Genomic DNA, 57,671 nt, shown 5'->3' with positions numbered 1-57,671 from the left:
TATTGATTGGATAACTGAATACTAATTTTTCAGATGTAATATCTCCGATTAACGCACCAATAGTTTGCGGAACATTATTAATTGGAATTCCCTCTGTTCTGACAATATTTATCATCAATTGCTTATCGTTTCTTATCCAATTGAATAATATTTTGGCTTCAGGATGCCAATCGGTATCAGGGTCCTCTGTTCCATTATCTACATCACCGTAATGTATCCCAGTTTGAACACCAGATTTATTCGACGTAAATTCGAATGTTCCAGGATGTTGACAACGGTAAATAATTTGGTTGCCATCACTATTGTTAATATAAGTATCAATTTGTGTTATTACTTGCCATTTCCCAACTAAAATCTCATATTCAGCCCGGTCGTCTGATACCATTGTTTTATCATAGATTTTGAATAGTGGGCGGACATAATAATTTTTTTCCTCTTCTATATTCTCTATCTCAAATGTAAACATTCGTTTTCCAACTTCCATATCACTTTTTACGTAATAACTATCTTCCAATACCATGCGGATTGGCTGATCATTCTCATCATCTAAATCATATAAGGCGTATCCCATCTGTACAGATTCTGTGAAAAGATACCCTGAACATTGATAGGAAAATGTCGCTTTACGTTGCTTATGTTGTACATCAAAATTTAAATCATCAAAAGTAGGTAAAAGTTTTCGTTTCAGAAGTTCTTTTTCAGGGATTATTGATTCCTCCCAACTACCTTCAATTTCCATTTCCTGATCCTTATCATTAGAGTCTTCTTTTTTCTTTGTTATTAAATTGCAAACAGCTTCGGCGTATACACAAGCTTTAAAGGTGCAAGATAATTCATTTTCATTTAATGAAGCGTATGCTTTTCCATTCTGCAATAGAGCTTTATCAAAGTTGTTAAGTTTAAACTTAGCCTTTTCTGCAAATATTAGACGAGTTCCTAACTCAATGCGTATATTTTCATAATTAAAAAGACGAGCCTGAAATGCAAGAGCTATATTTTCATTTAATTCCGCCTCCATTTCAATGCCATTCAATTTGAAATTTAACAATGGCCATGTGGGGTTTTCCAAACCATAACCTAATTGTCCTTGATTATATTGTATGTATGGTTTCATTCGAGAATTAGTTGTTAATGATGCGCTTAGTGAAACCTTACCGTTGCCATCCAATTGAGCATATACCACAATGACTGGAGTAACTACAACATTGGCAGGAATTGCTTTTATTATAAATTCTCCTATTTTCTTAAGAGGTTTAGCTGTTGCCGTTTTCTTAAATTCAACTTCTTTTGTGAACGAAACGTTCAATTCACTTTCTATCTCATAATCTAAGTCAACTCGAAAATTATGAATATCTCCACCTGAAAAAAGTATTTTAGCTTTCATGTCAAAAGAGCCTCCCACAGACCAACCATCTCCATTAAGTGTAATATTGACTTTAGTCTCAGGTTCTATTCCTTTTGTTATAGGATTTATTACATAATGTTCTTGTACCACGGCTTTCTCTCCGTCTGACTGGATAAACTCTGTAATATAACTAGATATATCAAAAGTTTGATCAGGAAGTGATGTAAAAGCTTCACTAAGTGGAACCCATTCTGTACTTACAACAAAATGATCATTTTCTTTATTTATTTGTGCTACCTTTCCATAAAAGCCTGAAGGGAATTTATCTGAAAGTTCATTTTCAAGGATAATCTCTCCTGTAGTTGGCAATAGTTCAGTAGGCGTATTAGCATCAAAATATAATACTCCTTCATTACTATCAATAATATGTACCTTCTGATTACTTGTGAGACAAACAACGTCGTCAGTTACCCACTCTTTTAGATTATCAGGAACAGATGAATTGGTTTTATTTTCCAGAACGCTTTCATCTTTACCACATCCTGACAACAAAAATAAAAACAGAAAAATGTATTGTTTCATATATAGATGATTAAAGCACAAAGATATGATAAAATAAACAAATAATTTCCCCTTTCTTTCTTATATATGAAATGAACAGCCAATAAGGGAGATTAAATGTTTAAAAAAAGAGATTATTTGGATGTTTTTTTCAGTTTCATGATTATACAACAACTGTATTTACCTTATTTGAAATCGTCTTTGCAACTTAGTTGCACGAATCATTCGCTACCTTTGTACCCAAAATACAAGATGAATGAGTATGGGACATTGTAGTTGTTGTGCACATACACATGAATGTGCGACCGAAAAATATGAAGATAAAAGGAAAACGATATTCCATGAATATTGGAAAGTCGGACTTTCATTTATATTGCTGATAGCCGGTATCGTAATGAATGCTTTGGATGTGGCATTTTTCCTGAAGGAATATGTTGCTTTGGCCTGGTATGTCATAGCTTATCTCCCGGTAGGGATTCCTGTGATGAAAGAGGCTTGGGAAAGCATGAAGGAACGCGATTATTTCAGTGAGTTTACTTTAATGATTGTGGCTACAATCGGTGCGTTCTATATAGGCGAGTATCCGGAAGGGGTGGCTGTAATGCTGTTCTATACAGTCGGAGAGCTATTTCAGGAGAAAGCGGTTGATAAAGCGAAACGTAATATTGGCGCTCTCTTGGATGTGAGACCGGAAAAAGCTTTGGTGCTGAGAGATCATGAATTGATTGTAGAGAGCCCGAAGAATGTCAAAGTCGGTGAGATAATTGAAGTAAAAGCAGGTGGGCGGGTACCTCTGGACGGAACGATGGAGAGTGAGGTCGCTGCATTCAATACAGCGGCGCTAACGGGTGAAAGTGTGCCGCGCAATATTCGGAAAGGAGAGGAAGTACTTGCCGGAATGATTGTGACGGATAAGGTTATTCGTATAAAGGTGACAAGACCTTTTGATAAAAGTGCGCTTGCCCGGATATTGGAACTGGTTCAGAACGCTTCCGAACGGAAAGCACCGGCAGAGTTGTTTATTCGGAAGTTTGCGCGTGTCTACACCCCGATTGTAATAGGGATGGCAGTATTAATCGTTCTTCTGCCATTTGTCTATTCATTGTTTGGCACGCACTTTGTATTTACATTTAATGATTGGTTGTACAGAGCTTTGGTTTTTCTAGTAATTTCGTGTCCATGCGCTTTGGTGGTGAGTATCCCGTTGGGATATTTTGGAGGTATCGGAGCCGCATCCCGGCTTGGCATCCTGTTTAAAGGCGGGAACTATCTGGATGCTATTACGAAAATCAATACAGTTGTATTCGATAAAACGGGGACTCTGACAAAAGGAACGTTTGAGGTGCAGGAATGTAAACCGGTGTCCGGTATTGCGAAAGAAGAGCTGATCCGATTGATAGCTTCGGTAGAACGAAATAGCACACATCCGATAGCTAAAGCCATTGTGGAATATGCGAAACAACAGAATGTAGAACTGGTGTCAACCTCCGATACGAGAGAGTTTGCCGGTTTTGGTCTGGAGGCGACGGTTGACGGAAACACTGTGTTGGTCGGAAACAGTCGGCTGTTGTCCAAATTTAATATTGCATATCCGGCAGAATTGTTGAAGATAACCGATACGGTTGTGGTCTGTGCTATCGGAACTAACTATGCCGGTTATTTGTTATTAGCTGATACGCTGAAAGACGATGCGAAAACAGCGATTGATAACCTAAAAGCGTTGAAGGTTAAAAACATTCAGATATTGTCCGGTGATAAACAAAGTATTGTTACTAACTTTGCTGAAAAGCTAGGTATATCGAAAGCGTATGGAGACTTGCTGCCGGAAGGGAAAGTGCGACATCTGGAAGAACTGCGGCAGGATGAGGCTAATCAGATAGCGTTTGTAGGCGATGGCATGAATGATGCGCCCGTATTGGCGTTGAGCCATGTCGGTATCGCTATGGGTGGCTTGGGCAGTGATGCGGCAATAGAAACCGCCGATGTGGTGATTCAGACGGACCAGCCGTCTAAGGTGGCGGAAGCTATAAAGGTAGGAAAACTGACACACCGGATTATCTGGCAGAATATTATGCTTGCATTCGGAGTGAAACTGTTAGTGCTGATATTGGGAGCGGGTGGAATCGCTACTCTTTGGGAAGCCGTTTTTGCGGATGTCGGTGTGGCGTTGCTTGCTATTATGAATGCTGTAAGAATACAGAAAATGATAAAATAGGAGAGAATATGGAAGAGAATATTTATTTGGATAAGTTGGCGCGGAGAGATATCAAACCGACGGCGATAAGGCTTCTCATACTGAAGAATATGATGGAAGTCGGGCGTGCGGTATCATTGCTCGATTTGGAAACGTTATTGGATACGGTTGACAAGTCGACTATATCCCGGACAATCGCTCTCTTTTTATCGCATCACCTGATACATAGTATAGATGATGGAAGCGGGTCGTTGAAATATGCTGTTTGTGATAATTCCTGCAATTGTGTGGTTCAGGATTTACATTCACATTTCTATTGCGAGAAATGTCACAGGACATTCTGCCTGGAAGGCACGCATATTCCGGTCATTGATCTGCCGAAGGGATTTGCACTGCATAGTATAAATTATGTGTTGAAGGGCGTTTGCCCGGAATGTTCTTCCCTGCCTGCGTCGCACTCATAAACAAAATAAGCCGGAACTCCGATATAGAAAATATCGTTCAGTTCCGGCGTTATACTAATATTATCCGTTTAATGGATGTTTGGATTTAATGTATGCCAGTCTTTGATGGCTGGGATGATTCCCATTTCAATGACTTCGTCGCGGAGCTTGCACAGATGTTCGTAGCTCTTTTCCAATTCTTCCTGTTCGGCAGGCGTTCCCGCTACTTCCTTATAAGTAATGCCATCTTTGGTGATCGAAGTTTCCATTGCCATCATGATATGATCGAACTTCCCGTTTGAGACATAGGTTCCGGCAGGCCAGCGGAAAGGTTGTCCTCCCATAGCGGCGGCAATCATTTCGATGGAAAGATAGGCCGGACTCTGGAAAGAAGAACGTCCGCGCAGGTCGATGATATGTTTTCCACCTTGTATGACGCGTACTTTCAGTTCTTCCCATTCGTTCAATGGCAGGCGGGTGGTACCGATAAAGTCAGTCAGCGGTTCTCCCTTTATTTTTGTTGTAGAGGCAAATACTGCCATTTGCTCGCCATGACCGCCGTAAGTGCGGCAATTCTGAATGTCGGAAGCGGGGATATGGAAGTATTTCACCAATTCGTTTTGTAGGCGGGTGCTGTCCAATGCGGCGAGGGTGGAAACTTGTGAAGGTTTCAGACCTGAATATAATAAGGTAATCAGCCCGGTGATATCCGCAGGATTGAAAATGACTACGATGTGCTTTACATTCGGGCAATATTGACGAACGTCTTTGCCGAACTGAGCGGCAATTTCTGCATTACCTTTCAGCAAATCTTCACGAGTCATGCCAGCCTTGCGGGCTGCTCCACCGGAAGATACGATATAAGAAGCTCCGGTCAACGCTTCCTTGATGTCGGAGGTATAAGTGAGGTTGACGCCTTCAAAGCCGCAGTGATACAGTTCTTCCGCCACTCCCTCCAAAGCCGGGGCGAATGGATCGTACAGACAGATATTCGGAGTCAGTTTCATCATCATGGCTGTTTGCGCCATATTAGAGCCGATCATTCCGGCAGCTCCCACAATTGTAAGTTTCTCGTTAGTCAAAAATTCCATAAAGCTTAATATTTTTAAAGGTGAATAACTTTTTCATTTCTTTTTGCCGTTACAAAGTTAACATATTGCGAGCCTGATTGTTCATTGCAAATAGTTTTACCCGATAACGAAAAGTTATAGTGCCTGAAAGGGTAGTTCTGTTCAAAATAGATTATCTTTGCAATGGATATAAATATGATAGTGTATAAATAGGAAAAATATGAATATCGAATTAGGAAAGTTCAATCAGCTTGAAGTTGTGAAGGAGGTAGACTTCGGTGTATATCTTGATGGAGGGGAAGAAGGTGAGATTTTATTGCCTACCCGCTATGTGCCCGAAGATTGTAAGATAGGGGATATCTTGAATGTGTTTCTCTATCTGGATATGGATGAAAGGCTGATTGCTACTACGCTGACTCCGTTTGTGCAAGTAGGACAGTTTGCTTGTCTGGAAGTGTCTTGGGTGAATCAGTATGGGGCTTTTCTGAATTGGGGACTGATGAAGGATTTGTTCGTACCGTTCAGAGAACAGAAGATGAAGATGCAGGTTGGACGGAAGTATGTGGTTCATGCGCATCTTGATGAAGAAAGTTACCGTATTGTGGCCTCGGCAAAGGTGGAACGTTATCTGTCGAAGGATAAACCGGAGTACACTGCGGGGGAAGAGGTAAATATTCTTATCTGGCAGAAAACAGACTTGGGCTTTAAGGCAATTATAGATAATAAATATAGCGGCTTACTGTATGAGAATGAAATATTCAGTTCGATAGAGACCGGAATGGAGATGAAGGCTTTTGTGAAACAGGTGCGTGAGGATGGAAAGGTGGATTTGATTCTTCAGAAACCGGGCTTTGAAAAGGTCGATGATTTTGCGAAGACATTGCTTGATTATATTAAAGAGCAGGGAGGACGGATTCATCTGAACGACAAGAGTCCTGCGGAAGATATTTATGATACGTTCGGTGTGAGTAAGAAAACCTTTAAGAAAGGAGTAGGCGATTTGTATAAGAAACGTCTGATTGCCTTGCATGAGGATGGCATTGCTTTGGTGGAATCCTAAATAGAATAGGGAAATCCCTATGCACGAATAGAGGGAATCATTGGGGTGGGGAGTTTTCTCACCCTATTTTTGTACTATCAGATTAGAGATATTAATAATAAAAACTGGATAAGTATGCGTAAGATTGTAATAAGTTTCTGTATCCTACTCGCTGCTCTCTCTTTAAAGGCTCAGACTGTAAGTGGAATCCGTATTGATGGCGGAGATACCCCGATTCTTGTATATTTTGGAGGAAACCAGATGTGTCTGCCGACTACAACATGTTTTGTCGCTAACTTGAAATCAGGATATTACACCGTTGAAGTGTATGCTACACGCTCTGCCCGTCCGGGAGAGAGAGTATGGAAAGGGAGGCGGTTATATAATGAACGTATTTATTTTGATGGGAATAGCGTGAAAGAGATTTACGTGGATGGACGTGGAGAGATTCGTCCCGGTAGGCCTGGCCGCCCCGGACAAGAGGGATATTGTCCGGATAATGGTCAATATGACAGAGTGATGAGTGAGAGACTTTTTAAGAAGTTTCTCAGTGAGGTGAAGAAAGAACCTTTTAAGGATGACCGCATGGAGATGATTAAGACGGCGTTGGCCGGTTCGGATTTTACTTCCGGACAATGTCTTGAATTGACTCGACTTTATACTTTTGATGATGACCGGATGGAGATTATGAAGATGATGTATCCGCGTATCGTTGATAAAGGGGCTTTCTTTACAGTCATTGCTACGCTGACATTTTCGTCTAACAAGGATGAGATGAATAAGTTTGTGCAAAGCTACGGCAGACGTCGATAGTGATAAATGATTAAGTGTGGGTGTTTATTGAAATAATAAATGATAGGAGGTTGAATTATGAAGCGGATATTATTTTTACTTTTTGCTATCGGTTTGGGTGCAGGTATGACTGTGATGGCAGGAATGAGTACTAGCAAGATACGTAAGGAAACGCGTTTTCTTACAGATAAGATGGCGTATGAACTGAATCTGACCACTCAGCAATATAATGATGCGTATGAGATTAATTACGACTTTATTTATTCGGTCCGTAATATCATGGATTACGTGGCACGTGGTTATGAATGGGCGATGGATGACTATTATGAAGCGTTGGACATTCGTAATGACGATCTTCGTTGGGTATTGAGTGATGGGCAATATCGCCGGTTCATGGGAGCCGATTATTTTTATCGGCCGATTTATGTGACCGGAGGAAGATGGAGTTTACGGGTTTATATCAATTATCCGAATCGCGGCTTGTTCTATTTCGGTGTGCCTTATCATTATCATACCTATTGTGGAGCGCACTATCGTCCGCATATTCATCATGCCAGCTATTATCGGGGTAGATACAATAATTTTCACCATTATTCTACGCCTCATCGGGTAAGGGATCAAAGAGTGTATCACTCTTACCGCCGTTCGGATTTTGGCTCGGTTCGGATTCGTCCGAATTCTTCGGTACGTCCGCATAATGCACCGACACGTCCGGGTAATTCTTACCGTCCGGGAACGACAACAAGACCTGGTAGCAATGTTGCTCCTGATAAAAATAGGAATAGGAATACGAATAGAGTAGGAAGTGATCGTAATTCCGGTCGTCGTCCGGAAACAGGTCCCGGTTCTTCAAGCTCTAATCGCAGACCAACAAGCGGAAGTTCAACTGGCTTCAGTTCCTCCAATCGTGAAAGTGGAAAAACAAGTAGTAGTTCGAGAGGAAGTTCAAGTAGACGAAACGATAGTAGTTCCTATAATAGAAATAACAGTTCTGAGAGAAATAACAGCTCTTCCAGTTCCAGACGCGGTAGTTCCAGTCGTAGTAGCTCCAGTCGCAGTGATTCTGGGCGCACTAGATCTACCCGGAGCAATGTCTCTAGTGGACAAACAGAAAGACGCTCTTCTTCCGGAAGTGCGAGAAGCAATAGCACTCAAAGTTCTTCCCGTTCCTCTGAAAGAAACAGCAGCGGTTCAAGAAGATAACCTATTCCTTTATTATTTATATCAATCTCATTGCTCCTCAGCGGAAGGAGAACTAGACTCCGGGTTTTCACCGGCTAGACTATTCCGGGCAGCGCCCGTAACTTGGATATCGGGGCGGATACTATCCGCCTCGATTTCACTTATTACTCCTTTCTGTGCAAGCCGCTTGGCAATCAACTTATAATAGCCTTCCATATTCTCCTTTAACTGTCCGCCTTCTGCAAAAGAGCTGCGGAAATGCTTGGGCTTCGGGATAATGGAAGCCAGGAAAATACTTTCTTCCGTGTTCAGTTGTGAAGGGCGTTTATTGAAATAATAAGCAGAAGCTTCCTGAATACCATAAACGAGCGGTCCCCATTCAACAATGTTCAGATATACTTCGTACATGCGTTCTTTAGAAGTTAATCTTTCATTTTCTATTAGCCATACAATCAATGCCTCTTCCAATTTACGTGCAAAGTTCTTATTACGGTTCAGGAATACATTCTTTACGAGTTGCATGGTGATCGTGCTTCCTCCACGTGCAAAGCGTTTCACTTGCAGGTCGTAAATCAATGCTTCCCGTAGGGCGTCGGGCAGGAAACCGCGATGGTAAAAGAATGCTCCGTCTTCACTTTGCATAACGGACATTCTTAGGATGGGGGAAATGCTATCCAATGGTGTAAAGTGTTCGCACGAAGGGCCAATAGGAAAAGTCCGCACCGGTATTCCATTCTCATACGCTGTATAAATGAACTCGCCGGACATTTTGGAGAGTGAAGTGGCCCCATAGCTTGTGATGCGGAAGTCTTTCTCTTTCAGTTCGGATTCCAGTTTGAGACTATCCAGTTGTGCAAAATCAATATCTAATAGAAAATGATAGGCCAACTCGCCACTTGTCTTGATGCCTTCCAAGTTGCTGAATAATCCTTTGGGGAGAGAGCTGAACAGATCATCTGCCGGAAACCAGGATTTGTTGACTGCAGCAGTGAAATGCCAGTTTCCTTTCTCTTTCTCGGCTCGCAAATAAGGATGAAACCGGAGTTTGTTGAAATCAACAATGGTCGTACTATCCAGTTCGAGTGAGTGCCCGCTAATGTTCATCTCGTAACAGAGTTGTCCACGATCGAGATGAATTACTTCAGGAGAGAGGGCTTTATGAAATACGTCAAGTCCGTTCACTCTCGCTTTTCCTTTGAGGAGCAGTTGATTGGATGCACGCTTATCTTTAGTCATATTATAAGATAGGGTGTCGAAAGTGACTTCTGCTCCAAAACGGCGGGTAATATAAGGTAGTGAGATTTTTCTTTTTTCCGGGGCAAAGAGAGATGCTTTTAATGTATAGTCTCTTCTGTTCAGTTCGCCGGTCGCTTCCCATAGTTGTTGAGGAAGTGTATCTTCTTTTATCTGAATGGTTGATTGGAAATGATTGTTCTCAATAATAAAAGAAGGAATGTTGACTGCAACGAAATTACTATCTTTACGTTCGGTTATATTGATTTGACTGAGTTGGCCGTTTTCAGGCAGGAAACCGTAAATGAGGTTTAATATCCGGTCAATACGGTTGGCATAGTCACTTCCTATGACAGGTTGGGGTTCTGCTTCTTGTTGCCGTTTAAAGAACAGGAAATCGTAGTTAGCTATACTATCATGTTTGATGAAGTTGATTGCCAGCCCATTCATAAGCACATTCCGTACTTCGATTTCTCCTTTTAGCAATTCCCAAAAACTTAGTTTTACATTGACGGATTGTAATGTCAGGAGGGTATCGCGTTGGTTGGGAACAATAGAAAGTCCTTGTAAAGCCACTTCATTGCAGCCTTTCATCCGTAACTCCTGATAATGAATTTGTAGACCGTATGTTTGTTCGGCACGTGTAGTTCGTTTGTCAACGATATGGCATAAAATGACATTGCGGAATGCAAAGAGACAAATAAGGCTGGTAAGCAAGATACCGGTAGCCGATAGAATGATAATTCTTTTTTTGCTGGACGTTTCCATCTTCTTTTTCTTGATATGATAATCGCTGCAAAGGTAGATAATAATTCGGGGTAATAAGCGGAGTGTTTTCCCCATTTTTAGAGTTATATTCATCAGTAGAAAGAGGAAAATACAAAAAAAGGTGCTTTATTTGCAACATTAATCTTTTGTTAAGGTCTGTATTAATCTTTTCGTTTACTTGTTAATGTTACTTTTACGCTCAAAACCAATACTTTTGAAATTATGATGCGAATGAACAAACCGATGACTACTGCAATGTTTTGCATGGCATTATTGCTTGGAGGACTCTCATCTTGTACCACAAATGATGTGGAAGATATACAGGGAGACGGTGAACAAGACCTTTATGAAATTAAGGATCGCGCGTTGGGAGAATACCTTGTTTATAACTGTAGCCGTACAGACGAAAACAAACTTCCTTATGAAATGGCTGTTGCGGAAAATGGCAAATTCTATCTGAACACCCAAAAAGCCGCTACCGTGGAAAACCTATATCTGGTAAAAAACGATGCGCAGATATCTAAATTGAAGAGTGCAGGGGTGGCTACGGCTGCAGTGAAAATTGTAGATATGGACGGTTTGCAGTTCTTTACCGCTCTAAAGACATTGAAGATCACCTCCAATTCAGTGGAACGTATGGACCTGACCGCATTGACTCAACTTGAAACGGTTGAGATGAATAACAACTGCATTGCAACACTGGACTTATCACAGAACACTAAACTCGTTCGCTTTCGTTATGGTGGGAACACTACTACCGATACGTCTACCAAACTTTCGACAATTAGCTTCGCAAATAATAATGTGATAGAACATATTTATTTAAAGAACCAGAATCTTCAGGGGAATGGGTTTACTCTTCCTTCAAATTATTCAGCATTGAAAGAACTTGATTTGAGTAATAACCCGGCTACTCCTTTTGCTATTCCGGAGGATTTAATGAACCAATTGACTACTGCTGTCGGGGTGGTGGTTGACTCTGAAGGAGGAGGCGATGAAGACGGTGAATTGTTCACGATCCCGGATAAGGCTTTTGGAGAGTACCTTTATTATCTATCGACAACAGCTGGCAAGTTGCCACAAGGACTTGTTGTGAAAGAGGGTAATGAATATCAATTGGATAAAACAATTGCAGCTACTGTCACTTCTGTGAATGTCAATAAAATGAAGAACACGATTGCTGAATTACAAACTGCTGGTTTAACAACTGCGGAAACTTTGATAAGTTCTGCAGATGGATTACAGTTCTTTACAGGGCTGGTTGAATTTACAGCTACTTCAAATAAGTTTACCGAGGCACTTCCGATTACTGGACTTAGCAATTTGGAAGTCTTGCAAGTGAGCATGGCAGGAGTTGGCTCATTGGATTTGAGTGGTAATCCCAAATTACGTGTTCTGAACTGTAATGGTAGTACGAAAAGTGGATATGGCACGTTGTCGTCTATTAATCTTTCATATACATCCAATCTGGAGACTCTTAATCTGAAAAATAATAAACTGGAGGCAATCAATGTGACGAATCTGGTTAAGCTAACAGAACTCGACTTAAGTGGTAATCCTGGTGCAAATTTCAAGATTCCGGTAGGAATATTTAATAATTTGACTACTGCCAAAGGCGTAGAAGCTGAATAATTCAAATAAAGGATACTATGATGATATATATAGGTGCATTTATAGCCTTACAGATAATTGTATTGGTGGCTTATTGGCTAATGAAAAAGAATAATCCGCAGGGAGTATTGATGGTAGCCGGAATTCTGATGTTGGCACTTAGTATGCTGCTTGGTATGCATTCGCTAAGTCTGACTGAAACAACGGGAACGCCAGTTTTCGATCTCTTTCGGATTATCAAAGAAACTTTTTCATCGAATATGCTTCGTGTCGGTTTGATGATTATGACTATTGGAGGTTATGTAGCTTACATGAAAAAGATAAAGGCTAGTGATGCATTGGTATATGTGTCTATGCAACCGCTGGCCATATTCAAGAAATTTCCTTATATCGCTGCTTCCATTGTTATTCCTATCGGGCAAATGCTTTTCATTTGCACACCGAGCGCAACGGGACTTGGATTGTTGCTGGTCGCTTCTATCTTTCCTATTTTGGTAGGCTTGGGAGTGAGTCGTTTGACGGCAGTATCTGTTATTTCTGCTTGTACCATTTTTGATATGGGTCCCGGTTCGGCCAATACTGCCCGGGCGGCGGAACTTGTCGGTCAAAATAATATGCTGTACTTTGTTGAACACCAGCTTCCGCTGGCCATTCCGCTTACTATTTTGCTAATGATTGTTTACTATCTCACCAATCGTTATTTTGACCGCAAGGATCGCCAGTCTGGACGTACACAGCCTGAAATGGTGGATACGAAAGATTTTAAGGTGGATATTCCTTTGATTTATGCGATTTTGCCAGTGTTGCCATTGTTCCTGTTAATCATATTCTCGAAGTATGTACACTTGTTCGATCCTCCGATCGAGTTGGATACCACTACGGCAATGTTCGTCTCTCTGGCAGTTTCCATGTTGTTCGAGTTGATACGGCTTCGTTCCTTTAAAGCGGTTTTTGTGACTATGAAATCATTCTGGGAAGGGATGGGTAAGGTATTTACCAATGTGGTGACACTGATTGTTGCAGCAGAAATCTTCTCTAAGGGATTAATTAGTCTTGGCTTCATTGATGCGTTGGTTGAAGGATGCACCAGCCTGGGATTCTCTGGAACTTTGGTTTCTATTGTCATTATCCTGATTCTTTTCCTGGCTGCCATCCTGATGGGAAGTGGCAATGCTTCTTTCTTCTCGTTTGGCCCGCTGGTTCCGTCAATCGCTACCAAAGTCGGTATGGCACCCGTAGATATGATATTGCCTATGCAATTAGCATCGAGCATGGGACGGGCGGCATCACCTATTGCCGGTGTGATTATTGCTATCTCGGAGATCGCTGGTGTATCGGCTACCGATTTGGCCAAACGCAATATCATTCCGCTGACAATCACACTGATTGCCATGATAGTTATTCACTTTTTTATTTAACAAGTAATACTGATTATGATGTTCAAACTGATTCAAAATATACATCTTTATGCTCCTGAAGACAAGGGGATGAACGACCTGCTTATTTGTGGTGAAAAAATTGCTTGTATCGCACCCCATATCGATATTCGTGGAATAGAAGTAGAAGTGATCGATGGAGCAGGCATGAATGCTGCTCCTGGCTGTATCGACCAACACGTACATATCATTGGCGGAGGCGGACAAACCGGATATTTCTCTCTGGCTCCTGAAGTGCCGCTTAGCCGTTTACTGGCTTGTGGAACGACTACGGTAGTCGGACTATTGGGAACCGATGGCTTCGTGAAGCAATTACCGGCACTTTATGCTAAAACAAAAGCACTATGCATGGACGGTATATCAGCTTATATGCTTACCGGCTACTATGGACTTCCCACTCCTACATTGACAGATTGTGTTGCCAATGATTTGATTTTCATTGATAAAGTGATCGGCTGTAAAATAGCTATAAGCGATGACCGTAGTTCCTATCCTACCAAAAGTGAGCTGATGCGTATCATTCAGCAAGTACGTCTGGGGGGCTTTACTTCTGCCAAGGGCGGAGTGATGCATGTGCATTTGGGAGCTTTATCCGGAGGCATTGATCTGTTGCTTGAGATAGCGCGGGAATATCCTTCATTAATCAGCTATATTTCTCCTACCCACATGGGACGTACGCACGATCTGTTCTTGCAAGGAATCGAATTTGCCCGTATGGGAGGAATGATCGATATTTCCACAGGCGGAACGAAATATTGCGAACCCTATGAAAGTGTATTGGAGGGATTGAATGCCGGAGTATCTATTGATCGTATGACTTTCTCATCGGATGGTAATGCCGGTGTGCGTCGTAAAGACCCGGTTACCGGGGAAGACAGTTATACTGTGGCACCCTTACATCGAAATCTGGAACAGGTAATCCGGTTGATAGTGGATGGAGGTATTGCCCCTTCGGATGCTTTCCGCCTGATTACAACGAATCCTGCCCGTACAATGAAACTGAAAGGAAAAGGAGAACTCCGGGAAGGATGGGATGCGGATATAACGCTGTTTGATGATAAATGGAAATTGCAGGGTGTCTACGCCCGTGGTGCGGAAATGATGCATGAAGGCATCGTGATACGTAAGGGAAATTTTGAAATGTAATACTAAAACAACATGGATATGAAAAAATATCTATTATTCCTGATAGGGCTATTCTTGTTCCTTCCGGTAATGGCGCAGACAGACGAAGGCAGTGATGACGCCGAAATAGTGGAAGCCAGCAATGAAAGTTTATCAGATATCGACAACAAGGTAGTTCTCCATCGCTATAAAATGGGGGATGGCTTAAGACTCACAACACAGGGCGGCAATAAGCTGGTTATTAGCGGAATGGTACAAACCTCGGTAGAAAGCCGTCGCTTTGAAGATGTGGATCAGATGTACAACCGCTTCCGTGTGCGACGTGCCCGTGTGCGTTTTGATGGAAGTGTCTATCATGATAAATTGCGTTTCCGCTTGGGACTCGACTTGGTGAAAGGTAGTGAGACGGACGATGATTCCGGTTCCTTATTGATGGATGCTTATGCAGCCTATCGCCCTTGGGGTTCTAAACTGGTCGTTTCGTTTGGGCAGCGTTCCACTCCTACGGATAACTACGAATTACAGATGAGTTCCCACACTTTACAGTTTGGAGAACGTAGTAAGATCACTTCTGCATTTAGCACGATTCGTGAATTGGGAGTCTTTGCCGAAAGTTCTTTCCGGGTAGGCAGCAAAGGTCTTCTACGTCCTGCTATTGCCATCACTGATGGTTCCGGTCCGATTTCGGAAGGAAAACGTTATGGTGGATTAAAGTATGGCAGCCGGCTGGATTATCTTCCTTTTGGAGCTTTTCGTTCGATGGGAGGAAGCAGAGAAGGGGATATGGCTTACGAACTGACTCCGAAGTTAAGTGTGGGTATTGCTTATAGCTATGCGGACGGCACATCCGATCGTCGTGGCGGCCGTAGTAACGGGGATATTCTTTATATGAATGACCGTGATGAAATAGATCTTCCCGATTATGCTAAATTGGTAGCAGACTTTGCCTTTAAGTATCGCGGATTTTCCATGTTGGGCGAATATGCGAAGACCTGGGGATATGTTCCTTCTTCTATTACGAAACGGGTAAGAAACGATGGTACCACCGCTACTACCTTTGATGTGAACGGAGAGCAGAATGTAGAAGCTTATATTAAAAATAGAATGATGTTGGGGCAAGGGTTTAATATTCAGGCAGGATATATGCTTCGCAGTCTTTGGAGTTTTGACTTGCGTTATACATACCTTAAGCCGGACGAATATTCATATATGAATAATAATCTGTATTTCAACAGACATAACTTTTATGATTTTAGTGTCTCCAAATATCTGACACGTAATTATGCTGCCAAAATACAATTAACTGTCGGACTGGCCCGTAGCAATGGTGAAAACCGTACTCCCGACAGTACATACACCTATAATGGTAATGAGTGGATAGGAAACCTATTGTTCCAATTTAAATTCTGATGAAGCTATGAAACGAATATTATTAATACTCTGTCTTTTATTATCCGGTCTTCCATTCTATGCTCAACAGACCGGAAAGGTGACGGCGAAGTTCTTCCCCGACCCACAGGTCGACATGGATACACCGGCATTTGCCAAGAAGCATGGTTTCACCACTTATCGTGAGTTGATGACGTTCTTGCATGATTTGGCTACCGCTCATCCGGAATGGGTGAAACTTCAAATTGTAGGTCGTACCCAGCGTGGACGTGAAATTCCTATGATAAAGGTGAGTAAAGGAGGAAGTGATAAGTTACGTGTCCTCTATACAGGATGTGTACATGGAAATGAACCGGCTGGTACGGAAGGACTTCTATATTTTATGAAGCAACTGACCCGTGATCCTCAATTGTCTGCCCTGCTTGATAAGATGGATTTCTATATCCTGCCTTCGGTAAATATTGACGGAAGCGAACAGGGAGAACGGCTCACTGCCAATGGTATAGACCTGAACCGTGACCAGACTCTTTTGTCAACCCCGGAAGCACGCACTTTACAACGGGTTGCTCTGACAGTCAAACCTCATTTGTTTATTGATTTCCATGAATACAAACCGCTTCGTGCCTCTTACGAAGAAGTGACCGACGGGCTTCTGGTTACCAATCCTAACGACTTTATGTTTTTGTGGAGTAGCAACCCGAATGTATCTCCCGCATTACGTACTGTTGTAGACGATTTTTATGTGCCTGAAGCTAGTCGTATGGCTGATGCGGAAGGACTGACACATCATACCTATTTTACTACTAAAAGTAATCGTGGAGAAATTATATTCAATATCGGCGGTTCCTCTCCCCGTTCTTCCACTAATATCATGGCATTGCGTGGAGCTATTTCAATGTTGATGGAAGTACGTGGTGTTGGTTTGGGACGCACTTCTTACAAACGTAGGGTATATACTGTTTATAAATTGGCAGAATCATTTGCCCGTACTACTTTTGAGCATGAAGATCAAATACGAAAAGCCGTAGATGAATCTGCTCATTATAATGGTGATATTGCCGTGACTTTCCGTTCGAAATCTGCTTCCGACTATCCGTTGAATTTTATTGATATGCTTGCCTGTAAAGAGATAACTGTGCCTGTTGAGGCCCGTATCGCTCCCGAATCAGAAGTTGTACTGACCCGCGAACGCCCTGTTGCCTATTATCTGGACGCCAACCAAAATCGTGCTGTGGAAATATTGCAGCATTATGGGGTTGAACTGGAACGGCTGGAATCTCCTGAAACGGTTGAACTGGAGTGTTACACTGTTACAAAAGCAGTAGAAAGCCATGATTTGGTAGCCGGTATTTTACCGTTGAATGTGGTAACAAATACCAGTAACCGTACGATTACTCTTCCGGCCGGCAGCTATCGTATTCCCATGTCCCAACCTTTGGCCACCCTTGTGACAGTATTGCTGGAACCGGAATCAGCCAATGGTTTCGTCAACTACCGCGTGATTGATGCTGCAGTAAACAATACGCTGGGCGTCTATCGTAAAATGAAATAGATTAATTAATGACGATAAATAGAATACAAGATATGAAAAAGATAATAATAGGAGTTTTCTCCTTGATTTTGGCTACAGGTATGTATGCTCAGACAATTGGAAACGAGGCATTTCCGCAACTGAAAGATGGTTTGCTTGACTTGAACTTGAGAACACCCGGTCAGAAACTGCGTTTTGGCGGTTATCTCCAGGGATCAGGTTATTATACGGATATCAAGAACGCAGAGTCGGAATATGGATTTGATATTGAACATGCTTATTTAAGTCTGGAAGGTTCGTTCCTGAATGAGAAACTGGGATTCTTTTTACAGGCAGATTTTGCAGATTCCTACCCTTTGTTGGATGCATGGGTTTCGTATGCTCCCTGGAAACAGTTGAAAATCAGTGCCGGACAGAAACAGACTTTTACCAATACCCGGCAGATGATGATGCTCGATCAGGGACTTGCTTTTGGTGAACATTCATTGATGGATCGTATTTTCTCCCGTACAGGCCGTGAGTTGGGATTATTTGTTGAAAGCCGCTTGTCACTTGGCAAACTCGGATTCGATTTGGGCGCTGCTGTTACTTCCGGTGACGGACGCAATTCATTTGGTTCATCAAGCACTGACCCTGATTTGGGTGGGTTGAAATATGGCGGACGTGTCACTGTTTATCCGTTGGGCTTCTTTACGAGCGGTAATGAAATGGTCTTTAATGATTTTATTCGTGAGAAATCTCCCAAATTGGCTATCGGTGCGGCCTATAGTTATAATGTCGGTGCCAGTAATATGGTAGGTGAGGGACATAATGATTTTCAGATGTATGATAAAGAAGGTGCTGCGGATTATCCCGACTATCGTAAGTTGTCTGCCGATTTACTCTTCAAGTGGAATGGTTTCTCCTTGTTGGCAGAGTATGTCAATGCAACAGCGAACGGTTTGAACGGGCTTTATGTAGAAAAGGATGAAGGTGCAAAATTGAAACCGCATCAGATAGCCAATTACCTGGCTTTGGGAAATGGATTCAATGTGCAGGCTGGGTATCTTTTCCGTAAATTATGGGCACTTGATATTGCTTACAGTAAAGTGAAACCCGAGTGGAAGGAGACTGAACAGAGTGTTTTGCGCGAGGCGGATAACATCACTTTCGGAGCATCGAAATATTTCAATAATAATACGTTCAAGCTACAGCTGGCAGGTTCATATACCTCATACAATCAGTTAGTGGGGGCAGGATCTAAGGAATTTCAGGTTAAGTTGAATCTTCATATTCTCTTTTGATAATGATGCGTGTAGCAAACTTATTGATTTTAATCATTGCCGTATTGATGACGAGTTGTTTTAAAGACGACGAATCGGAATCTTTGGGAGAAACCTCCGGGTTTCTTCCGGGAGACGGTATCGTGACATATTCCGGATATGCGCCTTTGGCCGACCGGCCTGTCCGCATACATTTTCATATCCCTGTCAACGGGGATATGAAAAAAATGCCGGTGTTGTTTGTATTTCCCGGATTAGAAAGAAATGCCGATGATTATTTGAATGCATGGCGTGCAGAAGCATCCAATAGGGAGGTAATGGTCTTTGTGTTTGAGTTTCCTACGGAGACTTACTCTACTGCACAGTATATCGAAGGAGGTATGTTTCAGGGAAATACGTTGCTTGATCGTTCAGAATGGACATTCTCACTTATTGAGTCCGTTTTTGATACTGTCCGGAAAGATACCGGTTCTTCGCGGAATAAATATGATGTGTGGGGACATTCTGCCGGAGCGCAGTTCGTGCACCGGTATGTGACGTTTATGCCTGATACCCGTGTTGATAGGGCGGTAAGTGCCAATGCGGGTTGGTATACATTGCCCGATGTGGATGTTGCTTATCCTTATGGCTTGAAAAATACGGATGTCGCAACTACTTCCCGGGTGGCATCGTTGTTTGCCCGTAAATTGATTGTTCATTTGGGCACGGCAGATACGGATCGTAACGGATTGAACACTTCAGCAGGTGCCGAAGCACAAGGGGCAAACAGGTATCAGCGTGGTAAGTATTATTTTTCAGAGGCGAAGCGTATCAGTACCAAAGACGGTTGCTCATTGAACTGGGACAAGTATGAGGTGGCAGGTGTTGCACATGAGTATGCTAAGATGGCGGCAGCCGGAGCAAAAATACTCTATTAAGTAAGACTAAAATTTTGAGCCATCGGTTAAATAGCTTATTTTTGTTGACCTATTTATCAGACAGGTATTTAAAATGTTTCTATCGGCATCGTACATACAAGGATTGTATTCTTTAGGGCAAAAGATTATGCTATTGATATTCTGCCTCTCTTTTACTGTATCCGTACGTGCTGTACGTCCCGCAGAAGAGATTAAGAGAGTGAAGGCAGATCAGATACTTGATACGAAACAGTTTAATTATCTGGATAAAGGGAGCATTATCACATTGCAGATTGTGCTTCCCGAGCAGGATAAAGTGGTGTTTGAGTCGCTGATGCGCATTGAAAGTACAGATAAAGAATTATATAATCTGATTCTTTCCCGTTCTCCGCAGGCAGGTACTGAACTTCTGTGGGTGTGTAATTCAGAGGTTGAGAAAGTGCGGATAGGCTCTCCAAAAGATTCAATCCGGACTGATACCATGTCAGTAGGCTTTTCGGTTCGTTTCCCGGCAGATTCGGTTTATATATCCGCAAATGAACATTCTTATGCATTTTCGTCGCATGGCATTCGTTCGGACCGTGGGTATCGATTTCATATTCTGGGTGATAAACGTTCCCATTTGAAGTTGGTGGAGGGGCATGCTGAATTGTTGTTGATTGGAAAGGAGGAGCAACATCTGTCCGCCTGGTACTGGATTTTATTGATTATTGTGGTGGATATGATTGTGTTCCTGGGAATGCATTGGCGGCGTAGGCGTCAGAAGAGATTGAAGGCAAGCAACCGGATTGAGATACTCACCTCATTTGGCGATGAAGGAGAAAGGGTTAAGTTACCCCGGTATAATGCCGTTTACCTGTTTGGCGGATTGCAGGTTTTTGACCGTAATGGTGAGGAAGTCTCGCAACGTTTTTCTCCACTTCTGCGTGAGCTGTTTATTTTGTTGATTTTGCGGTCGGCGGAAAATGGAATATCGTCGGAAGAACTCACGACCATGTTGTGGTTTGATAAAGATGATGTAAGTGCCAAAAATAACCGGGCAGTAAATCTTTCCAAGTTGCGTGTGTTGGTAGAATCTGTTGGTGGTTGCACTATCTCCAAGATTTCGGGTAACTGGCGGGTGCAATTTGATAAAACAGCTTTTGTGGATTACTATGAATGTCTTCCGGAACGGATTCGTCCCGATAGCCTGACAACCGAACGAATTAAAATCATAGCAGCACTAACAGCTAAAGGCGGCTTGCTGAATGAGTGTGACTATCTGTGGCTCGATACTTTTAAAAGCCGGATAGCAGACAGCCTGATTGAATCTTTATTAAAGTATGCCACTTTATTAGATGAGCATGAAGCTTATGATACCAAATTATTAATATCCGATATTATCTTCCGGTTCGATTCCGTGAATGAAGCGGCTCTTAGGCTCAAATGTGCCACTTATGTATCTATGCGTAAGCAATATATGGCTAAGACTACTTATGAACATTTCTGCAGGGAATACAAATCACTGTATGACGAACCTTTTGAGCATTCTTTTAATAGCATTATTAGTCAGTAAATTATTTCCTTATTTGTTCGTTTTCGTACACCGTTCTGTTTTCTAATGAACAGTTACGATTAGCTTTTGTAACTCTTCAATATCTATTTGACGAGTGGTAGATATTCTCCATAACCTTCCTCTTTCATTTTATCTTTCGGGATAAAACGAAGTGAAGCGCTATTGATGCAATAACGTAATCCACCTTTCTCTTTCGGCCCATCTGTGAATACGTGTCCCAAATGAGCATCTCCGGTTTTACTGCGTACTTCCGTACGTATCATGCCGTGCGAAGTATCTTTCTTTTCTGCGATTAGACCTTTTTGAATCGGTTGGGAAAAGCTTGGCCACCCGCAACCTGAATCAAACTTGTCGGTAGAGACAAACAGAGGTTCTCCGGTAGTAATATCCACATAAATGCCGGGACGATGCTCATTCCAGTATTCATTGTGGAAAGCTGGTTCGGTGGCATTCTTTTGGGTTACGGCATATTGTTCCGCCGACAATTCCTTACGAAGGGTTGCATCATCCGCTTTTTGATACGCTTTAGCTTTCGGCGCATTCGCTTTGCGTGCCATTTCGAATAAACCAGGATTGATATGGCAGTATCCACCCGGATTTTTATCCAGATAGTCCTGGTGGTAAGTCTCTGCCGGATAGAAATTTGTCAATGGCTTTACTTCTAGGACGATAGGAGTTTTATATTGTGCGGATAATAATTGAATTGCTTGCTTGATGACAGGGAGATCTTCTTTATCTACATAATAAATTCCGGTTCTATACTGCGTTCCCCGGTCATTACCTTGCCGGTTGAGGCTGGTAGGATCGATTGTCTTGAAATATAGATCGAGCAGTAAATTCAAATCTACCGTTTTCGGATCATAAACCACCTTTACTGTTTCGGCAGCATTGGTTTTTCCTGAACAGACCTGTTCATAACTCGGATTGGCAACATTACTGTTGGCATATCCTACCTGAGTACTTTCTACTCCTCGAATTTGTTTCAGGAAATGTTCTGTTCCCCAGAAACATCCTCCCGCAAAATAGATTTCTGCTTGATTCTTCATTGGTTTAGCAACTCCTAAAAATGTATTACTAATCATTACAATCACTATAGCGATAAAATACTTCATATCCGTTAGTTCTTTCTATAATAACGAATGAACCAACGGATATGTTTTAAGGAACTACTATACTAAACTCAACTTTATTTCTTTTTTATTCAATGACCTGTCCTTTGTAGAAATCCAGAATTTTAGTCCGGAACAGGTAGTCATATTTTGCCTGCAACTTATCCGAAAGAGCTTTCGTCAGGTTAAGTTTGGCTTCATTGTATTCCACAAAGGTAGCCTTGCCGTTATTGAACTTCTCACTCATCAGGCGGAAAGACTCTTCGTTGGCTTTTACTGCCACTTCACTGGAGTTGTATTTACTTTCTGCTGCCAGAGCATTGTACCAGGCTTGCTGAATTTCTTTATAGAGCACTTTTTTACTGTTATCCAACTTCAAGGATAAATCTATTTGTTGCAAACGAGCCGTGCGTACCCGGTTTCTTGTGGCAAAACGGTTGAAGATTGGCACGCTCAAATTAAATCCTATATATTTATTCAGATTGTTTTTCATCTGACTGCCGAAGCTGCTCTCTGATCTTCCGCTAACCGTATAATAATTACTTCCCAGACCGGCACTGAAAGAGAGTTGTGGATAAAACGCACTTTGGGCAATACGAATACTATTAAGACTACCTTGCAAACGATATTCTGCAGCCTTAATGCTTGGTTTGTAAGTAAGTGCCTGTGTATATATGTCATCCGGCGGAGTGAGAGATTCGAACTCTAATTCTTCCTTAGGGCTTTCGAGTACAAATCCTTCAGGCGTGGGTAATTCCAAAAGTTGGGTGAGATCCAGTAAGGACAGTTTGTACGTATTGTCTGATTGTACAGCAGTCATTTCATCCTGTGCGACACGGGCTTGTGCTTCGGCCACTTCAGAAGAGGATGCCTTACCCACTCCCTGAAGACCTTGAATACGTTTTAACTGGTCTTTGCTTAAATCAACCTGATTATGAGCAATCTTACTTAATTCTTGATTGAATAAAACCTGTAAATAAGCCGAAGTGACATTGATTGCAATATCTTCTTTGGCTCTATTTAAATCTTCTATGGCAGCTTTTAAATCCAGTTTGGCAAGTGAATATTGGTTGGACAATTGTAAACCGGTAAATATAGGTACGTTTGTTCCCAGGCTGAAACTGGTATTGGCGCTGTTAATGTCACTATACGAGTTGTCTATCGGAGAAGCAGTACGGCCCCAACTCCAGTTTTGGCTGGCACTACCGCTCAAATTCGGAAGGCGTGCCCATTTAGTAGTGTTTACACTCACTTTGCCTGCTTCGACATTATTGGCCGATTGACGGATTTCTATATTATGCTCAATGGCATAGTCGATACATTGCCGCAGCGTCCACGCTTGCGAAGAGTTGTTCTGTGCCTGGATGGAGGTGATTCCGACTCCGGCAAGCAGAAGGGCTGATATGGTTTTACGAATTATTTTCATCGGATTCAATTATTTATCTTTTTTCTCTGCACCACGTATTTTGTCCTGAATGGTTACCCCTTTCTTGATTTCTATCTTGATTCCATCACTCATACCGGCAGTCACCTGTGTACGCTGGAACTTTTGTTCGGGCACTGAATCTGTCATGATGTACACAAATGTAGAGTCACCACTAAATTCAACAGTGCTTTCGGGCACTGCCAATACCTGATTGGCTCTTTGTAACACGATTTCCGCATTAGCCGAATATCCGGAACGAATCTGAACAGAATCCGGAACAGAGATGGCGGCTTTTATCTCGAACTGGTTGGCTCCATTCGTTTCTACTCCTTTAGGAGATATATACTCCAGAATGGCATTGAAGGTCAGATTCTGTAAAGCTCCGATTGTCAACTTTATCGGCATTTGTTCGTGAATGCGTCCGACTTCCGTTTCATCAATATTGCCGCGAAAAATCAAGTCATTCATGTTGGCTACTGTGGCAATCGTGGTTCCATCATTGAACGTGTTACTCATAATCACCGAATTACCAGCCTTGACAGGTATATCCAGAATCAGCCCGTCGATAGTGGAACGAATCAGGGTACTGCTGAAAGAGGCACTGTTTTTGGTAATTCCTTCTTTTACGATTTCCAGATTATCTTTGGCTGTCTGCTTCTCTTCGCGTGCCTGTTTCAGGGCTACTTCACTTTTCTCGTATTCCTCCCGACTGATTAACTGGTCTTCATACAGTTTCCTGACGCGGGCGAAGTCCGTCTCGGCCTGTGTGGTATTGATTTCCGCCAGGCGCACCCGACTTTCGGCTGAATTCAGTTGTCCGAGTTCAGGGATTACTTTTACTTTGGCTATGACTTCCCCTTTTTTCACAGCTTGTCCGGCTTCTTTATATACTTCGTCTATAATGCCCGAAATTTGCGGCTTGATTAAGATTTCGTCTCTCGGTTCCACCTTTCCGGTAGCTACTGTTGTCTTTTGCAGGTCTGTCACTTCCGGTCTAACTGTTTCGTAAGTGATTACTTTAGGCTTGGATTTCTGATAAAGAAACACAAATGTTCCGACAAAAATGATAGCAACGACTACCAATAATGCGATTTTCAGATACTTTTTCATCTTGGATATATATGTTTAATTTCTAATTCTCAACTCTCCATTCTCAACTTCTACTCCTCCCGGATCGCTTCAATCGGTTTGATAGCCATAGCCCGGTAAGCAGGTGCCAGCCCGGCTAGCATACCCAACGCAATCAGTAAGATACACGTTCCGACTGCCAGTCCGAAGGTAACTTGGAAACGGATATCACCTCCATTTGAGTTAGCTGCCATTTCTGTTAGTTGCAGCACTATGACGGCAAAGGAGATTCCGCACATTCCTGCAAGGGCGGTCAGCACTATGCTTTCAGACAGAATCTGTTGCAGGATATCTTTCGGACGTGCTCCGATTGCCCGGCGGATACCGATTTCAGTGGTACGCTCTTTTACGGTGACCATCATGATATTGGACACGCCGATAGCACCCGCCAGCAAAGTTCCCAATCCTACCATCCAGATAAGTATATGGATACCGGTAAACAAATTATCGACCATAGAAAACATCGCTTCGGCATTCAGGAACATAAGTGCCTGTTTGTCGTTGGGAGCGATATAATGCGCAGCTTTGATAATCTGTTCCATTCGGGGGTGTATGTCGGATACCTTGACTCCATGTTTCACGGTGAAACTGATCACGTCAATCTGCCCTCCCAGATTGTAAGTCTGTTGCATGGTAGTAAAAGGAAGGATGACTGCCTCCGAAGATTGTCCTTGTATGCTCATGTTTCCTTCGGAAGCGGACATTCCGATGACTTGATAATAAATTCCATCCACACGTATGTATTTGCCACACGGATCTTCGCCCGGCTTGAAAAGACTCTCATAGATTCTTTTCCCGATAACGCACACTTTGCGGTTTTCCTTTATATCTACATCATTGATATACCTGCCGTATGCTATCTCCTGTGATTCGATATGGAGATAGTCCGGATACAGTCCTTTTACACTGCAATCGTATTTTTTATCTTCGTATACGGCTTTGGAGCCCCAGCGTGCTGTGGAAGGGGTAATCACTTCCGCTTCTTTGATTTGGGACCGGAGGCGGTTGATATCTGTTGCTTCCAGATCCCACCATCTTCCTTTCCGAAAACCTTTGTAAGCCTCACCCGTTCTTTGTGCGGCAAGGAAACCGGAATTGGTGGCAAATCCTTCAAAATTTTTCTTCATCATCTCTTCCAATCCTTGTCCGCCTCCGATAAGGGCTACGAGCATGAAGATTCCCCAGAACACGCCGAATGCGGTCAGCAGGCTTCTTGTTTTATTTCTTGTGATGGTAATGAGGATTTCCTCACAGGTATCCATGTCTATTTTCATAATCTTAATCTGCTCTAAGTGCTTCAATCGGACGGATGCTGACAGCCTTGCGGGCAGGGAACAATCCGGCTAACGTTCCGGCGATTATTAATGTAAGTGTAGCTTGAATGGCGATTTTTATATCGACGGTCGGATTCAGGAAGACGGTTGTTGTCCATCCGCCGATATCCATGACTTGATTGCCGAAAGCGGCATTCATCCATTCGGTTACTCCGATGCCCGCCACCATACCTATATAGCCGAATAAAGTAGTGATGATTACACTTTCTACAATAATCAGCCAAAGGATCGAGCCCGGTCTGGCTCCCAATGCTTTGCGGATACCGAATTCGCGTGTACGTTCTTTAACGGTGATCAGCATGATATTGGATACTCCTACAATGCCGCTTAAAAGAGTGAAAATGCCGATCACCCAGATTCCGGTACGTAGAATGGCCATACCTTTTTGTTGTTGCAGATAATTGGTGAACTTATTCCATATCCATAAGGCGCTGTTGTCGGTAGGATCGAAACGGTGGTTGGCTCCCAACGCTTTCCGATACTCTTTTTCAAAATTTTCATTCGCTTCGATCGTCTCCAGATTCTTCGTAGCGATGGTCAGACAGCTCAGCTTGTCTCCTTTATTGTAGATCGTTTGCAGGGTAGAGAAAGGTATGAGGGCAGGTTTTTCACCGCTATCTCCTTTGTCGTTGCAAAGTCCCACTACCCGATAGGCAACATTTCCCATATTGACAAACTGCCCGATAGGTTCGGTATGCGTCTTATGAAAAAGAATCTCAGCCGTTTTTTTATGTAGGACGATAACTTTCCGTCTTTCTTTAATATCCGTCTCATTAATGAAACGTCCTTTAAAGAGCTTTATGGTTTCTATTTCTATATGATTGGGAAAGACGCCTGCCAACCCGACACTGGCATATTCCGAGCCGAAACTGATGGTGACGGTACCTTGCCAGATGGAAGCTCCGGCCTTAATTACATAATCCGGAAAATGAGTGTCGGTGATCCGTAAGTCCTTGTTGTCCAGCTGGATCTTCCGTCCCTCTTTGAGTCCGTCGTAAGACTTGGAAGTCCATCCCGGATAGATCTTGATACTGTTCAGTGCACGTTCTGAAGAAGCCTCTTCGAAAGCATGAATCAGTCCGTTGCCGGCCCCTAAGAGGACGATAAGCATGAATATTCCCCATGCCACAGCGAACCCTGTGAGGAAAGTCCTTAGCTTGTTGCGCTTAATGGTGCTGTATATTTCTTGCCAGATGTCGATCATGTCTGATTGGTCTTTATTTCATGAATCCGTTTTTGCCGAAAGGAGAAGCGTCATGGGCAATGTTATCTTCGATTCGTTCGATGATACCGTCCTTAATGTGTATTATTTTGTCGGTCTGGTTGGCAACTCCGCTTTCGTGTGTGACGACTACGATGGTCATCCCCGTCCGGTGCAGGTCTTTCAGTATTTGCATCACTTCTACGGAGGTCTTGCTGTCCAATGCTCCTGTGGGCTCGTCCGCCAGAATAATCTGCGGTCGGGTGATGAGTGCGCGGGCGATGGCCACACGCTGTTTCTGTCCGCCGCTCATCTCGTTCGGCATATGATGTGCCCAGTCCTTCAATCCCAGACGGTCGAGGTATTCCAAAGCAAGTGCATTGCGCTTTTTACGGCTTACTCCCTGATAGAATAAAGGAAGTGCTATATTCTCTACTGCGTCTTTGAACGATATCAGATTGAATGATTGGAAAATAAATCCGATCATGCGGTTCCGGTATTCGGAGGCTTTGGTTTCGCTTAGGTTTTTGATGAGTACGTTGTTCAGATAATAATCTCCGGTATCGTAATTATCAAGAATACCTAATATGTTAAGTAAAGTCGATTTTCCTGACCCTGACGCTCCCATGATGGAAACAAACTCACCTTGCCCGATGTGGAGGTCGATACCCTTGAGCACATGAAGAGGTGCTCCGTTATTATAGGTCTTATTGATATTTGTCAGTTGTATCACAGTTTCCTTTATTTAGTTTCAGTTTTCTTATGAATTTCTTCTATTAGACGGTAGCGAGATAAGAAAAGTTGCAAAGAGGTTGAACTTTTTTTGAAAAACATTTTGTAGACTCAATCTTCTTTACGTAATTTGTGTGCAGTAAACTTAATGATTAACTAACCCTTTTAAATAAAAGTATCATGAATTCAAACATGGAGAAACCCTACGTAGTAGGTATTGACATAGGCGGAACAAATACCGTCTTTGGAATTGTAGACGCGCGCGGAACTATTATAGCAAGCAGTTCTATCAAAACATCCGGTTATCCTACGGTAGAAGAATATGCAGATGAAGTGTGCAAAAATCTTCTTCCATTGATTATCGCCAATGGCGGTGTGGATAAAATCAGAGGTATCGGTGTGGGTGCTCCGAATGGTAACTACTATACAGGAACTATCGAGTTCGCTCCGAATTTACCTTGGAAAGGTATTCTTCCGTTGGCTGCTATGTTTGAAGAAAGACTGGGCATTCCTACAGCTCTGACAAACGACGCTAATGCTGCCGCTATCGGTGAAATGACATACGGCGCCGCCCGTGGTATGAAAGACTTTATCATGATTACATTAGGTACAGGTGTAGGTAGCGGTATCGTTATCAACGGCCAGATGGTGTATGGTCATGACGGTTTTGCCGGTGAGTTGGGACATGTTATCGCTCGTCGCGATGGTCGTCTTTGTGGTTGCGGCCGTAAAGGTTGTCTGGAAACTTATTGTTCGGCTACCGGTGTAGCCCGCACTGCTCGCGAATTTTTGGCTGCCCGCACGGATGCAAGTCTGCTCCGTAATATTCCTGCAGAAAACATTACTTCAAAGGATGTATATGACGCAGCCGTTCAAGGCGATAAACTGGCACAGGAAATCTTCGAATTTACCGGAAATATTTTGGGTGAAGCTTTGGCGGACGCTATCGCATTCTCCAGTCCCGAAGCAATTGTATTGTTCGGTGGTCTGGCTAAGTCCGGTGACTATATCATGAAACCGATTCAGGAATCAATCGATAGGAATATCCTGAATATCTATAAAGGTAAGACGAAATTGCTCGTTTCCGAACTGAAGGATTCCGATGCCGCCGTACTGGGTGCCAGTGCATTGGCTTGGGAATTGAAGGATCTGAAAGAATAATATATCATTATTGTAATAAAGGTAATGAAGCCTCGGGAGTTTATGACTTTCGGGGCTTTATGTTTCAGAGTGGGAGATTCAGAAGGGGAAATGACAATAAAAAAGGGAACTTCCTGTAATGGAAGTTCCCTTTTTTATTTCGAATCGAAAAGTAACTAGGATTAGTTAGCTCTTTTTTCTTTGATTCTAGCTTTCTTACCGGTAAGAGCACGCAGGTAGTACAATTTAGCGCGACGAACTTTACCTACCTTGTTCACTTCGATGCTATCGATAGCCGGTGATTCGATTGGGAAAATTCTTTCTACACCTACAGTTCCGGACATCTTACGTACAGTAAAACGCTTTTTGTCTCCGTGACCGGCGATTTTGATAACAACACCACGATACAACTGTACACGTTCTTTGTTACCTTCGATAATACGATATGCTACTGTTACAGTGTCTCCTGCTTTGAAGCTCGGGTGCTGTTTTCCGGTAGCAAATGCTTCTTCTGCAATTTTAATTAAATCCATTGTTGTTATTATTAAATTGTTTCATCGTTACAACGCAACATACCAAGTATCTCTTCTCTTGACAGCGATTGCGCGAAAGCGGTGCAAAGTAACGAATTATTTGTCAGATAGCCAAATGTTTTCGTATATTTGTAGCATATCTAAAAATAGCGAACATGAAACAGACTTATGTGAAGTATCTGATTGTAGCCGTGTTGGCGGGAGGTTTCCTCTTTACGTCCTGTCGTTCGGCACGGGAAACCACGGCTAACTACGAAGTGGTTGGAGTAAAAGGCAGTATGATTACGATCGATTCAGTCTGGGATGCGAATCCCGACAAAAGAGCTGCTGAGATATTGAAGCCCTATAAGGACAAAGTAGATGCGATGATGTATGAAGTCATTGGCACCAGTGAAATGATAATGGATAAAGGGAATCCGGAAAGCCTCCTTTCCAATCTTGTGGCAGGTGTGTTGCAGCAGGCGGCGGTTCGGGTATTGGGTAAACCTGCCGATATGGGATTGGTAAATATGGGAGGATTGCGCAATATCCTGCCGAAGGGAGATATCACCGTTGGCGAAATCTTCGAAATCCTTCCTTTCGAGAATTCGCTTTGTGTGTTGACAATGAAGGGGACGGACATGAAACGTCTTTTTAAGGCTATCGCTTCCTTGCATGGAGAAGGAGTGAGTGGCATTCGTATGGAAATCAGTAAGGAAGGCGAACTGCTGAATGTAACCATTGGCGGACAACCGGTGAAGGATGACCAATCTTATACGGTAGCTACCATCGATTATCTGGCGGATGGAAACGGGCGGATGGACGCTCTTCTGCAAGCGGAGAAACGTGTGTGTCCGGAGAACGCTACTTTGCGCGGCCTGTTTCTTGAATATGTGCGGAAGCAGACTGCCGAAGGTAAGCTGATTACCTCCAAACTGGATGGACGTATTTCTATAAAATAAAAAAGGAGAAACTAAAAATGTTGGATATGAGAAGAATTCAGATATCTTTCCTGCTCTGCCTGGCGGTAAGCTTTGCCTTTTCCCTATTTGCGCAGGATACTAAAGAACTTATACTTTTGCAGACTAGCGATGTGCATAGTCGCATTGAACCGGTCAATCAGAAAGGTGACCGCAATTATAATGAAGGAGGATTTGTCCGCCGGGCTACTTTCCTTGAACAGTTCCGCAAAGAGCACGACAATGTATTGTTGTTCGATTGCGGGGATATTTCGCAGGGGACTCCCTATTATAATATGTTTCAGGGGGAAGTGGAAATTAAGTTGATGAACGAAATGGGCTATGACGCGATGACTATCGGCAATCATGAGTTTGATTTCGATGTGGATAACATGGCCCGTATTTTCAAGATGGCAAAGTTTCCGGTAGTCTGTGCCAATTATAATTTGGAAGCTACGGTATTGAAGGATATTGTAAAGCCATACGTTATTTTAGAGAAATATGGTTTGAAAATAGGTGTCTTCGGTCTGGGAGCGGAACCGGAAGGACTGATTCAGGCTAATAAATGTGAAGGAGTAGTTTATGAGGACCCGGTCGGGGTATCGAATGAAGTGGCTGCTTTGCTGAAAGAGAAAGGATGTGATGTTGTGGTATGTCTGTCGCATTTGGGAATTCAGATGGACGAACGCCTGGTGGCGAATACACGTAATATCGATGTGATTTTGGGCGGGCATTCGCACACCTTTATGAAAGGCCCGAAAACATATTTGAACATGGATGGAGAAGAAGTGGCTGTCATGCACACGGGGAAGAGTGGTGTGCGTGTAGGCCGTCTTGATTTGACTTTGGAACATAAATGAAGAAACTTTCCTCAATCTTAGCGTTTTTATTTCTTATTTCAGCCGGACCGGTAACGGGTTCGGCTCAAAATGCTGCTGCCGTTGAACCGCAGTTGGTATATAAGGCTCTCCAGAACAAGGACTGCCGCCATTGGGTAGACTCGGTAATGGATAGGCTTTCCTTCAAAGAAAAAGTCGGGCAGTTATTTATCTATACCATCGCTCCTGTGGATACCAAACGAAATCTGGAATTGCTGCGTGAAGCCGTTGATACTTATAAAGTGGGCGGACTTCTTTTTTCCGGTGGAAAACTGCAGAACCAGGTCAACTTGACGAATCGGGCGCAGCGGCAAGCCAAAGTACCTGTTATGATTACTTTCGATGGAGAATGGGGGTTGGCAATGCGTTTGCGCGGCACACCTGTTTTCCCGAGAAATATGGTACTGGGCTGTATTCAGGACAATCGGTTGATTCATGCGTATGGGCGTGAAGTAGCCCGCCAGTGCAAACAGATTGGGGCTCAGGTTAATTTTGCTCCGGTGGCGGATGTGAATATCAATCCGAAGAATCCGGTGATTAATACCCGTTCTTTCGGAGAAAATCCGATACAGGTGGCAGATAAGGTTATCGCTTACGCATCCGGCCTGGAAGAAGGAGGAGTACTGTCTGTATGCAAGCATTTTCCTGGTCATGGAGATACGGATATTGATTCGCATAAGGCGTTGCCTGTGCTTCCTTTCACTCGCGAGCGGTTGGACAGTGTAGAACTTTATCCTTTTAAAAGAGCGATCCGGGCAGGATTGGGCGGTATGATGGTCGGCCATTTGCAAGTGCCCATCATAGAACCGGTGGGCGGACTCCCATCGTCATTGTCCCGCAATGTGGTGTATGATTTGTTGACGGACGAATTGGCTTTTAGAGGGCTGATATTTACAGATGCGCTTGCCATGAAAGGGGTGTCGGGGAATGGAAGTGTCAGTCTGCAAGCATTGAAAGCGGGAAATGATATGGTGCTGGCTCCCCGTAATCTGAAAGCGGAGATATCCGCCGTATTGGAAGCCATTGAAAAAGGGGAGTTGAGCCGGGAGGATATTGAGAGTAAATGCCGTAAGGTGCTGACTTATAAATATGCACTGGGATTAAAGAAAAAGCCGTTTGTGCAAGTATCTGGTTTGGAACAGCGTATTAACACTCCTCAGACACGTGATTTAATCCGTCGGTTGAATTGGGCGGCGATTACTGTGGTGGACAATAAGAACCATATTTTACCGTTGCACGCGGACAAGGAACAGAAGATTGCATTGCTCGAAGTCGGAAAACCGGGTGAGACGAATGCGCTGGCGAGTCAGATGTCCCGTTATACTTCATTGGTCCGTTTCCGTCTTCGTGCCAATCAGACTGAACAGGAAAATCAGAAGTTGCGTGATTCGTTGGCTGCTTATAAACGGATTGTGGTAGCGGTCAGTGAACAACGATTGGGGGCTTATCAGCCTTTCTTTGCCAAGTTTGTTCCTAAAAGCCCGACTATCTATCTGTTTTTTACACCCGGCAAAATGATGTTGCAGATTCAACGTGCGGTGTCCCGCGCATCAGCCGTGATATTGGGGCATAGCCATAATAGTGACGTGCAGCGGCAGGTGGCTGATATCTTATATGCCAAAGCCACGGCGGACGGCAGGTTGTCGGCAAGCATAGGCGGATTGTTTCCCACAGGGGCGGGAGTGACCATTACACCGAGAACGCCTTTACATTTCATTCCGGAGGAGCACGGTCTTTCGTCCGTTCTTCTGAAAAAGATTGACGCCATTGCACTGGACGGCATTCAGCAGGGAGCCTATCCCGGTTGCCAGATAGTTGTTTTGAGAAACGGGCATATCATGTATGATAAAGCGTTCGGTACGTATGCGGGAAAGGGCAGTCCTCGTGTCGAATCTACGGATATTTACGATTTGGCCTCTTTATCCAAAACTACGGGAACTCTGCTGGCTATTATGAAACTTTACGATAAAGGACGTTTCAGCCTTACCGATAAGATTTCGGATTATTTGCCGTTCTTGCAACGTACAGACAAGAAAGATATCACTATTCAGGAAATCCTGTTTCACCAGTCCGGTTTGCCATCTTGGATACCGTTCTATCAGGAAGTGATAGACAAGGATAGTTACGACGGACGATTGTTCAGTGCGCGTAGGGATGCGAAACATCCGTTACGGATTGGTACGACCACATGGGCGAATCCGGATTTTAAGTTTAAAAAAGAATATATCTCATCTGTCGGGACTGGGGATTATACCGTTCAAATCTGTGATAGTATATGGCTGAACCGTTCATTCAGGAAAGTGATAGAAGAGAAAATTGCGGAAACTCCATTGAGACAGAAACGCTATGTATATAGTGACATCGGATTTATCCTGTTGGGAATGCTGGTGGAACAGTTGGCGGAAATGCCGATGGAAGCCTATCTGCAACGTGAATTTTACGGGCCGATGGGGCTGGAGCGCACGGGTTATTTGCCTTTACGCCGCTTTGCCAAATCGGAGATTGTGCCTTCCAACAAAGATCGTTTCTTGCGAAAAGAGACTTTGCAAGGCTTTGTTCATGATGAGGCTTCCGCTTTCTTTGGTGGATTGGGCGGGAATGCCGGACTTTTTTCCACAGCCCGTGAGGTTGCCCGTATCTATCAGATGTTATTGAATGGAGGGGAGTTGGACGGACAGCGTTATCTGAGTAAGGAAACCTGTCAACTGTTTACTACGGAAGTTTCAAAGATAAGTCGGCGCGGTTTGGGATTCGACAAACCGGATATGACTGATTCGAAGAAAGGGAACTGTGCTCCCGGTGTACCTGCCGAAGTGTATGGCCATACCGGGTTTACCGGAACCTGTGCTTGGGTGGACCCTGTGAATGAGTTGGTCTATGTCTTTTTGAGTAACCGGGTTTATCCGGACGCGACCAACCGTAAATTGAATCAATTGCACATTCGTGAAAGGATACAGGAAGCGATTTATGATGCGATGAAGAAAAAGTAATCCCTCCTTTTCCGGCAAGCTATAAAAGGAAATGCCCCTCTGCTCGTGGAAGCAGAGAGGCATTCTTTTTATTAACGTAATTCTGATAGAGTTTAGCCTTAGAATGATACACCCAGTCGGAAACCGAAGTTGTTCAGTCCGTCTACACTGTAATGCAGTACATCAGCCTTGTTGGTACCATAGCTGTAGTAGAGAGCGAAGTGTAGTCCCGGTCCGTATACCCAAGGAAATACATTGATACCGATTTCAGGAGAAGCGTAGAAGCCCCAACTGTTTTCTCTAGCTTCGAGCATATTGAAGTTAGAACGGATTTTAGCATACTCGGCACCTAGTTTAGCGCTGACGTATGGTTGTACGGATCCACCGCGGTTCCATTGGTAACGGGCAGCAGCACCGAAAGGCAATTGGAACATGGTGTGTTGCTGGTCGGTAGTAACCTCACCGGCTCCCAGTTGGAAGGTTTCACGGCCTACATATTCGTGGTTCGTATGGTAGTTCAGGAAAAGACCCAAACCGATATTGGGAGTCACGAAATAACCGCCCTCAAAGTTCATACCCCAACCACTGGACTTGTCGGCAAAATGATTGCCGAGGGGAACATTAAACTGCCAGTCGATATTAGCATATCCGTTGTCTGATAGCTGTGCCTTAGCCGGCATGGCGAAGGCGATGGCAATAGCCGCCAAGGCTACTACCTTGAAGTATATATTTTTTCTTGTTTTCATAACAGTTGTAGTTGTTTATTTGTTAGTAAGATAAGGTGACTGAGTGAATGACTGATTGACAGCGTCCACTGCAAGAGTACGGTTGACAGCGCTCGAACCTGTTTCAAATCCGGTCAGATAACTGGTCCATACAACAGGGAGTTTGGCTTTTTCACCTTGGTCGGCATTCAAGTCCACCATTTCCGTCAGGAATGAGTTGGTGCTATAACTGTAAGTCACAGCGTACGGGTAGTACCATCCGCCACCCCAGTTTCCGCCCCAATAACCGGGACCCCAATAGCCGGGATAGCCCCACCACCATTCGGGCTGATTGTAGCTGGTGAAATAATAAGTACTTTCGATGTAGCTTACTTGGATACCAAGATCAGCATTTTCTTTGGTATCAGCGGCTGTATAGCCTCTAGCTTCCATGTTTTCCGTGTAAGCAGCCAGAATTTGTTCAGCGCCTTCTCCTTCGAGATATTCCGGTTCTTTACTGTCGTTGATTACCAGAATTTGATCTGCCAGATAGAATGTAGGAACTTTGAAGTCAGCTTTCTTGTCGTAGTTAGTGTATACCAGATAGTTGTTATCCAGCTTACCCATGTCCGGGTCTTTTTCGCAGGATGCGAGTGCAAAGACCGCCAATAAAATAGGAATTAATTTCTTCATATCTTTATAATGTTTAGGTTATATAAAAATCAGGCCCTGGTACCTTGGGGCTTTTGTTACAAACAACAACAAAGAAATAAAAAGGTTCGCACGAAGAATTATTTTGCCGGAAAATTAACATTTTTCTTTCTGTGTCTGTAATAAAGAAGAGAGTGTGGCATAATGAATAATAAAACGCGGATTAATTCACGTTAATCCGCGTTTTGAACTCTCTTTATGATTGGCAGAGATCCGTTTAAGATTCTGCGTCTTTGAACAGAGGTTTCAGTAATTCGGGGATTTCCACCTTCTGTATTTCCATGTCACAAACCCGTTCTCTTCCTGCAGCAGACAGGGTAAAGTACATTTGCCGCCGGTCCTCGCTTCCCAAAGTTCTGACAATCAGTCCTTTTTCTTCTAGTATCCGGAGCATTTTTGATGTATGGGAAGGGCTCAAATCCGTTTGTTTCGACAGGTTTGTTGCCGTCATTCTTTCCGAAGAACACTTGAGAGCGCACAAAATCATGGCCTCGTTCAGCGTTATCTGGTAGACTTGCTCAAAGCTAGCCTCAAAATTGGTCATAGCTCTGAATACATCGCGTATGGCACATATTGTTTTCATATTTCTCATTGCATATATTTATTATTTCGTTCCGTTAAATAAACAGATTAACGTTGGCATTGTCGGCCCGTTCCATATAAGTCGCTACACCACCGATAGTCACTTCGTCCAGAAGTTCTTCTTGTTTCACTCCCATCACATCCATCGACATCTGGCAGGCAATAAATTCCACTCCGTTCTCCAGAGCTTGTTGACGCAGTGATTCCAAAGAATCAATACCTTTCTTATTCATGATATACCGCATCATTTTTCCGCCTATTCCTCCCATGCTCATCTTTGAAAGTTTCAGTTTCTTCGAGCTGGAAGGCAACATCATGCCAAACATTTTTCCAAAAATATCTTTCTCGGTTTTCGGCTTATGCAGTTTTTTGATAACGTTCAATCCCCAGAAAGTGAAGAAAATTGTAACTTTCTGTCCTGTGGCTGCCGCACCGTTGGCAAGTACAAAGGTAGCTAAAGCTTTATCTAAATCATCACTGAACATGATAAAAGTTTTTCCTTTGCCCTCACAAGAAGTAACAATATTGCACGCTTTTGGTTCTCCTTTTTCTATAATAACAACAGATTTTCCTCCAGATGCCTCTTTGGAAATGAGCTGATTGCCGGTCGAGTTGCACCATGCGGCAGCATCACGCGGGAATCCCGGATCGGTAGCCGTAATCTCTACCCGCTCACCGGAAGCCAGTCCGTCCATCGTCTTTTTCATTTTCAGTATTGGACCGGGACATTGCAGTCCGCACGCATCCACACGGATTGTTTTTGCAGCTGCTACGGGAATTTCCGGTGCGGTTGATGGCTCGCTCGAAAGTGTCTTCTCTTGCGGTGAAGGGGATTCGGCTGTTTGGTCTTCATTCTCTTGGTGTATAACGATGGGGGCTGTGGCTGCACGGTAAGTCTTCAATCCGCCCGAAAGGTTACGTACTTTGTCAAATCCGTGTTGCGTCAATATCCGGTAAGCGAGATAACCGCGCAGACCGACGGCGCAGAACGTATAAATCATACGGTCTTTCGGCAATTCCGACATCCGGTCCCGGAGTTCATCCAACGGGATATTGACCGCTCCCGGTAATGATCCTAATGCAAACTCGTCCTGTGTACGGACATCCAGTAAGAATTTATTCTCCATCTCGATGTCTCTCAGCTCCCTCCAGTAGACAGGATTCGTTTTACCCGTAATCATATCTTCTGCTACATATCCGGCTATTGCTACAGGATCTTTGGCGGAGGAGAATGGAGGAGCGTATGCCTGTTCTACTTTCATCAGGTCGTATACTGTACCTTGATGTTTGATGACGAGCGCAAGCTCGTCAATTCGTTTGTCCACTCCGTCATAGCCGACAATCTGTCCTCCGTACAGCCGTCCCGTTTGTTTGTCGAACGTAATCTTTATACTCATCGGCATAGCGTCCGGATAGTATCCGGCATGAGAAGCGGGATGAATGGTAGACGACATATAATCGATACCTTCCAAGCGTAGCCGTTTGCCGGGCAAGCCGGTGGAAGCCACCGTCATATCAAAGACTTTGGCGATGGAAGTGCCGATGGAACCTTCGTATGGAATTTTAGCTCCCAGTATATTGTCTGCAACGATGCGTCCTTGACGGTTGGCAGGGCCTGCAAGGTAGTTGAGCCAGGACTTTCTGGTGATTGGATGGCGATATTCGATAGCGTCACCGATAGCATAAATGGCTTCGTCGGATGTCTGTAAATAGTCGTTCACGGCAATACCGCCGGCAGGGCCGATCGTTAGCTCGGCAGCCCGGGCCAGACTGGTTTCCGGCCGTACCCCGATAGATAGAATGACAATATCGGCAGAAATCGACTGTCCGTTCTTGAAAGTAACCTTCAGTCCTTTCCCTTCCCGTTCGAAAGAAGCTACGGCTTGTTCCAAATACAGGTTCACTCCTTTGTCCATCAGGTGTTGATGCACGAGCGAAGCCATCGAGAAGTCGATAGGAGCCATTACCTGATTCCCCATTTCCACAATCGAGACTTTCGCCCCTTGTGCGTGCAGGTTCTCGGCCATTTCGAGACCGATAAATCCGGCTCCTACCACTACCGCTTTTCGGGGAGAATGGCTGTTGATATATTCTTTGATACGGTCTGTATCTGTGACATTTCTTAGCGTGAAAATACCCGGAAGGTCGATTCCCGGTAATGGCGGCCGTACGGGAGAAGCTCCGGTTGATATCAGCAGTTTGTCGTAGCTCTCTTCATACGTATCCTCGCTACTCTGACGTACGGTGACCGTCTTTTTCTTCCGGTCAATAAAAATCACTTCGTTTTCCGTGCGGACATCAACACGGAAGCGTGTCGAGAATGCTTCGGGAGTCTGTACAAATAATTTTTCCCGTTCTTCAATCACTCCTCCTATATAATAAGGCAGCCCGCAATTGGCGTACGATATATACTTTCCTTTTTCCAAAAGGATAATTTCTGCTGTCTCGTCTACTCGTCTGATTCGGGCAGCAGTGGTAGCTCCTCCTGCAACGCCTCCGATAATGATAATCTTCATAATTTTATAGTGTAAATAGTTTCCTATGGAAATAACGAACTATATATAAGAAATGTTCATAGACTCATCGAAAAAAGTTATATTTGCGCACCCTGTTTTTTATTCTTCCATTAAATGTAAGTAAATTGTATGAGTAAGATTCTTATTGTTGACGATGAAATCCAGATTCGTAGCCTTTTGGCACGTATGCTGGAACTTGAAGGGTACGAAGTGTGTCAGGCTGGCGATTGTAAAGCTGCTGTCAAACAACTTGAAGTCCAATCGCCCGATGTGGTTCTGTGTGATGTTTTTCTTCCTGATGGGAATGGGGTGGATTTAGTGCTGAATATCAAGAAGCAGGCTCCTAATGTGGAAGTGATTCTTCTCACCGCACATGGCAATATTCCTGACGGGGTGCAGGCGATCAAGAATGGTGCATTCGATTATATAACGAAGGGAGATGATAATAATAAGATCATTCCTTTGATTAGTCGTGCTGCGGAGAAAGCAAGAATGAATGTCCGGTTGGAAAAACTGGAGAAGAAAGTCGGGCAGATGTATTCGTTCGATTCTATTTTAGGAGAATCGAAAGTGCTGAAAGAGGCTATCTCTTTGGCACAGAAGGTGTCTGTCACGGATGTTCCGGTATTACTTACCGGAGAGACCGGGACAGGAAAAGAGGTTTTTGCTCAGGCTATCCATTATAATAGTAAGCGGAGTAAACAGAATTTCGTAGCGGTTAACTGCTCCTCTTTTAGTAAGGAATTATTAGAGAGTGAGATGTTCGGGCACAAGGCGGGCTCATTTACCGGTGCTTTGAAAGATAAGAAAGGGCTTTTTGAGGAAGCTCATAACGGAACGATTTTTCTGGATGAGATAGGGGAAATGGCTTTTGAACTGCAAGCCAAGTTACTGCGTATTCTTGAAACCGGCGAGTATATAAAAATTGGTGACACAAAGCCTACCAGGGTGAATGTGCGTATCATTGCTGCAACGAACCGCAACCTGCAGGAAGAAATCAAAGAGGGACGTTTTCGTGAAGATTTGTTCTATCGTCTTTCTGTATTTCAGGTGCATCTCCCTGCACTTCGTGAGCGGGCAGGGGATATCAGTATTCTTGCAGCAGCTTTTGCCAAGAGCTTTTCCGAGAAACTTTCGTATTCTATTAGTGAGATGACTCCCGCTTTTCTGGAGGCTTTGGAGAAACAGTCTTGGAAAGGAAATATCCGCGAATTGCGAAATGTTATCGAGCGTAGCCTGATTGTCTGCGAAGGTGGGCGGTTGGATGTTTGCGATTTACCTTTGGAAATCCAAAACACTCATTATGAATGTTCGGATGATAGTGTAGGTAGTTTTGAGTTGGCCGCAATGGAACGCAGACATATTGCACGTGTGTTGGAATATACGAAAGGGAATAAAACGGAAGCTGCCCGTTTGTTGAAAATCGGACTTACCACCCTGTACCGGAAGATAGAGGAATATAAAATCTAAGCATACATTTTCTTAAGTCCTTTTATGCTGGCTTTGGGATATATAGCATTTCAAAATAGGCAAAAAGGACTTGAGAAACCATACCATAAGGACTATCGGAAGATTTTTGCATCTTCTTCCTCTTTGTCAATCAAAGTTGTGGCACTGCTTTTGATGGCTTGAATAATAGAAGAAGTGAAGCCTTTGTGCTCCAGTTCGTTCAATCCTTTTATAGTGGTTCCGCCCGGAGTGGTTACTTTCTCTATTTCCAGCAACGGATGAGTGTTATGATTCAGAATCAGTTCTGTCGCTCCTTCCATGCTATACGCTGCCATTTGCATGGCATCCTTGCCGGGAATTCCTAGCTCAATCCCTGCCTGCATAACCGCTTGCATATATTTTAAGGCGAAAGCTATTCCGCTGGAGGTTAATGCGGAAGTGGTATCTAGTTGTTTCTCTTGCAGGAACAGGCATTTTCCTCCTTCGTCAAATATCTGTTTTATTAATTGCTGATATTCTTTATCGGTTCCGCGGGAAGCTATCAAAGTGAGGCTGGAACGTTCTGTAATGGCCATATTGGGAACTGCCCGAAAGATAGGCATCTCGGCTTCTGTCAAATGAGCCAGGTGGGAGATACATACTCCGGACACGAGAGATACGAGGATTTGTGTACGTGAGAAACGTAGAGGAGATAATACTTCATCTACTTTCCAGGGATTGATGGCGAGGACGATTACTTCGGCTTCCGATATGGCTTGTTGATTATCGGTCGTTATGTGTATTGCCGGGAAATGTTCTTGCAGTCTCTCCAGTTTATCGATATTTGGATTGGAGACAATAATGTCTTTTTTATTGTAAAGATGTCCTTGCGCCAGACAAGTGACAATTGCACTCCCTATGTGTCCGGCTCCTATAATAGCTATTTTCATCTCTTTATTTTTTTATTTGGTTTTCAGATGTCTCTTTTTTATCCGGCTTTGAGTCAGGCTGCGCACTGACTCTCGAAAAATTGTCTGGATAGCGAACTAATCAGTCTGTTTTTATCTGTGGTATGTACAGATAGTGTGAAACAATGATCGCTTCCTCCATAAGAAATGAGAGATACGGGGATATCTTTGATAGTATCCATAATATGGCTTTCTACTTGTGTGCGTTCCCAATGAAGGGAGCCGATGATATGTATTACAGACATATTTTCGTCCATAACCATTTCGGCATATTTATGTAGTTCCCTTTGAATGATTCGCAGGGTGTCCCGGCTGGCTGTCAGCATCATCGAGATGGATACATTGGATGAGGCCATTGAGATGACATTGATTTGATATTTGTTGATAACTTCCAATATCTTACCCATAAATAAATATCCGGGCAATACATTTAATGAGGTAAAACGTACAAAGGTAGCCGAATCCTGTGAGAGGATGGCCTTGACACTGTTGCCTGTGTCATGGGAAGATATATAGAGGCGTTCTGTTGACAGATCGTGTGTATCGGTTAGGCGGATAATTATATTAGAGCGTGCCGCAAGGGTGATACAATCTGCGTAGAGCAGGTGTACTCCGCTGTTAATCAGTTGTTCGGCTTCTATGTAGGTTAGTGAATGTTGTTCTCGCAGGCAATTCCGGTTTGCGTAGATATGATTGATAGGGGTGGATAACAGTATTTCGTCCGCTTTGAATAGGGTGGCAAGCACTGTTGCATAGTAATCATTGCGTTGTTCGCTCATGAAGTCTATTTCACCATACACATTTCTGCAAATGGAAAGTGGGGCGATAAAAATATCCACATTCCGGTGCTCGTCAATGTATTGTTGGATAGATTCCTGAATATATGGGATATCCGGCTTTCTTTCCAGATTGATCTGTATAAGTTTGCCGGTATCTAATGTTTGGGCACGAAGACCCTGTTGACGTAAGCAATAAGTGAATAAATCGCTGGATAATCCGTATACTTCCGCTTTTATCATTTTATCAATCAGTAAATCTGCTTTGTCTTCTACAAGTATATGTATTTTCTTTATGCACTCCAGAATCCGGTTTTTAATTTCCTGATTTAGGTGCGAATCTGTAATGAGATGATTGGCAAGGGCATAGCAATATGCTTCGATGGCATTGACTGTGGCATGAGAAGCTTCATCTTCTTCGTGAAACCAACTGATGGAAATAGCCTGTAACCACTCCTGTAATTGTGCCAATATAGGGACTACAGCTACATAAGGATGTTCTTTCTGAATACAATTGATTACTTGCTTCATTCCATCCTCATCTTTAATTTTCTCGAATTTACAAACTTTCATTGTTATCTGGTTATTTATTGGTTACTACTCTTTTCAAAATGATATGCCCTTTTTCAAAAGAGAAAGATATTTAAGAATCATTCTTTAGCTTTAGAATATGGTATATCTTTATAAATCAATCTGTTAATGTCGTAATCAATGTTTTTAATACATCTCTTTACTATAAGTAATCTGCTAATACCGTACCATATTGTGATATAGAGTAAGATTTATTATCTTTGTAGCGTAATTGATTGATAAACCAACAGTATTCATCTATTTATGAAACTCTGCATATAGCTACGCTCAACGAATAGCATCATTTCTAACAGGGCTATTCAGCTATCCGACAGGCAACTACTCGCCTGCCAAAGAGTTTTATATCCATTTTTATAAATTTACGGAACTGTGTGCTACTATGATGTGGTATACCGTATCGTATTATTTTAAAATTGAGCAATGAATTATACATATAAGCAAATATGGCTCATCAACTTTCCTGTGATGATGAGCATTCTGATGGAACAATTAATCAATATTACCGACGCTATTTTCCTGGGGCATGTGGGAGAAGTCGAACTGGGAGCTTCTGCGCTTGCCGGAATCTATTATTTGGCTGTTTATATGCTGGGCTTCGGATTCAGCATCGGGCTGCAGGTAATGATTGCCCGGAGAAATGGGGAACAACATTATAAAGAGACGGGACGTACATTTTTTCAGGGATTATATTTCCTGTCGGGGATGGCAGTCATTCTTTGTTTGCTGATTTTGTTTGTTTCTCCATTTATCTTACGCCGGTTGATAACTTCGGATGAGATTTACCGGGCAGTGATTCATTATCTGGATTGGCGTAGCTTCGGTTTGTTGTTCTCATTTCCTTTTTTAGCTTTCCGGTCTTTTCTGGTAGGGATAACAACGACCAAAGCATTGTCCGCAGCAGCTATCATGGCTATCTGTATCAATATTCCTTTTAACTATCTGCTGATATTCAAACTGAATCTGGGTATATCCGGGGCGGCGATGGCTTCTTCTTTGGCAGAGTTCGGAGCTTTTGTCGTACTCCTATTATATATGTGGGTGAGGGTAGATAAAGTGAAATATGGGCTGAAGGTCGTTTATGATGGGAAATTGTTAATAAAGTTGTTGAGGCTATCTGTATGGAGTATGCTTCACTCTTTTATCAGCGTTGCTCCCTGGTTTCTGTTCTTCGTTGCTATTGAGCATCTGGGAAAGACAGAGCTTGCTATTTCCAATATTACCCGTAGTGTTTCTACCGTCTTTTTTGTGATAGTCAATTCTTTTGCATCCACTACGGGAGCGTTAGTCAGTAATTTGATTGGAGCGGGAGCGGGGAAAGAACTTTTTCCTGTTTGTCGTAAAGTTCTTAAGCTGGGCTATGTGGTGGGACTTCCGTTGATAGGGATAGCTCTTTGGAGCAATCAATGGATTGTCGGATTTTATACGAATAACGATAATCTGGTGAGATTAGCTTTCTATCCTTTTATAGTTATGCTGTTGAATTATGCTTTTGCACTGCCCGGATATGTTTATATTAATGCTGTTACCGGTACAGGAAAGACGAAGCTCGCTTTTATCTTCCAGTTAATCACTATTCTGGTATATTTGATTTATCTGTATCTGTTAAGTGAATGTTTTCATGCTTCTCTGACTGTGTATATGACGGCAGAATATCTGTTTGTTATTTTATTAGGGATACAATCTGTCATTTACTTAAAGAGGAAATCCAACTAGAATATGTACTTTTGTGCTTTCAATACTTGATACTTTCTCAAAATGACTGAAGATATAAAGAATAAACTTTTGATGTGTGCGGAGATTTATCATCGTGCAGACTTTATTATAAGTGATCCGGTGCAGTTCCCTCATCGATATACGTTGAAGCAGGATATTGAAATCAGTGGTCTGTTGACGGCAATTATGAGTTTTGGCAATCGCAAACAGATATTGAAGAAGGCGGACGAACTGCATAGATTAATGGGAGATTCACCTTATCAATATGTATTGTCCCGCCAGTGGGAGAAGGATTTTCCTTCGGGAGCGACCAATAGCTTTTATCGGATGTTGTCGTATGCTGATTTTTATGGATACTTTCGGCATTATATATAGCTTATACACAGTTTGAAAGTCTGGAGGAAGCTTTGATGTTATATCCCGGAATACCAATGGAAAAGTTATGTGCATTTCTTGAAGTTTCTGCCAAAAGTCCTCAAAAGAAACTGAATATGTTTTTGCGTTGGATGATTCGTCGGGATTCGGAGGTCGATTTGGGAAAGTTTTGATCGCAGAGATTTGATTGTTCCTTTAGATACACATGTATGCCGGGCAACATGCAACAGAATAGCCAAAGCAAGCGACTGTGGATAGGTATAGATTAAACGTAAACCGTTAGAAATAAGCGGTATTTCAATATTTTGCCAAGTTGTGAAAATGCAAACGAAAACGGAATATTGAGGTTGTTCAGTTACCAAACCGTTAGCCGGGCAGTTACCTAAACGGGAACAGGTAACGGCAAGCGATGAAAAGAAATCCTCACCGTTTTGTTTGCGTTAATACACAGTGTTTTGCGTGTCAAGAGACGCTTATATGGCAAGTAAATTTGCACTTAAAATATAAGCGTATGAAAGTAGAAAAATTCAAGGTGCTGCTCTACCTCAAAAAGAGCGGACTGGACAAGTCGGGCAAGGCTCCCATCATGGGACGTATCACCGTGAACCGCACGATGGCGCAGTTCAGTTGCAAGCTGTCCTGCACTCCCGAACTGTGGAATCCCCGTGAAAGCCGTCTGAACGGCAAGAGCAAGGAGGCGGTGGAAACCAATGCCAAGATTGAGAAACTGCTGTTGGCGGTGAACAACGCCTTCGACAGCCTTGTGAGCCGTAAGGTAGATTTTGATGCCACCGATGTGAAAAATCATTTTCAAGGTAGTATGGAAACACAGATGACCCTCATGCGAATGACGGATGTTGTCTGTGATGACCTCAAAGCCCGTATCGGCATAGACCGCGCGAAAGGGACTTATCCCGGCTATCACTATATGCGTCTGACCCTCGGAGAGTTCATCAAGCATCAGTACAAGGTCAAGGATTTGGCATTCGGGCAACTGACGGAACAGTTCATCCACGACTATCAGGCATTCGTTATGGAAAACAAGGGCTATGCGATAGATACCGTCCGCCATCATCTTGCCATCCTGAAGAAGATATGCCGTCTGGCTTATAAGGAGGGGTATGCCGACAGAATCCACTTCCGGCATTTTACCTTGCCGAAGAAGACTGAAACGACACCGCGGGCATTGAGCCGTAAATCGTTTGAGAGAATCCGTGATGTGGAAATACCTGCTTACCGCAAATCCCACATGCTGGCAAGGGATATGTTTCTCTTCGGGTGCTACACCGGGGTCTGTTATGCGGATGTTGTCTCTATTACCCATGAGAATCTGTATACTGATGAGGGCGGGGCTTTGTGGCTGAAGTATCGAAGAAAGAAAAACGAACTCCGTGCCAGCGTGAAACTGTTGCCCGAAGCGATTGCGCTGATTGAGAAGTATCACAGTGAGGACAGGGACACACTGTTCCCTTTATTGCATTGGCCAAACCTCCGAAGGCACATGAAGGCGTTGGCGGCATTGGCTGGCATTAAAGACGACTTGTGCTATCATCAGGCAAGGCACAGTTTCGCCTCGTTAATCACGCTCGAAGCAGGTGTGCCGATTGAGACCATCAGCCGGATGCTGGGGCACTCCGACATTTCCACCACTCAGGTATATGCCCGTGTCAGTCCCCAAAAACTGTTCGAGGACATGGACAAGTTCATAGAGGCGACCCAGGATTTCAAATTAACCCTATAAATCCAACAACGATATGCGAAGCACATTTTCATTATTACCCTACATCAACCGCAGCAAAGTGAGGGCTGACGGCACGACCGCCGTACTCTGCCGTATAACCATTGACGGCAAGCAGACTGCCATAAGCACAGGCATCTATTGCCGCCCCGAAGATTGGAACAGCAAGAAGAATGAGATAAAGGCCATCAGGGAGAACAACCGCTTGCGGGAATACCTGCGTCTGACGGAAGAAGCCTATGCCGAGATACTTAAATCGCAAGGCGTGGTCAGTGCCGAGATGTTGAAGAACCATATCTCCCTGAACAACATCCATCCGACCACTTTATTGCAAATGGGTGAATGGGAACGCGAGCGGTTGAAGAGGCATTCCGAAGAGATTGATTCCACATCCTCCTATCGGGCTTCAATGTACTACCAAAAGTACCTGACGGACTTTATAGTGTCAATCGGGAAAAAGGATATTCCTCTTGAAGAAGTGACGGAGGATTTCGGCAAGTCTTACAAAGCCCACTTGAAGAAATGCAAGAACTTCGGGGTGTCACAGACCAACCATTGCCTGCGTTGGCTGAACAGGCTGTTGTACCTTGCGGTCGATAAGGAGATTATCCGTGTAAATCCCTGCGAGGACTTGGAGTATGAGACAAAGCCGGAGGCAAGGCATAGGTACATCAGTCGCGAGGAGTTCAGGAAGATACTTTCCACGCCGATGTATGACAAGCGGATGGAACTGGCAAGACGAGCATTCATCTTTTCGAGCCTGACGGGACTGGCGTATGTGGACATCAAACTTCTTCATCCCCATCATATCGGGACAAATGCGGAGGGCAGACGGTATATTCGCATCAACCGCAAGAAGACAAAGGTGGAGGCGTTCATCCCCTTGCATCCCATAGCGGAGCAGATATTGTCGTTGTATAACACAACTGATGATGAGAAGTCCGTGTTTCCTCTTCCCAACCGTGATGCCCTATGGTTTGAGGTTCACGAGTTGGGAGTAACCATAGGAAAAGAGGAAAACTTGACCTATCATCAAAGTCGGCACAGCTTCGGAACATTCCTGATTTCTGCGGACATTCCGATTGAGAGTATCGCCAAGATGATGGGACACTCCAATATCAGGACGACACAGGGATATGCACGGATAACTGATGATAAAATCTCCAAAGACATGGACAAACTGATGGAGCGAAGAAAGAAAATATCGGCTGGCGAAAAGAAAAAATCATAAATAATCATCATAAGATAAGGGAATTATGAACAGAGGAATAATAACAATCAGTGAAATGGGGACAATTACAATCTCTACTACTACCGTGTGGATGACCAAGTTCGAGATAGCCGACCTGTTCGGGGTGTTCTCCTGCGACATCCGCAAGGTAATACGGGCAATCTACAAAAATAAGGAGTTGAACGAAACTGATACGATGAAGTATATCAAGCAAACTGACGGCATCAGCTATGATGTTTACAACCTTGAAATGGTCATAGCCGTTGCTTTCAGGATATGCAGCAGAGAGAGTATCCGATTCCGGCAGTTTGTGATGAATGAAATCTGCGCCACCAAGAAAGGAAGCCCAATAACATTGTTCTTCTCTTGTGGCAAGGGCGGCAACCTATGGTATAACTGAGGTTCATCCCGTCAGCCACCTGTTCCCGATGCACGGATGCAAAAGTAGCGTGTGGCTTTGACGGCATTGGCAAGGTCAGGCGGCAGAGCCGTTTCGGGCGGAATCTTCCTCAAACGGGGTTGAGCGTATTCAGCCCGAAAACCTTGCCATTGCCAGCCACACGCTTGAAAGGCATCCGGCAACGGAAACAAGCGACTGACGGGAAATCAGAAGAAACAGAGGAACGGCTTACAGACGAAGCTAAACATTGATGCTTCATCCGTAAACCGTTCCTTTTTCTTTTTGTTGTACCATTGCTGCCGCAAGTATGGGCAGACGGCAAACTGCGCTCCTTCAAGAAAATCAGGTTGCCGTCAGTCGGTATGCGGAACGGTAGCCGTCAGCCAGCATCCTTTCGATGTCGGATTCACGGTAGAGGATTTTGCCGCCCAATTGGATATAGGCAATACGTCCCTCGTTACGGTAGTCCTGAAGCGTCCGGCGGCTCACCTTCAACCGAGCTGATACCTCCTTGTCGGTGAAGAAACGCTCCCCGTTCAGTGTCGGGCGGTAGTTGGCGGTCAGATGCTCTACGTTGACCAGAAGACGGTCAAGGCTACCCATGAAGTGGATTATCCACTCGTTGTCCTTGTTTATCAATTCATTCATACGTTTTGGATTTTAGTGGGTATTATCAGTTATGTACTATACTTGGTTTATATAGTTCTGCCTTTGAACCTTGCTTCTTTCCGCCTGTCCTCCACGACGGGGACGATGCGTTGCACATCTTCGGGACGGTAATAGGTCTTGTGATTTATCTGTGAATAAGCCAACGTGCCGTTGTCCCGAAGTGTCTGCAATGTTCGTGGGCTGATGTTGAGCATCCGGCACACGTCCTGATTGTCCATCCACTCACTCATTTTCTTTTCACCGTGCCGATGGCAGATGGCATCCATCCGGCTGACGAAGCGGTCGAACTTGGCGACCATCGCCTCAAAGGTCTTTCTTTCGATTGATACGATTTCCATATTGTCTTTCTTTTAGTTGTTACTGTTTCTTTTGCCGCAAAGGAATATATAATCCGTTACTTGACAATGGGTTTTCCGAAAGTGGTAGCGTGTTGCGCTGATACGGCAGTCATTGTCCGGGATGCCGACTTTCCTTTGGCGGCTATCATTCCTTCTCCCGCAAAGAAATACATAATCCGGCATCCGGCAATGGTTTTATTCCTGTCTGGCAGCAAGTGGCACAGGGTGGTAGAGGTTGGCACAGGCATAACCCACCAATTGCCCAATCCGTTCAGCCATTAGTCCTTAATTTCCATATTTAATAAGGAAGCTACAGTCCAGATAAGGGCTTAATTCAAAATTGCCCGTAATTGAACCTTTCCCCTTTCAGTCATATATATCTGGCAAAACGGTGAAGTCCTCACTGCTTTGTCAATCACCATAAAGCAGAACCACACAAAATTGCCTAAGCGAACCCAAGTGCTTGACCGACTGCACCGGAGTATCTTACTTTGCTCCCGACAAACGGTCACCCATGCGCATGAGACCACCAAGTATTAACTTTAAAAAATTGACAAAATGGCAAAGAAAAGAAACTACGAGAATGACGAAGCATTCAAGAATTTCAGGATAGAGGACTACCTGCCTGAAATGAAATGGCGTGAGCAGGAGGCAAAGGCTTCCGCACAGAAACAGGAAGCAACCACGGTAGAGGCTGCACTCTTCCCTCCGCTGGATGGGACAGACACAGCTGCAATGCAGGATACGGTGTCCGATGCAGACCGACCTAACGAGCCTGAAAAACGGGATGCACCGGACGGAAAAACGGCAGATAAAACCTCTGTTGAGGATGTCGATGCTCCCACGGGGCAGACTGTCGCCAGACGTATCAGCGGCAAACAGCGCAGGCTTTCGTTGGAGGAGTACCGCGCCACCTACCTGAAAGTCCCGAAGCTTGTCAACCGCAAGCCCGTGTTCGTCAGCGAGGAGGTGCGTGACGAGCTGGACAGGATTGTCGGCAACTTCGGAAAGCGCGGCATGAGCGCATCGGGGCTGATTGAAAACCTCGTCCGTCTGCACCTCGACAGCTACCGTGAGGACTTCGGGCAGTGGCGCAAGCTCTGACAAGATTTCGGAGAACCCGGATGAACCGGTGGATGCACTTCATCGGTTCATCCGATTCTCCAAGTGAATGACTGCACTCGGAAACAAATCCGACAGACGGAGGATTTTTGTGTCCTCAAAGACACAGCAAGATATATTTTCAGTTACCCGAATAATTCTAAGTAACTGAAAACACCTTCACCGCCGTGGGCAGAATTATCCTCCGCAGTCGGATAATTTCGGGGTTCATTAATCAAAGATTAAACAATGGACAAGCCATAAAATTGAAAAAATAAGAAGCATGAAAAAGAAGAGCAAGTACGGGAGAAATCCCAAGTTGAACCCGAAGACGCACTGCGTGATGGTGCGCTTCGACGATGTGGAATGGAACAGGTTCCTGACGATGTACGAGGAATCGAACGTGTACGCGAAAGCTGTCTTTCTCAAGTCGCATTTCTTCGGGCAGAAGTTCAAGGTGCTGAAGGTGGACAAGACGATGCTGGACTACTACACCAAGCTGTCGGACTTCCACGCCCAGTTTCGTGGTATAGGCACGAACTATAATTAGGTTGTCAAGGAGCTGCGCATACACTTCTCGGAGAAGAAGGCGATGGCATTGCTCTACAAGCTGGAGAAGTGTACCATCGACCTTGTGAAGCTGAGCCGGGAGATTGTCGAGCTTTCAAGGGAGATGGAGGCTAAATGGCAACAAAGACGGGGTGATTCTATGGCATAGTGAGATGTCCCTCTGATACGCAGTCCGGCAAATGAACGAAGTTCCACGGGCAATTTCATTGCCGACCATGTTGTAATCGGTCGTCCGGGGCTATATTCCAAAGATGAAAACCGCCCGAAAGGAATGAAAATATGAGGGTTGTGAGGACTGTCTATTTATTGGCAGTCCTCATTCTATATCACTATATTGTCCCAATATTTTATGTACTATTCAATAAATCAAGAAATAAAGGATTTAATCTAATCTTCTTTATGAAGAAAAGAGCTAACTTTGCAATATGAAGAAGATACCATTATATAAATTTTATAGAAAGAAATACCACAAAGAACTGCTGATGGATTTGGTGGACATTGCCTTTATCCGTCCGTGGTTGAAGAAGACACCTATATACCGAGATAATTTTTATCGGGTTATTTTCATAACCGAGGGAGAAGCCAAGTTATCCGTAAACAATCATATTACAACAGTAAGCAAGGGGCAGATTGTTTGTTCTGTTCCGGGAGAAGTATGGCACTGGCTGTCAGATAATGAAACATTGGAGGGATATGTTTTGCTATTCGAAGAGGCATTTCTTCGGTCGTTTTTCTCTGACCACCTTTTCTTGGAAAAAATGCCGTTTTTTACTCCCGACCGTCCCTCTCCATACCTTCAAATGGATGCGATATTGTATGAACAGGTTTTGAATTTACTTCTGCTCACGAAAAGTGAAATCAATAGGAGGGAAAATGCCGATACGCATTTTCTGCGTGCCATGCTCTATGCGTTACTTGTCTTAATAGGGAGGGCAGATGCGAAATCCGGTTTTGGTGGGTATGTAAATATTCCTGTCAGCCGTCATGTTGAGAAGTTTATAAGGCTTGTCAATGAACATTTCATTTCAGAGCATAATACCGAGTTTTATGCAGGGAAATTATGTGTAACAACCAATTATCTGAATAAGATTGTAAAAGATGCGTTAGGGACAACCACCAAATTGTATATACAGGAACGTATTATGGAAGAAGCGCGAAAGTTGTTGGCATATACAAACCTGTCTTCCGCAGAAATTGCCGATATACTCCATTTCAGTACCGCCACTTATTTCAATCGTTTTTTTACACGTAATGGAGGAATGACACCACAAAAATTCCGAGAGAGTGTGTCAAATCCCGAAAATTGACATATCTATCCGCTTTTATATCAGGCTAAGTCGCAATCAATACCTAACTTTGCAGACTTACTATAAGCGGATATTATGAAACTAAAAAATGGTGTACCCGATAAAATCGAAATTCGTGGCGCACGGGTGCATAATCTAAAAAATATTGATGCGTCCATCCCACTTGGGCAACTCGTTGGCATTGCGGGGGTGTCCGGTTCAGGAAAATCGTCTTTGGCTCTCGGTGTGCTGTATGCCGAGGGGTCAAGACGTTATCTTGAATCCCTGTCTACATTTACCCGGAGAAGAATCGCTCAAGCAGGGAAAGCAGTTGTTGACAATATCGAACATATCCCGGCGGCAGTTGCGCTGCAACAACGCCCCGGCATCCCAAGCATAAGAAGTACATTCGGTACAGCGACAGAGCTACTTAATCATCTACGACTTATGTTTTCCCGTTTGGGAAGCCATTGTTGCCCAAACGGACATTTGCTTGATCCTACCATAGATGTAGCGATTGGGAACAAATTACATTGCCCTATATGCGGTTGTGATTTTGACGCCCCCGGTGCAGAATCATTTTCATTTAACGGTGAAGGCGCGTGTGAGAAATGCAATGGAACCGGAATAGTCCGGGAAATCGATAACGATGCACTTGTCCCGGACACTTCTCTGACAATCAATCAAGGAGCAGTCGAGCCGTGGAAGATGTTCGGTATTTCATGGATGTCAAAAGTCGCCGAAGAATTTGGAGTACGGGCTGATATTCCGTTCAAGGATTTAAGTGATACGGAAAAAGATATAGTATATAATGGTGCTGAAATTCAGAAACTGATACTTATTCCATCAAAAAACGGTAAGTTGTTTGAACTTAATACCACATACCGCAATGCGCGCCGCGCAGTTGAAGAAGCGTTAAAGAAAGCCGAAACGGAAAAAGGTCTTGAACGAATAAACAAATACCTGCATTTGTGCTGTTGTCCCGAATGCCAAGGTTCTCGTTATAACGCCAAGGCTTTGTCATCTTTGCTTGGCGGTAAGAATATTGCGGAAGTTTCATCAATGACATTGGATGAACTATTGGCATGGATAACGCAAATCCCGAATAAAATTCCGGAAAGTATGAGAGTTATGGCAGATAGCCTTGTAAAAGAACTTACCAATTCTGCACAACGCCTCATAGAACTTGGAATAGGTTATCTTAGTCTTGACCGCAGTGCAACGACTTTATCCACTGGTGAACGGCAACGTATGCAATTGGCAAGGGCGGTTCGTAATCGGACAACCGGTATGCTATATGTTCTTGATGAGCCGTCAATCGGACTTCACCCGTCAAATGTGGAAGGCCTGCTCGGAGTGATGCAAGACCTTATAAGCGATGGAAATTCTGTTGTATTTGTAGACCATGACATACAAGTGCTCCGTGCAGCGGACTACCTTATAGAAATGGGACCCGGAGCCGGTTATAACGGAGGCAATATAGTTGCCTTGGGGAATGTGGACGCAATTAAGAATAACCGATCTTCAATAATTGGACGATTCCTTGCCGGAACAGAACAAACGATAATCAGAGATTCAATACCGGAAGGTCATATTTTCGACAATGGCTATATAAACATAAAGACAGACAGGCTACATACCGTGCAACCCATTGATGTGGATATCCCTTGTGGTCGTTTAATTGCTGTTACGGGAGTGTCAGGTTCCGGCAAGACAACCTTAGTTTTAGAGGAACTGATACCAGCCTTAGAAGCGCAAATATCGGGAAGACCGTTGCCTGCCTATATCAAAACAGTAACAAACAAGACCATCAAGAAAATCCATTTGATTGATGCTTCGCCTATCGGGATAAATGTCAGATCCACGGTTGCAACATATTCGAACATTCTTGACGATTTACGTAAGATTTTTGCATCTCTCCCCCAATCAAAGGAAAAGGGATACAAAGCTGCGGATTTCTCATACAACACTGGAATATTAAGATGTAAAACCTGTGATGGCACAGGGCAGATTTCAATGGATATGCAATTCCTGCCGGATGTTGATATGGTCTGTCCAGAATGCAAAGGTTCAAGATACGACAAATCGGTTGAAGCCTTAAAATTCCATCCTGACAAGAAAACAAACGAACAAGGTGTATCTCTTTCCGAAATTATGGGATTAACCGTCGAGCAAGCATTAAAACTGTTTGCTGGCAATAAAAAAATATATGAGAAACTGAATCTGCTTAATAATTTGGGATTGGGTTATCTGACGCTTGGTGAATCGACTCCGGCTCTGTCCGGTGGAGAAGCCCAACGATTGAAATTGGCGTCTGAAATGGATAAGCCGCAAAATGACGCTCTTTTTGTATTTGATGAGCCGTCCATCGGTTTACATCCATCCGACATTCGTGTTCTTTTGATGGTGTTTGACAGATTGGTGAGAAACGGAGCGACAGTGATGGTTATCGAACATGATCTTGATATCATAGCCAATGCTGATTATGTAATCGATATGGGACCCGGAGGCGGAGAATATGGTGGTCGCATAGTAGCAGCAGGAACACCTCAACAAATAATGGCAAACCCTGAAAGCATTACTGGAAAATATTTGAATTTTGAACTATCTAAAAGGAAATAGTCCCGAAAAGTGACATCTTAGTCCTTTTTTGTTTTCCCGCTATCTCATTTGCGTGTATTAATTTTGCGTTTGATAAAATAAAGTCTAAAACAAAAATATACAGCGTTATGAGTAGCAACATTTTACTTTTATCGGCACATCCTAATATTGGAGGGTCGAAAGCATGTGCAGCCATGCTTGAAGCAGTCAAAGAGTTGAAAAATGTCAAGGTGGTAGATATCTATAATACTCCCCTTGAAGTAGAAAATTACATCGACGATGTAAAAAACGCCGATGTGCTCGTGTTCCAATTCCCATTTTGGTGGGGAAGTGCCCCCGGTCGCCTCAAAGACTGGCTTGACACATTCATGCTCGGATTTATGGAAAATCCCGGTATGAAAGGCAAGAAACTCCTTGTGGCTACAACAACCGGAGTCGCAGCAGAAGAATATCATGCAGGTGGTGCGGAAGGGTTTACCATTGACGAAATTTTGCGTCCTTACCAAGTAACCGCCATGTATTCCGGCATGACTTATCTTCGTCCATTTGCCATTTATGGGACAATGATGCCGGATGCAGAAGAACGTATTGCAGAGGGAAGCAAGGCGTATAAAGCACTTCTTGAAACTCTCTGATGTAACGAGTACATATACCATCAAAGTTGTAACAGGCTTTGAATAGCAAAATTGCCCAATTCGGTTTTTCCATTGGGCAATTTTTATTATAACTAATCAACGGTTTGCATATTGAAATGTATATAAATGGATAAGTTGCACATAAAAATCATACTGGGTTATATCATAATTTTCGTATTGATATGTACAATTTCCTGTGTGTGGTATTCTGAGTGGAATGAAGTAGAATCGCTGGAAGCTAACAATCAGCGAATTGATGAATTGCGGAAAGAAGTAAACCGTATTCATATCCGACTGATAGAGCTTTCTTTGTCAGGAGAAACTGTATTGGATTGGGACGAAGCGGATTTAGCGAATTACCATGCCCAACGCATTGCATTGGACAGCACATTGTGCCTGTTCAATAAAATTCATTCGATTGAGCGTGTTGACAGCGTGCGCAGTCTTTTGGAAGATAAGGAACGACAGATGTTCCAAATTGTCAGGTTAATGGATGAACAACAATCTATCAACAAAAAGATTGCCAGTCAATCACCGGTTATTGTGCAGAATATTGTGCAGGAACAGCCCAAGAAGCCCAAGCGTAAAGGTTTCTTGGGCATCTTCGGCAAAAAAGAGGAAACGAAACCAACGACAACAACGACTACGCTCCGTTCACCCAATAGAAGCATAGTCAGCGAACAAAAAGAGCAAAGCCGTCGATTGTCGGAACAAGCCGACAGTCTTGCTGCCCGCAATGCAGATCTTAACAGGCAGTTGAAGGGGCTAATCTGTCAAATAGAAAATAAGGTACAAGCCGACCTGCAAGGGCGGGAAGACGAAATAATCGCTATGCGTGAAAAGTCATTCATGCAAGTAGGCGGTCTGATGGGATTTGTTCTTTTGCTGTTGTTAATTTCCTACATCATCATATATCGTGATGCAAAGAGCATCAAACGATACAAGCGCAAGACAACGGATTTGATAGGGCAACTGGAACAATCCGTACAACGGAACGAGGCTCTGATTGCTTCAAGAAAGAAGGCGGTGCATACCATCACCCACGAACTGCGTACACCACTGACTGCAATAACAGGCTATACCGAATTGTTGCGGAAAGAGTGTAGCAAGGGTAACAATGTGCATTTTTTTCAAAGCATACAACAGTCTTCCAACCGTATGCGGGAGATGCTCAACACACTGCTGGACTTCTTCCGTTTGGACAACGGCAAGGAACAGCCCAAAATGCTACCTTGCCGGATATTAGCAATCGCACAGACCCTTGAAACGGAGTTTATGCCAATAGCCATGAACAAAGGGCTGTCGCTAACAGTAAATAACGTAAGCGATACCGTGGTATTGACCGACAAAGAGCGAATAATCCAAATCGGGAACAACCTGCTGTCAAATGCCGTCAAGTTCACGGAGGAAGGTGGTGTATCACTTACAACAGACTACAATAACGGAATTTTGACCCTTGTCGTTGAGGATACGGGCACAGGCATGACCGAAGATGAACAGCAACGGGTATTCGGTGCGTTTGAACGCCTTTCAAATGCCGCCGCAAAGGACGGCTTCGGACTTGGGCTTGCCATTGTGAAGAATATAGTGACGATGCTTAGTGGTAAAATCCGTTTGGAAAGTGAGAAGGGTAAAGGAAGCCGTTTCACGATGGAGATACCCATGCAGAAAGTCGATGAAGTGCCGGAAAAAGAGATACAGATTTATCGGCGAAAGGACAGAAACCTAAATGTTGTAGTCATTGACAATGATGAGGTGCTACTCCTGATGCTGAAAGAGATGTATGCCCAAGAAGGGATACACTGCGATACCTGCACGGATACGGCGGAACTGATGGAAATGATACGCCGGAAAGAATACAACTTGTTGCTGACGGATCTGAATATGCCCCATATAAACGGTTTCGAGCTGCTGGAAC

The 57,671-nt window shown here is 43.6% G+C and carries 47 protein-coding genes and 2 pseudogenes (2 of these 49 running past the window's edge); 30 read left to right on the top strand and 19 right to left on the bottom strand.

The genetic code is table 11. The features are described from left to right. Window positions 1-1,927, bottom strand: the 5' portion of a protein-coding gene (locus GD630_RS01035; protein ID WP_143865292.1) for a hypothetical protein. Its footprint begins 56 nt before the window's first position; the window shows 1,927 of its 1,983 coding nt (coding positions 1-1,927); it begins with the start codon at window positions 1,925-1,927; its stop codon lies beyond the left edge, outside the window. A 241-nt stretch (window positions 1,928-2,168) separates the two neighbouring features. Here GD630_RS01035 and GD630_RS01030 point away from each other — a divergent pair, with 241 nt between their 5' ends. Continuing rightward, window positions 2,169-4,121, top strand: a complete 1,953-nt coding sequence (locus GD630_RS01030; protein ID WP_182505756.1) for a heavy metal translocating P-type ATPase — start codon at window positions 2,169-2,171, stop codon at window positions 4,119-4,121. 8 nt (window positions 4,122-4,129) lie between these two features. Continuing rightward, window positions 4,130-4,564, top strand: a complete 435-nt coding sequence (locus GD630_RS01025) for a Fur family transcriptional regulator (protein WP_143865290.1) — start codon at window positions 4,130-4,132, stop codon at window positions 4,562-4,564. Between the two features lie 68 nt (window positions 4,565-4,632). Here GD630_RS01025 and GD630_RS01020 read toward each other — a convergent pair whose 3' ends face one another. Then, window positions 4,633-5,634, bottom strand: a complete 1,002-nt coding sequence (locus GD630_RS01020; protein WP_007764145.1) for a malate dehydrogenase — start codon at window positions 5,632-5,634, stop codon at window positions 4,633-4,635. A gap of 199 nt (window positions 5,635-5,833) precedes the next feature. Between GD630_RS01020 and GD630_RS01015 the strand changes: the two genes are divergently transcribed. The 3 genes from GD630_RS01015 to GD630_RS01005 all read left to right on the top strand — a co-directional run bounded on the left by GD630_RS01015 (window position 5,834) and on the right by GD630_RS01005 (window position 8,647). Continuing rightward, window positions 5,834-6,673 (top strand): CvfB family protein, encoded by an 840-nt coding sequence (locus tag GD630_RS01015; RefSeq protein ID WP_143865289.1) that lies wholly within the window; start codon window positions 5,834-5,836, stop codon window positions 6,671-6,673. A gap of 114 nt (window positions 6,674-6,787) precedes the next feature. Next, window positions 6,788-7,465, top strand: coding sequence for a DUF4476 domain-containing protein (locus GD630_RS01010; RefSeq protein WP_007764148.1), 678 nt, complete (start codon window positions 6,788-6,790; stop codon window positions 7,463-7,465). 57 nt (window positions 7,466-7,522) lie between these two features. After that, window positions 7,523-8,647 carry a hypothetical protein gene (locus GD630_RS01005; protein WP_143865288.1) on the top strand — a complete coding sequence of 375 codons (1,125 nt, stop codon included), beginning with the start codon at window positions 7,523-7,525 and terminating at the stop codon, window positions 8,645-8,647. A gap of 27 nt (window positions 8,648-8,674) precedes the next feature. Here GD630_RS01005 and GD630_RS01000 read toward each other — a convergent pair whose 3' ends face one another. Further along, complete coding sequence (locus GD630_RS01000) at window positions 8,675-10,627, bottom strand: transglycosylase domain-containing protein (protein WP_143865356.1); 1,953 nt, start codon at window positions 10,625-10,627, stop codon at window positions 8,675-8,677. 222 nt (window positions 10,628-10,849) lie between these two features. Between GD630_RS01000 and GD630_RS00995 the strand changes: the two genes are divergently transcribed. The 8 genes from GD630_RS00995 to GD630_RS00960 all read left to right on the top strand — a co-directional run bounded on the left by GD630_RS00995 (window position 10,850) and on the right by GD630_RS00960 (window position 21,432). Next, window positions 10,850-12,259 carry a leucine-rich repeat domain-containing protein gene (locus tag GD630_RS00995; protein ID WP_143865287.1) on the top strand — a complete coding sequence of 470 codons (1,410 nt, stop codon included), beginning with the start codon at window positions 10,850-10,852 and terminating at the stop codon, window positions 12,257-12,259. 20 nt (window positions 12,260-12,279) lie between these two features. Further along, window positions 12,280-13,656, top strand: coding sequence for a C4-dicarboxylate transporter DcuC (gene dcuC, locus GD630_RS00990; protein ID WP_143865355.1), 1,377 nt, complete (start codon window positions 12,280-12,282; stop codon window positions 13,654-13,656). A gap of 18 nt (window positions 13,657-13,674) precedes the next feature. Next, window positions 13,675-14,820 carry a beta-aspartyl-peptidase gene (gene iadA / locus GD630_RS00985; protein WP_122136325.1) on the top strand — a complete coding sequence of 382 codons (1,146 nt, stop codon included), beginning with the start codon at window positions 13,675-13,677 and terminating at the stop codon, window positions 14,818-14,820. An 18-nt stretch (window positions 14,821-14,838) separates the two neighbouring features. Next, window positions 14,839-16,209 carry a porin gene (locus GD630_RS00980; RefSeq protein WP_143865286.1) on the top strand — a complete coding sequence of 457 codons (1,371 nt, stop codon included), beginning with the start codon at window positions 14,839-14,841 and terminating at the stop codon, window positions 16,207-16,209. Window positions 16,210-16,216: 7 nt separating this feature from the next. Continuing rightward, window positions 16,217-17,740, top strand: coding sequence for a M14 family metallopeptidase (locus GD630_RS00975; protein ID WP_143865285.1), 1,524 nt, complete (start codon window positions 16,217-16,219; stop codon window positions 17,738-17,740). 32 nt (window positions 17,741-17,772) lie between these two features. Beyond that, window positions 17,773-19,002 (top strand): porin family protein, encoded by a 1,230-nt coding sequence (locus tag GD630_RS00970; RefSeq protein ID WP_143865284.1) that lies wholly within the window; start codon window positions 17,773-17,775, stop codon window positions 19,000-19,002. Window positions 19,003-19,004: 2 nt separating this feature from the next. Next, a complete protein-coding gene (locus tag GD630_RS00965) occupies window positions 19,005-19,898 on the top strand; it encodes a hypothetical protein (RefSeq protein ID WP_143865283.1) in 894 nt (297 codons plus the stop codon). 127 nt (window positions 19,899-20,025) lie between these two features. Further along, entirely contained in the window at window positions 20,026-21,432 is a 1,407-nt protein-coding gene (locus tag GD630_RS00960; RefSeq protein WP_238482953.1) for a hypothetical protein, read from the top strand. 83 nt (window positions 21,433-21,515) lie between these two features. On the opposite strand, the gene msrB is transcribed toward GD630_RS00960, so the two are convergent. The 6 genes from msrB to GD630_RS00930 form a co-directional block, all read right to left on the bottom strand. Then, a complete protein-coding gene (msrB, locus tag GD630_RS00955; RefSeq protein WP_143865281.1) occupies window positions 21,516-22,544 on the bottom strand; it encodes a peptide-methionine (R)-S-oxide reductase MsrB in 1,029 nt (342 codons plus the stop codon). A gap of 85 nt (window positions 22,545-22,629) precedes the next feature. Beyond that, window positions 22,630-23,967, bottom strand: coding sequence for a TolC family protein (locus GD630_RS00950; protein ID WP_143865280.1), 1,338 nt, complete (start codon window positions 23,965-23,967; stop codon window positions 22,630-22,632). A 9-nt stretch (window positions 23,968-23,976) separates the two neighbouring features. Next, window positions 23,977-25,077 carry an efflux RND transporter periplasmic adaptor subunit gene (locus GD630_RS00945; RefSeq protein WP_143865279.1) on the bottom strand — a complete coding sequence of 367 codons (1,101 nt, stop codon included), beginning with the start codon at window positions 25,075-25,077 and terminating at the stop codon, window positions 23,977-23,979. Window positions 25,078-25,127: 50 nt separating this feature from the next. After that, window positions 25,128-26,369 carry an ABC transporter permease gene (locus GD630_RS00940; protein ID WP_143865278.1) on the bottom strand — a complete coding sequence of 414 codons (1,242 nt, stop codon included), beginning with the start codon at window positions 26,367-26,369 and terminating at the stop codon, window positions 25,128-25,130. A 4-nt stretch (window positions 26,370-26,373) separates the two neighbouring features. Then, entirely contained in the window at window positions 26,374-27,633 is a 1,260-nt protein-coding gene (locus GD630_RS00935) for an ABC transporter permease (protein WP_143865277.1), read from the bottom strand. Window positions 27,634-27,646: 13 nt separating this feature from the next. Then, complete coding sequence (locus GD630_RS00930; RefSeq protein WP_143865276.1) at window positions 27,647-28,363, bottom strand: ABC transporter ATP-binding protein; 717 nt, start codon at window positions 28,361-28,363, stop codon at window positions 27,647-27,649. A 179-nt stretch (window positions 28,364-28,542) separates the two neighbouring features. Here GD630_RS00930 and GD630_RS00925 point away from each other — a divergent pair, with 179 nt between their 5' ends. Next, on the top strand, window positions 28,543-29,523 hold the full coding sequence (locus tag GD630_RS00925; RefSeq protein ID WP_022275422.1) for an ROK family protein: 981 nt from the start codon (window positions 28,543-28,545) through the stop codon (window positions 29,521-29,523). A 161-nt stretch (window positions 29,524-29,684) separates the two neighbouring features. Here the strand turns inward: GD630_RS00925 and rplS are convergent, their stop codons facing one another. Continuing rightward, window positions 29,685-30,035 (bottom strand): 50S ribosomal protein L19, encoded by a 351-nt coding sequence (gene rplS, locus GD630_RS00920; protein WP_007764170.1) that lies wholly within the window; start codon window positions 30,033-30,035, stop codon window positions 29,685-29,687. A gap of 155 nt (window positions 30,036-30,190) precedes the next feature. Here rplS and GD630_RS00915 point away from each other — a divergent pair, with 155 nt between their 5' ends. The 3 genes from GD630_RS00915 to GD630_RS00905 are packed head-to-tail and all read left to right on the top strand — an operon-like array spanning window position 30,191 to window position 34,841. After that, window positions 30,191-30,976, top strand: a complete 786-nt coding sequence (locus GD630_RS00915; protein WP_007764172.1) for a 5'-nucleotidase C-terminal domain-containing protein — start codon at window positions 30,191-30,193, stop codon at window positions 30,974-30,976. Window positions 30,977-31,002: 26 nt separating this feature from the next. Further along, on the top strand, window positions 31,003-31,833 hold the full coding sequence (locus tag GD630_RS00910; RefSeq protein WP_007764175.1) for a bifunctional metallophosphatase/5'-nucleotidase: 831 nt from the start codon (window positions 31,003-31,005) through the stop codon (window positions 31,831-31,833). Then, window positions 31,830-34,841 (top strand): glycoside hydrolase family 3 N-terminal domain-containing protein, encoded by a 3,012-nt coding sequence (locus GD630_RS00905; protein WP_143865275.1) that lies wholly within the window; start codon window positions 31,830-31,832, stop codon window positions 34,839-34,841. The genes GD630_RS00910 and GD630_RS00905 overlap by 4 nt, the downstream gene beginning before the upstream one ends. Before the next feature lie 98 nt (window positions 34,842-34,939). Here the strand turns inward: GD630_RS00905 and GD630_RS00900 are convergent, their stop codons facing one another. From GD630_RS00900 to GD630_RS00885, 4 genes are all read right to left on the bottom strand, one after another. Beyond that, on the bottom strand, window positions 34,940-35,566 hold the full coding sequence (locus tag GD630_RS00900) for an outer membrane beta-barrel protein (protein ID WP_007756808.1): 627 nt from the start codon (window positions 35,564-35,566) through the stop codon (window positions 34,940-34,942). 15 nt (window positions 35,567-35,581) lie between these two features. After that, window positions 35,582-36,217: a DUF4136 domain-containing protein gene (locus GD630_RS00895; RefSeq protein WP_143865274.1), complete on the bottom strand. Its 636-nt coding sequence runs from the start codon at window positions 36,215-36,217 to the stop codon at window positions 35,582-35,584. 235 nt (window positions 36,218-36,452) lie between these two features. Continuing rightward, window positions 36,453-36,818 carry a winged helix DNA-binding protein gene (locus GD630_RS00890; protein ID WP_032839862.1) on the bottom strand — a complete coding sequence of 122 codons (366 nt, stop codon included), beginning with the start codon at window positions 36,816-36,818 and terminating at the stop codon, window positions 36,453-36,455. A gap of 34 nt (window positions 36,819-36,852) precedes the next feature. After that, the gene (locus GD630_RS00885) at window positions 36,853-39,333 is read right to left on the bottom strand and encodes an FAD-dependent oxidoreductase (protein WP_143865273.1); all 2,481 of its coding nucleotides are present in this window, start codon (window positions 39,331-39,333) and stop codon (window positions 36,853-36,855) included. A gap of 129 nt (window positions 39,334-39,462) precedes the next feature. Between GD630_RS00885 and GD630_RS00880 the strand changes: the two genes are divergently transcribed. Continuing rightward, window positions 39,463-40,803 carry a sigma-54-dependent transcriptional regulator gene (locus GD630_RS00880; protein ID WP_143865272.1) on the top strand — a complete coding sequence of 447 codons (1,341 nt, stop codon included), beginning with the start codon at window positions 39,463-39,465 and terminating at the stop codon, window positions 40,801-40,803. A gap of 92 nt (window positions 40,804-40,895) precedes the next feature. Here GD630_RS00880 and proC read toward each other — a convergent pair whose 3' ends face one another. Together proC and GD630_RS00870 are read right to left on the bottom strand one after the other, a co-directional pair. Then, complete coding sequence (gene proC / locus GD630_RS00875) at window positions 40,896-41,711, bottom strand: pyrroline-5-carboxylate reductase (protein WP_143865271.1); 816 nt, start codon at window positions 41,709-41,711, stop codon at window positions 40,896-40,898. Between the two features lie 53 nt (window positions 41,712-41,764). Next, window positions 41,765-43,078: an amino acid kinase family protein gene (locus GD630_RS00870; RefSeq protein WP_143865270.1), complete on the bottom strand. Its 1,314-nt coding sequence runs from the start codon at window positions 43,076-43,078 to the stop codon at window positions 41,765-41,767. A gap of 438 nt (window positions 43,079-43,516) precedes the next feature. On the opposite strand from GD630_RS00870, the gene GD630_RS00865 reads away from it, so the two are divergent. From GD630_RS00865 to GD630_RS00845, 5 genes and pseudogenes are all read left to right on the top strand, one after another. Then, window positions 43,517-44,809 carry an MATE family efflux transporter gene (locus tag GD630_RS00865; protein WP_143865269.1) on the top strand — a complete coding sequence of 431 codons (1,293 nt, stop codon included), beginning with the start codon at window positions 43,517-43,519 and terminating at the stop codon, window positions 44,807-44,809. 42 nt (window positions 44,810-44,851) lie between these two features. Next, window positions 44,852-45,400: pseudogene (locus tag GD630_RS00860) on the top strand (TIGR02757 family protein); the annotation flags it as partial. A 295-nt stretch (window positions 45,401-45,695) separates the two neighbouring features. Beyond that, window positions 45,696-46,925, top strand: coding sequence for a site-specific integrase (locus tag GD630_RS00855; protein WP_143865268.1), 1,230 nt, complete (start codon window positions 45,696-45,698; stop codon window positions 46,923-46,925). Between the two features lie 13 nt (window positions 46,926-46,938). Then, the gene (locus GD630_RS00850) at window positions 46,939-48,153 is read left to right on the top strand and encodes a site-specific integrase (RefSeq protein WP_143865267.1); all 1,215 of its coding nucleotides are present in this window, start codon (window positions 46,939-46,941) and stop codon (window positions 48,151-48,153) included. 25 nt (window positions 48,154-48,178) lie between these two features. Next, window positions 48,179-48,553, top strand: a complete 375-nt coding sequence (locus tag GD630_RS00845; protein ID WP_143865266.1) for a hypothetical protein — start codon at window positions 48,179-48,181, stop codon at window positions 48,551-48,553. 109 nt (window positions 48,554-48,662) lie between these two features. Here the strand turns inward: GD630_RS00845 and GD630_RS00840 are convergent, their stop codons facing one another. The 3 genes from GD630_RS00840 to GD630_RS00830 form a co-directional block, all read right to left on the bottom strand. Continuing rightward, a complete protein-coding gene (locus GD630_RS00840; protein WP_182505679.1) occupies window positions 48,663-48,812 on the bottom strand; it encodes a hypothetical protein in 150 nt (49 codons plus the stop codon). 83 nt (window positions 48,813-48,895) lie between these two features. Continuing rightward, a complete protein-coding gene (locus GD630_RS00835; protein ID WP_143865265.1) occupies window positions 48,896-49,201 on the bottom strand; it encodes a helix-turn-helix domain-containing protein in 306 nt (101 codons plus the stop codon). 47 nt (window positions 49,202-49,248) lie between these two features. Continuing rightward, entirely contained in the window at window positions 49,249-49,560 is a 312-nt protein-coding gene (locus GD630_RS00830) for a helix-turn-helix domain-containing protein (RefSeq protein ID WP_143865264.1), read from the bottom strand. Window positions 49,561-49,626: 66 nt separating this feature from the next. Here GD630_RS00830 and GD630_RS00825 point away from each other — a divergent pair, with 66 nt between their 5' ends. The 7 genes and pseudogenes from GD630_RS00825 to GD630_RS00795 form a co-directional block, all read left to right on the top strand. Further along, complete coding sequence (locus tag GD630_RS00825; protein WP_238482952.1) at window positions 49,627-49,842, top strand: hypothetical protein; 216 nt, start codon at window positions 49,627-49,629, stop codon at window positions 49,840-49,842. A gap of 276 nt (window positions 49,843-50,118) precedes the next feature. Beyond that, window positions 50,119-50,664, top strand: coding sequence for a DUF3408 domain-containing protein (locus tag GD630_RS00820; RefSeq protein WP_143865263.1), 546 nt, complete (start codon window positions 50,119-50,121; stop codon window positions 50,662-50,664). 280 nt (window positions 50,665-50,944) lie between these two features. Next, window positions 50,945-51,379: pseudogene (mobA, locus tag GD630_RS00815) on the top strand (conjugal transfer protein MobA). 277 nt (window positions 51,380-51,656) lie between these two features. Next, a complete protein-coding gene (locus tag GD630_RS00810) occupies window positions 51,657-52,538 on the top strand; it encodes a helix-turn-helix domain-containing protein (protein WP_143865262.1) in 882 nt (293 codons plus the stop codon). A 75-nt stretch (window positions 52,539-52,613) separates the two neighbouring features. Then, window positions 52,614-55,139 carry an excinuclease ABC subunit UvrA gene (locus GD630_RS00805; RefSeq protein ID WP_143865261.1) on the top strand — a complete coding sequence of 842 codons (2,526 nt, stop codon included), beginning with the start codon at window positions 52,614-52,616 and terminating at the stop codon, window positions 55,137-55,139. Between the two features lie 107 nt (window positions 55,140-55,246). Further along, window positions 55,247-55,753: an NAD(P)H-dependent oxidoreductase gene (locus GD630_RS00800; protein WP_143865260.1), complete on the top strand. Its 507-nt coding sequence runs from the start codon at window positions 55,247-55,249 to the stop codon at window positions 55,751-55,753. A gap of 126 nt (window positions 55,754-55,879) precedes the next feature. Beyond that, a protein-coding gene (locus GD630_RS00795) for a hybrid sensor histidine kinase/response regulator (protein ID WP_143865259.1) crosses the window boundary here: on the top strand, window positions 55,880-57,671 show its 5' portion. Its footprint extends 515 nt past the window's final position; the window shows 1,792 of its 2,307 coding nt (coding positions 1-1,792); it begins with the start codon at window positions 55,880-55,882; the stop codon falls past the right edge of the window.

Origin of the sequence: Bacteroides zhangwenhongii, assembly GCF_009193325.2 — a bacterium.
In the GTDB taxonomy this organism is placed as follows: Bacteria; Bacteroidota; Bacteroidia; order Bacteroidales; family Bacteroidaceae; genus Bacteroides; species Bacteroides zhangwenhongii.
This window is presented reverse-complemented; position numbering and strand designations above follow the sequence as displayed.

What these genes read in the sequence shown, in the direction of transcription:
- GD630_RS01030 (WP_182505756.1), top strand. Translation starts at nt 2,169, where the DNA reads ATGGGACATTGTAGTTGTTGTGCACATACACATGAATGTGCGACCGAA.
- GD630_RS01025 (WP_143865290.1), top strand. Translation starts at nt 4,130, where the DNA reads ATGGAAGAGAATATTTATTTGGATAAGTTGGCGCGGAGAGATATCAAA.
- GD630_RS01020 (WP_007764145.1), bottom strand. Translation starts at nt 5,634, where the DNA reads ATGGAATTTTTGACTAACGAGAAACTTACAATTGTGGGAGCTGCCGGA.
- GD630_RS01015 (WP_143865289.1), top strand. Translation starts at nt 5,834, where the DNA reads ATGAATATCGAATTAGGAAAGTTCAATCAGCTTGAAGTTGTGAAGGAG.
- GD630_RS01010 (WP_007764148.1), top strand. Translation starts at nt 6,788, where the DNA reads ATGCGTAAGATTGTAATAAGTTTCTGTATCCTACTCGCTGCTCTCTCT.
- GD630_RS01005 (WP_143865288.1), top strand. Translation starts at nt 7,523, where the DNA reads ATGAAGCGGATATTATTTTTACTTTTTGCTATCGGTTTGGGTGCAGGT.
- GD630_RS01000 (WP_143865356.1), bottom strand. Translation starts at nt 10,627, where the DNA reads ATGGAAACGTCCAGCAAAAAAAGAATTATCATTCTATCGGCTACCGGT.
- GD630_RS00995 (WP_143865287.1), top strand. Translation starts at nt 10,850, where the DNA reads ATGATGCGAATGAACAAACCGATGACTACTGCAATGTTTTGCATGGCA.
- dcuC (WP_143865355.1), top strand. Translation starts at nt 12,280, where the DNA reads ATGATATATATAGGTGCATTTATAGCCTTACAGATAATTGTATTGGTG.
- iadA (WP_122136325.1), top strand. Translation starts at nt 13,675, where the DNA reads ATGTTCAAACTGATTCAAAATATACATCTTTATGCTCCTGAAGACAAG.
- GD630_RS00980 (WP_143865286.1), top strand. Translation starts at nt 14,839, where the DNA reads ATGAAAAAATATCTATTATTCCTGATAGGGCTATTCTTGTTCCTTCCG.
- GD630_RS00975 (WP_143865285.1), top strand. Translation starts at nt 16,217, where the DNA reads ATGAAACGAATATTATTAATACTCTGTCTTTTATTATCCGGTCTTCCA.
- GD630_RS00970 (WP_143865284.1), top strand. Translation starts at nt 17,773, where the DNA reads ATGAAAAAGATAATAATAGGAGTTTTCTCCTTGATTTTGGCTACAGGT.
- GD630_RS00965 (WP_143865283.1), top strand. Translation starts at nt 19,005, where the DNA reads ATGATGCGTGTAGCAAACTTATTGATTTTAATCATTGCCGTATTGATG.
- GD630_RS00960 (WP_238482953.1), top strand. Translation starts at nt 20,026, where the DNA reads ATGCTATTGATATTCTGCCTCTCTTTTACTGTATCCGTACGTGCTGTA.
- msrB (WP_143865281.1), bottom strand. Translation starts at nt 22,544, where the DNA reads ATGAAGTATTTTATCGCTATAGTGATTGTAATGATTAGTAATACATTT.
- GD630_RS00950 (WP_143865280.1), bottom strand. Translation starts at nt 23,967, where the DNA reads ATGAAAATAATTCGTAAAACCATATCAGCCCTTCTGCTTGCCGGAGTC.
- GD630_RS00945 (WP_143865279.1), bottom strand. Translation starts at nt 25,077, where the DNA reads ATGAAAAAGTATCTGAAAATCGCATTATTGGTAGTCGTTGCTATCATT.
- GD630_RS00940 (WP_143865278.1), bottom strand. Translation starts at nt 26,369, where the DNA reads ATGAAAATAGACATGGATACCTGTGAGGAAATCCTCATTACCATCACA.
- GD630_RS00935 (WP_143865277.1), bottom strand. Translation starts at nt 27,633, where the DNA reads ATGATCGACATCTGGCAAGAAATATACAGCACCATTAAGCGCAACAAG.
- GD630_RS00925 (WP_022275422.1), top strand. Translation starts at nt 28,543, where the DNA reads ATGAATTCAAACATGGAGAAACCCTACGTAGTAGGTATTGACATAGGC.
- rplS (WP_007764170.1), bottom strand. Translation starts at nt 30,035, where the DNA reads ATGGATTTAATTAAAATTGCAGAAGAAGCATTTGCTACCGGAAAACAG.
- GD630_RS00915 (WP_007764172.1), top strand. Translation starts at nt 30,191, where the DNA reads ATGAAACAGACTTATGTGAAGTATCTGATTGTAGCCGTGTTGGCGGGA.
- GD630_RS00910 (WP_007764175.1), top strand. Translation starts at nt 31,003, where the DNA reads ATGAGAAGAATTCAGATATCTTTCCTGCTCTGCCTGGCGGTAAGCTTT.
- GD630_RS00905 (WP_143865275.1), top strand. Translation starts at nt 31,830, where the DNA reads ATGAAGAAACTTTCCTCAATCTTAGCGTTTTTATTTCTTATTTCAGCC.
- GD630_RS00900 (WP_007756808.1), bottom strand. Translation starts at nt 35,566, where the DNA reads ATGAAAACAAGAAAAAATATATACTTCAAGGTAGTAGCCTTGGCGGCT.
- GD630_RS00895 (WP_143865274.1), bottom strand. Translation starts at nt 36,217, where the DNA reads ATGAAGAAATTAATTCCTATTTTATTGGCGGTCTTTGCACTCGCATCC.
- GD630_RS00890 (WP_032839862.1), bottom strand. Translation starts at nt 36,818, where the DNA reads ATGAAAACAATATGTGCCATACGCGATGTATTCAGAGCTATGACCAAT.
- GD630_RS00885 (WP_143865273.1), bottom strand. Translation starts at nt 39,333, where the DNA reads ATGAAGATTATCATTATCGGAGGCGTTGCAGGAGGAGCTACCACTGCT.
- GD630_RS00880 (WP_143865272.1), top strand. Translation starts at nt 39,463, where the DNA reads ATGAGTAAGATTCTTATTGTTGACGATGAAATCCAGATTCGTAGCCTT.
- proC (WP_143865271.1), bottom strand. Translation starts at nt 41,711, where the DNA reads ATGAAAATAGCTATTATAGGAGCCGGACACATAGGGAGTGCAATTGTC.
- GD630_RS00870 (WP_143865270.1), bottom strand. Translation starts at nt 43,078, where the DNA reads ATGAAAGTTTGTAAATTCGAGAAAATTAAAGATGAGGATGGAATGAAG.
- GD630_RS00865 (WP_143865269.1), top strand. Translation starts at nt 43,517, where the DNA reads ATGAATTATACATATAAGCAAATATGGCTCATCAACTTTCCTGTGATG.
- GD630_RS00855 (WP_143865268.1), top strand. Translation starts at nt 45,696, where the DNA reads ATGAAAGTAGAAAAATTCAAGGTGCTGCTCTACCTCAAAAAGAGCGGA.
- GD630_RS00850 (WP_143865267.1), top strand. Translation starts at nt 46,939, where the DNA reads ATGCGAAGCACATTTTCATTATTACCCTACATCAACCGCAGCAAAGTG.
- GD630_RS00845 (WP_143865266.1), top strand. Translation starts at nt 48,179, where the DNA reads ATGAACAGAGGAATAATAACAATCAGTGAAATGGGGACAATTACAATC.
- GD630_RS00840 (WP_182505679.1), bottom strand. Translation starts at nt 48,812, where the DNA reads ATGAAGCATCAATGTTTAGCTTCGTCTGTAAGCCGTTCCTCTGTTTCT.
- GD630_RS00835 (WP_143865265.1), bottom strand. Translation starts at nt 49,201, where the DNA reads ATGAATGAATTGATAAACAAGGACAACGAGTGGATAATCCACTTCATG.
- GD630_RS00830 (WP_143865264.1), bottom strand. Translation starts at nt 49,560, where the DNA reads ATGGAAATCGTATCAATCGAAAGAAAGACCTTTGAGGCGATGGTCGCC.
- GD630_RS00825 (WP_238482952.1), top strand. Translation starts at nt 49,627, where the DNA reads ATGGGTTTTCCGAAAGTGGTAGCGTGTTGCGCTGATACGGCAGTCATT.
- GD630_RS00820 (WP_143865263.1), top strand. Translation starts at nt 50,119, where the DNA reads ATGGCAAAGAAAAGAAACTACGAGAATGACGAAGCATTCAAGAATTTC.
- GD630_RS00810 (WP_143865262.1), top strand. Translation starts at nt 51,657, where the DNA reads ATGAAGAAGATACCATTATATAAATTTTATAGAAAGAAATACCACAAA.
- GD630_RS00805 (WP_143865261.1), top strand. Translation starts at nt 52,614, where the DNA reads ATGAAACTAAAAAATGGTGTACCCGATAAAATCGAAATTCGTGGCGCA.
- GD630_RS00800 (WP_143865260.1), top strand. Translation starts at nt 55,247, where the DNA reads ATGAGTAGCAACATTTTACTTTTATCGGCACATCCTAATATTGGAGGG.